At 72.0% G+C, this 56,940-nt stretch carries 48 protein-coding genes, 3 tRNA genes and 2 pseudogenes (2 of these 53 only partly in view); 22 read left to right on the top strand and 31 right to left on the bottom strand.

The annotated features are described in order from the left end of the window. From LVO85_RS11445 to LVO85_RS11425, 5 genes are all read left to right on the top strand, one after another. Positions 1-338, top strand: the end of a protein-coding gene (locus LVO85_RS11445) for an acetolactate synthase large subunit (RefSeq protein WP_408637687.1). Its footprint begins 1,501 nt before the window's first position; the window shows 338 of its 1,839 coding nt (coding positions 1,502-1,839); the start codon falls outside the window, past its left edge; it ends in the stop codon at positions 336-338. A gap of 82 nt (positions 339-420) precedes the next feature. Then, positions 421-741 carry an acetolactate synthase small subunit gene (gene ilvN / locus LVO85_RS11440; protein WP_232747608.1) on the top strand — a complete coding sequence of 107 codons (321 nt, stop codon included), beginning with the start codon at positions 421-423 and terminating at the stop codon, positions 739-741. Between the two features lie 114 nt (positions 742-855). Next, positions 856-1,884 (top strand): ketol-acid reductoisomerase, encoded by a 1,029-nt coding sequence (gene ilvC / locus LVO85_RS11435; protein WP_232747607.1) that lies wholly within the window; start codon positions 856-858, stop codon positions 1,882-1,884. Further along, a complete protein-coding gene (ilvD, locus tag LVO85_RS11430; protein ID WP_232747606.1) occupies positions 1,881-3,575 on the top strand; it encodes a dihydroxy-acid dehydratase in 1,695 nt (564 codons plus the stop codon). The genes ilvC and ilvD overlap by 4 nt, the downstream gene beginning before the upstream one ends. A 159-nt stretch (positions 3,576-3,734) precedes the next feature. Further along, entirely contained in the window at positions 3,735-4,136 is a 402-nt protein-coding gene (locus tag LVO85_RS11425; RefSeq protein ID WP_232747605.1) for a GNAT family N-acetyltransferase, read from the top strand. 126 nt (positions 4,137-4,262) lie between these two features. Here LVO85_RS11425 and LVO85_RS11420 read toward each other — a convergent pair whose 3' ends face one another. Continuing rightward, on the bottom strand, positions 4,263-5,588 hold the full coding sequence (locus tag LVO85_RS11420; protein WP_269813341.1) for an HNH endonuclease signature motif containing protein: 1,326 nt from the start codon (positions 5,586-5,588) through the stop codon (positions 4,263-4,265). Between the two features lie 139 nt (positions 5,589-5,727). Between LVO85_RS11420 and LVO85_RS11415 the strand changes: the two genes are divergently transcribed. Next, the gene (locus LVO85_RS11415; protein ID WP_232747604.1) at positions 5,728-7,608 is read left to right on the top strand and encodes an anthranilate synthase family protein; all 1,881 of its coding nucleotides are present in this window, start codon (positions 5,728-5,730) and stop codon (positions 7,606-7,608) included. 11 nt (positions 7,609-7,619) lie between these two features. Here the strand turns inward: LVO85_RS11415 and LVO85_RS11410 are convergent, their stop codons facing one another. The 9 genes from LVO85_RS11410 to LVO85_RS11370 all read right to left on the bottom strand — a co-directional run bounded on the left by LVO85_RS11410 (position 7,620) and on the right by LVO85_RS11370 (position 14,830). Then, positions 7,620-8,453: an alpha/beta fold hydrolase gene (locus LVO85_RS11410; protein ID WP_232747603.1), complete on the bottom strand. Its 834-nt coding sequence runs from the start codon at positions 8,451-8,453 to the stop codon at positions 7,620-7,622. A gap of 143 nt (positions 8,454-8,596) precedes the next feature. Next, on the bottom strand, positions 8,597-9,847 hold the full coding sequence (locus LVO85_RS11405) for a cation:proton antiporter domain-containing protein (protein ID WP_232747602.1): 1,251 nt from the start codon (positions 9,845-9,847) through the stop codon (positions 8,597-8,599). Positions 9,848-9,854: 7 nt separating this feature from the next. Continuing rightward, positions 9,855-10,703 carry a trypsin-like serine protease gene (locus LVO85_RS11400; protein ID WP_232747601.1) on the bottom strand — a complete coding sequence of 283 codons (849 nt, stop codon included), beginning with the start codon at positions 10,701-10,703 and terminating at the stop codon, positions 9,855-9,857. Positions 10,704-10,887: 184 nt separating this feature from the next. Beyond that, positions 10,888-11,394, bottom strand: a complete 507-nt coding sequence (locus LVO85_RS11395; RefSeq protein WP_232747600.1) for a hypothetical protein — start codon at positions 11,392-11,394, stop codon at positions 10,888-10,890. A 175-nt stretch (positions 11,395-11,569) separates the two neighbouring features. Next, positions 11,570-11,646, bottom strand: a tRNA-Phe gene (locus LVO85_RS11390). A gap of 57 nt (positions 11,647-11,703) precedes the next feature. After that, positions 11,704-11,777 (bottom strand) — tRNA-Asp (locus LVO85_RS11385). A 51-nt stretch (positions 11,778-11,828) separates the two neighbouring features. Then, positions 11,829-11,901: transfer RNA gene (locus LVO85_RS11380), tRNA-Glu, on the bottom strand. A 94-nt stretch (positions 11,902-11,995) separates the two neighbouring features. After that, positions 11,996-13,744, bottom strand: coding sequence for a hypothetical protein (locus LVO85_RS11375; RefSeq protein ID WP_232747599.1), 1,749 nt, complete (start codon positions 13,742-13,744; stop codon positions 11,996-11,998). A gap of 60 nt (positions 13,745-13,804) precedes the next feature. Continuing rightward, positions 13,805-14,830, bottom strand: a complete 1,026-nt coding sequence (locus LVO85_RS11370) for a PHP domain-containing protein (protein WP_232747598.1) — start codon at positions 14,828-14,830, stop codon at positions 13,805-13,807. A 47-nt stretch (positions 14,831-14,877) separates the two neighbouring features. On the opposite strand from LVO85_RS11370, the gene LVO85_RS11365 reads away from it, so the two are divergent. Next, on the top strand, positions 14,878-15,327 hold the full coding sequence (locus tag LVO85_RS11365) for a GNAT family N-acetyltransferase (RefSeq protein WP_232747597.1): 450 nt from the start codon (positions 14,878-14,880) through the stop codon (positions 15,325-15,327). Positions 15,328-15,417: 90 nt separating this feature from the next. Here the strand turns inward: LVO85_RS11365 and LVO85_RS11360 are convergent, their stop codons facing one another. From LVO85_RS11360 to LVO85_RS11350, 3 genes are all read right to left on the bottom strand, one after another. Next, positions 15,418-16,245: a S1 family peptidase gene (locus tag LVO85_RS11360; RefSeq protein WP_232747596.1), complete on the bottom strand. Its 828-nt coding sequence runs from the start codon at positions 16,243-16,245 to the stop codon at positions 15,418-15,420. Positions 16,246-16,327: 82 nt separating this feature from the next. Further along, positions 16,328-17,620, bottom strand: a complete 1,293-nt coding sequence (locus tag LVO85_RS11355) for an SPFH domain-containing protein (RefSeq protein WP_232747595.1) — start codon at positions 17,618-17,620, stop codon at positions 16,328-16,330. After that, the gene (locus LVO85_RS11350) at positions 17,613-19,271 is read right to left on the bottom strand and encodes an SPFH domain-containing protein (protein ID WP_232747594.1); all 1,659 of its coding nucleotides are present in this window, start codon (positions 19,269-19,271) and stop codon (positions 17,613-17,615) included. Before LVO85_RS11350 ends, LVO85_RS11355 begins: the two co-directional genes overlap by 8 nt. A gap of 138 nt (positions 19,272-19,409) precedes the next feature. On the opposite strand from LVO85_RS11350, the gene LVO85_RS11345 reads away from it, so the two are divergent. Next, positions 19,410-21,206, top strand: a complete 1,797-nt coding sequence (locus tag LVO85_RS11345) for an alkaline phosphatase D family protein (RefSeq protein WP_232747593.1) — start codon at positions 19,410-19,412, stop codon at positions 21,204-21,206. Continuing rightward, entirely contained in the window at positions 21,203-22,189 is a 987-nt protein-coding gene (locus LVO85_RS11340) for a pirin family protein (RefSeq protein WP_232747592.1), read from the top strand. Before LVO85_RS11345 ends, LVO85_RS11340 begins: the two co-directional genes overlap by 4 nt. Before the next feature lie 6 nt (positions 22,190-22,195). Here the strand turns inward: LVO85_RS11340 and LVO85_RS11335 are convergent, their stop codons facing one another. Continuing rightward, positions 22,196-22,687, bottom strand: a complete 492-nt coding sequence (locus LVO85_RS11335) for an acyl-CoA thioesterase (RefSeq protein WP_232747591.1) — start codon at positions 22,685-22,687, stop codon at positions 22,196-22,198. Between the two features lie 221 nt (positions 22,688-22,908). On the opposite strand from LVO85_RS11335, the gene LVO85_RS11330 reads away from it, so the two are divergent. After that, complete coding sequence (locus tag LVO85_RS11330) at positions 22,909-23,244, top strand: hypothetical protein (protein WP_232747590.1); 336 nt, start codon at positions 22,909-22,911, stop codon at positions 23,242-23,244. A 71-nt stretch (positions 23,245-23,315) separates the two neighbouring features. On the opposite strand, the gene LVO85_RS11325 is transcribed toward LVO85_RS11330, so the two are convergent. The 3 genes from LVO85_RS11325 to LVO85_RS11315 are packed head-to-tail and all read right to left on the bottom strand — an operon-like array spanning position 23,316 to position 26,091. Then, complete coding sequence (locus LVO85_RS11325) at positions 23,316-23,789, bottom strand: YbaK/EbsC family protein (RefSeq protein WP_232747589.1); 474 nt, start codon at positions 23,787-23,789, stop codon at positions 23,316-23,318. Next, the gene (locus LVO85_RS11320) at positions 23,786-25,033 is read right to left on the bottom strand and encodes an NAD(P)/FAD-dependent oxidoreductase (protein ID WP_232747588.1); all 1,248 of its coding nucleotides are present in this window, start codon (positions 25,031-25,033) and stop codon (positions 23,786-23,788) included. The genes LVO85_RS11325 and LVO85_RS11320 overlap by 4 nt, the downstream gene beginning before the upstream one ends. Next, entirely contained in the window at positions 25,030-26,091 is a 1,062-nt protein-coding gene (locus tag LVO85_RS11315; RefSeq protein WP_232747587.1) for a semialdehyde dehydrogenase, read from the bottom strand. Before LVO85_RS11315 ends, LVO85_RS11320 begins: the two co-directional genes overlap by 4 nt. 147 nt (positions 26,092-26,238) lie before the next feature. Between LVO85_RS11315 and pabB the strand changes: the two genes are divergently transcribed. Further along, positions 26,239-28,350 (top strand): aminodeoxychorismate synthase component I, encoded by a 2,112-nt coding sequence (pabB, locus tag LVO85_RS11310; protein WP_232747586.1) that lies wholly within the window; start codon positions 26,239-26,241, stop codon positions 28,348-28,350. Here pabB and LVO85_RS11305 read toward each other — a convergent pair. Beyond that, a complete protein-coding gene (locus LVO85_RS11305) occupies positions 28,319-28,822 on the bottom strand; it encodes a hypothetical protein (RefSeq protein ID WP_232747585.1) in 504 nt (167 codons plus the stop codon). The two genes, pabB and LVO85_RS11305, sit on opposite strands and share 32 nt — an antisense overlap. Before the next feature lie 108 nt (positions 28,823-28,930). Here LVO85_RS11305 and LVO85_RS11300 point away from each other — a divergent pair, with 108 nt between their 5' ends. Next, positions 28,931-29,764 carry an aldo/keto reductase gene (locus tag LVO85_RS11300; RefSeq protein WP_232747584.1) on the top strand — a complete coding sequence of 278 codons (834 nt, stop codon included), beginning with the start codon at positions 28,931-28,933 and terminating at the stop codon, positions 29,762-29,764. 18 nt (positions 29,765-29,782) lie between these two features. Here the strand turns inward: LVO85_RS11300 and LVO85_RS16845 are convergent, their stop codons facing one another. From LVO85_RS16845 to LVO85_RS11280, 4 genes and pseudogenes are all read right to left on the bottom strand, one after another. Then, entirely contained in the window at positions 29,783-31,360 is a 1,578-nt protein-coding gene (locus LVO85_RS16845; protein ID WP_269813339.1) for a phage tail sheath family protein, read from the bottom strand. Between the two features lie 77 nt (positions 31,361-31,437). Beyond that, positions 31,438-33,180 (bottom strand): glycoside hydrolase family 13 protein, encoded by a 1,743-nt coding sequence (locus LVO85_RS11285; RefSeq protein ID WP_232747712.1) that lies wholly within the window; start codon positions 33,178-33,180, stop codon positions 31,438-31,440. 111 nt (positions 33,181-33,291) lie between these two features. Beyond that, a pseudogene (locus LVO85_RS17085) lies at positions 33,292-33,840 on the bottom strand (FUSC family protein); the annotation flags it as partial. A gap of 340 nt (positions 33,841-34,180) precedes the next feature. After that, on the bottom strand, positions 34,181-34,471 hold the full coding sequence (locus LVO85_RS11280; RefSeq protein WP_232747583.1) for a hypothetical protein: 291 nt from the start codon (positions 34,469-34,471) through the stop codon (positions 34,181-34,183). 140 nt (positions 34,472-34,611) lie between these two features. On the opposite strand from LVO85_RS11280, the gene LVO85_RS11275 reads away from it, so the two are divergent. Both LVO85_RS11275 and LVO85_RS11270 read left to right on the top strand, forming a co-directional pair. Beyond that, entirely contained in the window at positions 34,612-35,691 is a 1,080-nt protein-coding gene (locus tag LVO85_RS11275; protein WP_232747582.1) for an FUSC family protein, read from the top strand. Positions 35,692-35,747: 56 nt separating this feature from the next. Further along, complete coding sequence (locus LVO85_RS11270) at positions 35,748-36,836, top strand: FUSC family protein (RefSeq protein ID WP_232747581.1); 1,089 nt, start codon at positions 35,748-35,750, stop codon at positions 36,834-36,836. 24 nt (positions 36,837-36,860) lie between these two features. On the opposite strand, the gene gghA is transcribed toward LVO85_RS11270, so the two are convergent. Further along, positions 36,861-39,233, bottom strand: a complete 2,373-nt coding sequence (gene gghA, locus LVO85_RS11265; RefSeq protein ID WP_232747580.1) for a glucosylglycerol hydrolase — start codon at positions 39,231-39,233, stop codon at positions 36,861-36,863. A gap of 69 nt (positions 39,234-39,302) precedes the next feature. Further along, the gene (locus LVO85_RS11260; protein WP_232747579.1) at positions 39,303-40,505 is read right to left on the bottom strand and encodes an ATP-grasp domain-containing protein; all 1,203 of its coding nucleotides are present in this window, start codon (positions 40,503-40,505) and stop codon (positions 39,303-39,305) included. A 146-nt stretch (positions 40,506-40,651) separates the two neighbouring features. Between LVO85_RS11260 and LVO85_RS11255 the strand changes: the two genes are divergently transcribed. The 3 genes from LVO85_RS11255 to LVO85_RS11245 are packed head-to-tail and all read left to right on the top strand — an operon-like array spanning position 40,652 to position 43,111. Then, on the top strand, positions 40,652-41,359 hold the full coding sequence (locus tag LVO85_RS11255) for a hypothetical protein (RefSeq protein WP_232747578.1): 708 nt from the start codon (positions 40,652-40,654) through the stop codon (positions 41,357-41,359). Next, positions 41,334-42,578: a geranylgeranyl reductase family protein gene (locus LVO85_RS11250; RefSeq protein ID WP_232747577.1), complete on the top strand. Its 1,245-nt coding sequence runs from the start codon at positions 41,334-41,336 to the stop codon at positions 42,576-42,578. Before LVO85_RS11255 ends, LVO85_RS11250 begins: the two co-directional genes overlap by 26 nt. Before the next feature lie 53 nt (positions 42,579-42,631). Continuing rightward, on the top strand, positions 42,632-43,111 hold the full coding sequence (locus LVO85_RS11245; RefSeq protein WP_232747576.1) for an OsmC family protein: 480 nt from the start codon (positions 42,632-42,634) through the stop codon (positions 43,109-43,111). Here the strand turns inward: LVO85_RS11245 and LVO85_RS11240 are convergent. From LVO85_RS11240 to LVO85_RS11225, 6 genes and pseudogenes are all read right to left on the bottom strand, one after another. After that, complete coding sequence (locus LVO85_RS11240; RefSeq protein ID WP_232747575.1) at positions 43,081-43,269, bottom strand: hypothetical protein; 189 nt, start codon at positions 43,267-43,269, stop codon at positions 43,081-43,083. The two genes, LVO85_RS11245 and LVO85_RS11240, sit on opposite strands and share 31 nt — an antisense overlap. 515 nt (positions 43,270-43,784) lie before the next feature. Continuing rightward, on the bottom strand, positions 43,785-45,200 hold the full coding sequence (locus tag LVO85_RS11235; protein WP_232747574.1) for an FAD-binding oxidoreductase: 1,416 nt from the start codon (positions 45,198-45,200) through the stop codon (positions 43,785-43,787). A gap of 69 nt (positions 45,201-45,269) precedes the next feature. Next, complete coding sequence (locus LVO85_RS11230) at positions 45,270-48,563, bottom strand: BTAD domain-containing putative transcriptional regulator (protein ID WP_232747573.1); 3,294 nt, start codon at positions 48,561-48,563, stop codon at positions 45,270-45,272. 335 nt (positions 48,564-48,898) lie between these two features. Beyond that, positions 48,899-49,033 (bottom strand): hypothetical protein, encoded by a 135-nt coding sequence (locus LVO85_RS16840; protein WP_269813338.1) that lies wholly within the window; start codon positions 49,031-49,033, stop codon positions 48,899-48,901. Positions 49,034-49,148: 115 nt separating this feature from the next. Continuing rightward, positions 49,149-49,334 (bottom strand): annotated as a pseudogene (locus LVO85_RS17210) (choice-of-anchor I family protein); the annotation flags it as partial. Between the two features lie 123 nt (positions 49,335-49,457). Further along, positions 49,458-49,610, bottom strand: coding sequence for a hypothetical protein (locus tag LVO85_RS11225; protein WP_232747572.1), 153 nt, complete (start codon positions 49,608-49,610; stop codon positions 49,458-49,460). Positions 49,611-49,724: 114 nt separating this feature from the next. Here LVO85_RS11225 and LVO85_RS11220 point away from each other — a divergent pair, with 114 nt between their 5' ends. Next, positions 49,725-50,600: a methylenetetrahydrofolate reductase gene (locus tag LVO85_RS11220; RefSeq protein ID WP_232747571.1), complete on the top strand. Its 876-nt coding sequence runs from the start codon at positions 49,725-49,727 to the stop codon at positions 50,598-50,600. A gap of 10 nt (positions 50,601-50,610) precedes the next feature. After that, positions 50,611-51,390, top strand: a complete 780-nt coding sequence (locus LVO85_RS11215) for an IclR family transcriptional regulator (RefSeq protein ID WP_232747570.1) — start codon at positions 50,611-50,613, stop codon at positions 51,388-51,390. Positions 51,391-51,432: 42 nt separating this feature from the next. Here LVO85_RS11215 and LVO85_RS11210 read toward each other — a convergent pair whose 3' ends face one another. Further along, entirely contained in the window at positions 51,433-52,812 is a 1,380-nt protein-coding gene (locus tag LVO85_RS11210) for an aminomethyltransferase family protein (RefSeq protein ID WP_232747569.1), read from the bottom strand. Positions 52,813-53,088: 276 nt separating this feature from the next. Between LVO85_RS11210 and LVO85_RS11205 the strand changes: the two genes are divergently transcribed. The 3 genes in view from LVO85_RS11205 to LVO85_RS11195 are tightly spaced (at most 1 nt apart) and all read left to right on the top strand, a layout consistent with a single transcriptional unit that may run on beyond the window. After that, positions 53,089-55,641: a GcvT family protein gene (locus LVO85_RS11205; RefSeq protein WP_232747568.1), complete on the top strand. Its 2,553-nt coding sequence runs from the start codon at positions 53,089-53,091 to the stop codon at positions 55,639-55,641. A 1-nt stretch (position 55,642) separates the two neighbouring features. Further along, positions 55,643-56,413 (top strand): electron transfer flavoprotein subunit beta/FixA family protein, encoded by a 771-nt coding sequence (locus LVO85_RS11200; RefSeq protein WP_232747567.1) that lies wholly within the window; start codon positions 55,643-55,645, stop codon positions 56,411-56,413. Then, positions 56,410-56,940, top strand: the 5' portion of a protein-coding gene (locus LVO85_RS11195) for an electron transfer flavoprotein subunit alpha/FixB family protein (RefSeq protein ID WP_232747566.1). Its footprint extends 450 nt past the window's final position; 531 of the gene's 981 nt are visible here — the first part of the coding sequence; it begins with the start codon at positions 56,410-56,412; the stop codon falls past the right edge of the window. The genes LVO85_RS11200 and LVO85_RS11195 overlap by 4 nt, the downstream gene beginning before the upstream one ends.

The raw sequence follows: 56,940 nt of genomic DNA, 5'->3' as shown, positions 1-56,940 counted from the left end.
AGGTGGCCGTCATCAACAACGCGGCCCTGGGCATGGTCCGGCAGTGGCAGACGCTCTTCTACTCCGAGCGTTACAGCAACTCCGGCGCCCCGTCGGCGCAGGTGCCCGACTTCGTCATGCTGGCGCAGGCCTACGGCTGCGCCGGTCTGCGCTGCGACAGCCCGGCCGACGTCGACGCGACCATCGAGGCGGCCATGGCCGTCGACGACCGTCCGGTCGTCGTGGACTTCCGGGTCCACAAGGACGCCATGGTCTGGCCGATGGTCCCGGCCGGCACCAGCAACGACGCGATCCAGTACGCCCGTGACCTGGCTCCCGACTTCGACGAGGACGAGTGAGCCGATGACCGCACCGACGACCGACCTCCCCGCACCCGACACCGCATACCCGAGCACCACCCCCACCCGAAAGGTGAGCACCATGAGCCGCCACGCACTGTCCGTCCTGGTCGAGAACAACCCCGGAGTCCTGGCCCGCGTGTCGGTGCTCTTCGCCCGTCGCAGCTTCAACATCGACCACCTCGTGGTCGGCCCGACCGAGGACCCGAAGGTCTCCCGGATGACCATCCTGGTCAACGTCTCCAGCGAGCAGCTGCACAAGGTCACCAGCCAGCTGGACAAGCTCATCGAGGTCATCCACATCGAGGAGCTGGACGACGCGGCCGCGATCCGCGAGCAGCTGTGGGCGATCAACGACAACGGCCCGCGCCCGGTCGGCGCCATGGCCGCTGCCTGGGGCTGACCCACCCCCCTAGGCTGTCCGCCGGGGACGTCCTGGCGGGCAGCCTGACCGCGTCACCCGCACCACCAGCACGTCCCCCCAGCCGCGCCACCCACTCGAGGAGCACACCTGACCATGGCCACCATGTACTACGACGCCGACGCCGACCTGAGCCTCATCCAGGACAGGGCGGTCGCCGTCCTCGGATACGGCAGCCAGGGCCACGCCCACGCACTGTCCCTGCGCGACTCGGGCGTCGACGTCCGCGTCGGCCTGAAGGAGGGCAGCGCCTCGCGCGCCAAGGCCGAGGCCGAGGGCCTGCGGGTCGTCACGCCGGAGGTTGCCTGTCAGGAGGCCGACCTGATCATGGTGCTGGTGCCCGACCACCTGCAGCGCGGTCTCTACGCGGATGCCGTCGAGCCCAACCTCGAGGACGGTGACGCGCTCTTCTTCAGCCACGGCTTCAACATCCGGTTCGGCTACATCACGCCGCCCGCAGGTGTCGACGTCTGCATGGTCGCACCGAAGGGGCCGGGTCACCTGGTGCGCCGGGAGTACGTCGACGGCCGCGGTGTGCCCGTGCTCGTCGCCGTGGAGCAGGACGCGTCGGGCCACGGCTGGGACCTCGCGCTGTCCTACGCCTCCGCCATCGGCGGCCTGCGTGCAGGTGGCATCAGGACGACCTTCACCGAGGAGACCGAGACCGACCTGTTCGGCGAGCAGGCGGTGCTCTGCGGTGGTGTCTCCGAGCTCATCATGAAGGGCTTCGAGACCCTGACCGAGGCGGGCTACCAGCCCGAGGTCGCCTACTTCGAGTGCCTGCACGAGCTCAAGCTCATCGTCGACCTGATGTACGAGGGTGGCATCGCCAAGCAGCGCTGGTCGGTGTCCGACACCGCGGAGTACGGCGACTACGTCTCCGGCCCGCGGGTCATCGACGACCGGGTCAAGGCGAACATGAAGGCGGTCCTCACCGACGTGCAGAACGGCACCTTCGCCCAGCGCTTCATCGACGACCAGGACGCCGGTGCCCCCGAGTTCACGGCGCTGCGTGAGAAGGGCGCCGCCCACCCGATCGAGGCCGTCGGCCGCGAGCTGCGCGGCATGATGGCCTGGGTGCGCTCCGGCGACGACGACTACACCGAGGGCTCCGCCGCCCGATGACCGACATCAAGCCGCGCAGCCGCGACGTCACCGACGGTCTGGAGCGGACCGCTGCCCGGGGCATGCTCCGGGCCGTCGGGATGGGCGACGAGGACTGGGAGAAGCCGCAGATCGGCGTCGGCAGCTCCTGGAACGAGATCACCCCCTGCAACCTGCCGCTGGACCGGCTGGCCCAGGCGGTGAAGGACGGCGTGCACGCCGCGGGCGGCTACCCCCTGGAGTTCGGCACGATCTCGGTCTCCGACGGCATCTCCATGGGGCACGAGGGCATGCACTTCTCCCTGGTCTCCCGCGAGGTCATCGCCGACTCCGTGGAGACCGTCATGTCGGCCGAGCGGCTCGACGGCTCCGTCCTGCTGGCCGGCTGCGACAAGTCGCTGCCGGGCATGCTCATGGCCGCGGCGCGCCTCGACCTGGCCTCGGTGTTCGTGTATGCCGGGTCGATCCTGCCCGGTCAGGCGCGCCTGTCCGACGGGTCGAGCCGCGAGGTGACGATCATCGACGCGTTCGAGGCCGTCGGGGCGTGCGCCCGGGGGCTGATGTCCCGGGAGGACGTCGACGCGATCGAGCGGGCCATCTGCCCCGGCGAGGGCGCGTGCGGCGGCATGTACACCGCCAACACCATGGCAGCGGCCGCCGAGGCCCTCGGCATGGCGCTGCCCGGCTCGGCCGCCCCACCCGCGACCGACCGGCGGCGCGACCGCATCGCCCGGCACTCCGGGCAGGCCGTCGTCGGCATGCTGCGCAGCGGCCTGACCGCACGGCAGATCCTCACCAAGGAGGCGTTCGAGAACGCCATCGCCGTGGTCATGGCTCTCGGCGGGTCGACCAACGCCGTGCTGCACCTGCTCGCGATCGCCAACGAGGCCGAGGTCGAGCTGACCCTGGCGGACTTCGCCCGGGTCGGAGCGACGGTGCCGCACCTGGCCGACGTCAAGCCGTTCGGAGCGCACGTGATGACCGACATCGACCGCATCGGCGGCATCCCGGTCGTCATGCAGGCCCTGCTGGACGCCGGCCTGCTGCACGGTGAGGTGATGACGGTGACGGGCCGCACGCTGGCCGAGAACCTCGCCGAGCTCGACCCGCCACAGCTGGACGGCACTGTGCTGCGCCAGATGAGCAACCCGATCCACGCCACGGGCGGGCTGACCATCCTGCACGGCTCCTTGGCGCCCGAGGGCGCTGTGGTGAAGTCGGCCGGGTTCGACTCCGACGTCTTCCGTGGCACAGCGCGTGTCTTCGAGGGGGAGCGGGCGGCGATGGACGCCCTCGAGGACGGCACGATCGCTGCCGGCGACGTGGTCGTCATCCGCCAGGAGGGTCCGCGAGGCGGCCCAGGCATGCGCGAGATGCTCGCCATCACCGGCGCGATCAAGGGTGCCGGGCTGGGCAAGGACGTGCTGCTCGTCACCGACGGCCGCTTCTCCGGCGGCACGACCGGGCTGTGCGTGGGCCACATCGCGCCGGAGTCCGTCGACGGTGGCCCCGTTGGCCTCGTCCAGGACGGCGACCAGATCGAGCTCGACGTCGCTGCCGGCACCCTCGACCTGCTGGTCGACGAGACCGAGGTGGCCGCCCGGCGCGCCGCGTGGACGGCCCCTGAGCCACCGGAGCGTGCCCGCCGCGGTGTGCTGGCGAAGTACGCCCGGCTGGTGGGCTCGGCCGCCCAGGGGGCCGTCACCCACTGAGGGAGCAGCGCGGGCGCGACCCCTCCGGAGGGTCGGACAGGAGGGGTACAGTCCGTGATCCACGCGTCGTCGTGACGCGCTGGGTCGGCTCGGACCCCCGGCTCGGACAGCCGCGGGTCATCACCACGGAAGGCGCAGGACGCGAGGACGATGACGGTGGTGGAGACGACGTACCGGGTGGACGGGCCGGTCGACGACGAGGAGCTGACGACGCTGCACGAACGCGCCTTCCGGGCGAGCGGACACGGCTTCGTGCCGTGGTCGAAGCGGCTCAAGCGGCACAGCATCTGCTGGGTGACGGCACACCGCGGTGACCAGCTGGTCGGCTTCGTCAACGTCATCGGTGACGGCGGCGCACATGCCGTGCTGCTCGACACCGTGGTGCTGCCGAGTGTGCAGCGGCAGGGCATCGGCACGGCGCTGGTCACCCGTGCGGTCGACGAGGCGCGCAGCCTGGGCTGCCAGTACCTGCACGTCGACTACGAGCCCGAGGCCGCCGACTTCTACGAGCGGGTCTGTGGCTTCCAGCCGACTGCTGCAGGTCTCATCCGCCTGGGCTGATCCGCGCCCTCGCCCGGCCTCGCCGGACCGATCGTCTGCCGCAGGGTCCGCCCCGGGCACGTGCTTCGGGCAGCCCCTAGCCATGCCTGTGGCCCGGCCGTTGGGGCCGGGTGCGGGGCGGGTGAGCTAGAGGTGCCAGGTGACGCTGGTGGTGGTGACGGTGGCGGTGAGGTCGTGGTCGTGGACCAACGTGTGGTGTCGCCCGCAGAGCAGGGCGTAGTTGTCGATGTCGGATCGTCCGCCGCGGGACCAGTGCACGACGTGGTGGGCTTCGCACCAGGCCTGCGGGACGGTGCACCCGGGGAAGGTGCAGCCTTGGTCGCGGTGGGCCAGCACCACCCGTTGGCCCGGGGTCACCAACCGGCGCGCCCGGCCCTGGTCCAGCACCTCCCGGTCGGTGCCCAGGACCTGCGGGATGAGCTGGGCGTCGCACGCGACCCTGCGGACGGTGCCCGGGGAGAGCACGTCCCCGGTCGCCGTCGTCCCCGTCCCGGTCAACGCCTCTTGGAGGGGGTCCCAGGCGATGGTGACCACCACCGTCGCCTTCGGTGACGTCGGGGTCGAGTCCCCGCCGGCCAGCCCGCGGCGCAGCACGGTCAGCACCGCGTCGTACCGGCGCTGCGACGCCGTCCGCGGGTCCGGCCCGCCGGTCTCGTCCGGCACGGGGGCCGCCAACGGTGAGGCGAGCACACTGCGGAGCAGGGCGGCGCCGTCGGCGTCACAGGTCAGCACGAACCGGGTCAGCGACCCGTCGGCCAGCGACGACTCGTGCACCCCCCGCAGGGCCGCAGCGGCCCGTGCTCGGGTGTCGTGGTCCCGGTCCGGGACCACCACCGACACCAGGTGGTCCGCGACCCGGCGCAGGTCCGGGTCGCTGTGCCGAGGCTCGACCGCGACCCCCAGCAGGGTGCCCACCGCGTCGACATACTGGTCGGTGTCCAGGAACGGTCTGACCCTGGCCGCGGCCCGCAGCACCGCCGCGGCCCGGCGCACCGGCAGCAACGAGTCCCACACCGCGTCCGCGACCTGCCCGTGCACCGGGTCACCGACCCCGCGGGCCACGGCCACCACATCCGCGACCTGGGGACCGGACAGCCACGGGCACCGCTGCGCCACCCAGTCCTGAGCGCTCAGCCCCTGATCGGTGTGCACCCCGCGCCCCAACGCCTCGGCCACCAGGCGCACCGTGACCGTCTCCGTGCGCGCCCGCAGCACGTCGACCTGCGCCAACGCCGACACCAGCTCCTCCCCTCCCATCCGGGGCGCGTCCCGGCCCACCCCGGCCGCGGCCACCACCCCACGGGTCCCGTCCGCCAGGCACCCCGCCAGCACCTCCCCCGGCCCCCGCCACCCCCACTCAGGAGGGCCGTCGGTCAGGTCGTCCACCCCCACGCGCACCACCCCCGACCGCACCTCCACCACCGGCTCGTCGTCGGGCTCGTCGTCGAACATGTGTCCACCATGTCGCCCGCCACCGACACACCCCCACCCCCGTCCACAAGCACGACCCGTCAGCCCCCGGTCCGCCAGAGCGCCACCCAGAGCTGCGGCCCGGATCATGACGCCGGCCCGGGATGACAGACTGCTGCCTATGCCCGAGGCCTATCCCGTGCTCGACCGCGTCCTCGCCGACCCCGGCGGCCAGGCCTGGGCCGTGCTGGTGCGCGAGGGCCAGGGCGCCGCCGAGGTCATCGTCGGGGAGGTGCGGGACCTCGACCTGCTCGCGCAGATCCCCTCGGCCGAGGCGGGCCTGCCGGTGCTCACCCTCGTGCCCTTCCGCCAGATCGCCGAGCGCGGCTTCGACGCGCATGACGACGGCACGCCGCTGCGCGCGCTGTGTGCGACCGCATACGAGCGGGTGCCGGTCGCGGTGCTCACCGAGCGGCTCCCGCACGCTGCGGTGGAGGTGACCGACGAGCGGTTCAGCGTGTCCGACGAGGACTACGCGGCCATCGTCGAGCGCGTCGTCGAGGACGAGATCGGCAACGGTGAGGGCGCCAACTTCGTGATCCGTCGCGACATCGTGGCGCACACCGCCACCCTGCCCGCGACGGCAGCGCTGACCTGGCTGCGCACGCTGGTGCAGGACGAGCGCGGGGCCTACTGGACCTTCGCCGTGAGCACCCCCGGGCACACGCTCGTGGGCGCCACACCGGAGCGCCATGTGAGCGTGCAGGACGGGCGGGTGCGGATGAACCCCATCTCCGGCACCTTCCGCCATCCCCGCGACGAGGCCGAGGACGTCGTGCCCGCCTTCGAGGCCTTCATCAAGGACACCAAGGAGACCGAGGAGCTCTTCATGGTGGTCGACGAGGAGATGAAGATGATGGCCCAGATCTGCACGCACGGCGGGCGGATCACGGGCCCCTACCTGAAGCAGATGGCTCACCTCACGCACACGGAGTACCTCCTCGACGGACAGTCCGAGGACGACCCCCGCGACGTGCTGCGCCTGACCATGTTCGCCCCGACGGTGACCGGCTCGCCGATGGAGAACGCCTGCACCGTGATCAGACGGCACGAGCCGGAGGGGCGTGGCTACTACTCCGGCGTGCTCGCCCTGGTCGAACGGGACGACGACGGCGCCGAGCACCTCGACGCCCCGATCCTCATCCGCACCGCGCACCTCAGCGGCGACGGCACGGTGCGCGTCAGTGCCGGTGCCACCCTGGTGCGGCACAGCGACCCCCGCTCGGAGGTCGCCGAGACGACGGCGAAGGCGAGCGGCATGCTCGCCGCGCTGGGCCTGCGCCCCCGGCGCGAGACGCGGTATGCCGTGCAGCTGGCGGACCTGCCGGGCGTCGCCGACGCGCTGGAGGCCCGCAACGAGTCGCTGTCGCCGTTCTGGCTCTCTCCCCAGGAGCCCCGCCCCGACCCCGACCTGCTCAGCCGGCGGGTGCTCGTGGTCGACGCCGAGGACATGTGGACCCAGATGCTGGCGCACCAGGTGCGCCACTTCGGCATGACCGCGGAGGTGCGTCGCTGGGACACGGTCTCACCGCAGGACCTCGCCGACGTCGACCTGGTGCTCTTCGGCCCGGGGCCGGGCGACCCCGAGGACGTCGAGGATGAGCGGATGGTGCACCTGCGTGACCTGGTGCGAGCGCGCCTGGAGGCCCGGGCACCGTTGCTCACCGTGTGCCTGAGCCACCAGGTGCTGGCCGGGCTGGCCGGCCTGACCATCAGCAAGCTGGACCGGCCGCTGCAGGGTGTGCAGGTGCCGGTCGAGCTGTGGGGGCGCCACGCACGGATCGGGTTCTACAACACCTTCGTCGCCCGCCCCGGTGCGGCATGCCTGCCCGACGGTCGCCCCCTCGAGGTGGCGGTCGACCCCCTCCACGACGCGGTCGTCGGCCTGCGCGGCGACGGGGTCGCGAGCATCCAGGGACATGCGGAGTCGGTGCTCTCCCGGGACGGTCTCTCCACCCTCCACGCGCTGATCAGGCACGCGCTCGGCCACCCCTCGGCCTGAGCCTGGTCGGTTCAGCGGCCGAGGAAGTCGATCAGGTCGGCGTTGAACGCCTGGGCGTGCGTGGTGTTCAGGCCGTGGGGTGCCCCGTTCACGATGGCCGTCATCGCCCCGGGGATCGCCGCCGCGGTCCGCCGGCCGGAGGCCTCGAAGGGCACGATCCCGTCGGAGTCGCCGTGGATGACCAGCGTGGGCACGGTGACGGCGGTGAGGTCCTCGCGGAAGTCGGTCGTGCCGAAGGCCTCCATGCAGCCGAGCGCCGCCTCCTGGTCGGACTGCAGGCAGAGCTCGATGCCCTTGCTGACCTGCTCGGGGGTGGCCTTCAGCTCCTCGCCCGCGGTGTAGAAGCCCTGGACGAAACCGGGGAAGAACTCGTCCCGGGAGGCACGCAGGGATGCCTCCATCTCGGCCGCGGCCTCGGGGTTGAGCGGCCCCTCGGGGTTGCCCTCGGTGTGCAGCATGTAGGGCGGCACGGCGGCGGCGAAGACGACGCTGTGCAGGCGGTCCTGCCCGTGGCGTGCGACATACCTCGCCACCTCGCCCCCGCCCATCGAGAAGCCGACCAGCGTCACGTCGCTGAGGTCGAGCGCCTCGAGCAGCGCGTGCAGGTCGTCGGCGAGCGTGTCGTAGTCGTAGCCGCCCGCTGGCTTCGCCGAGGCGCCGAACCCGCGGCGGTCGTAGGCGACCACACGGTAGCCGGCCTCCTGCAGGGCGGGCACCTGTTCGCTCCACGACTCGTGGGTCATCGGCCAGCCGTGGATGAGGACCACGGGACGTCCGGTGCCTCCGGTGTCCTGGACCTCGAGGTCGATCGAGTCGCTGCCGCTGGTGACGGTCAGGGTGCTCATGGGCGTGCTGCCTCCTCAGGTGTCGGGGCCGGCGCCACAGGCTGCGCGACGCCGGGCAGGATCCGTCTCCGAGTCTCGCACCACCCCCTGGGCGCGGCACGTCGTGGGTCAGGCGGTGCACCGTCTGGCCGACCGCTCGCCGGTCAGGACGGTGCTTCCTCCTGCGCCTCCTGCCGTCCCGTGCCCTCGTGACCGACCCGGGCTGCGTAGAGCCGTCGCCCCGGTGAGGCGGTGAGCCCGAAGACCACGGCGCTGACAGTGACGACGAGCGTGACGGCGGCGAACACGGCCGGGTCGTCCACACCCTCGTGACGGGCATGGGCCAGGTAGAACAGCGCGCTGACCCCCATCGGGCCGTACCACCCCATGAAGACGGCCTGCGGACGGGTCGTCCCCAGTGAGCCGGCCAGGGCCAGGACGACGGGAAGCCGTCGCAGCAGCAGCACGGCCACGACGAAGAGGACTGCGCCCCAGCCGAGGTCGCGCCACCCGGCCCAGGGCAGGACGACTCCCAGGAGCGCGAAGAGCGGCAGCACGGCATACCGGTTGATGCCCTCGTCCACCGCCTCCTGGTGCCTGCGGGGGGTGCTCGGCACCATGTGGTTGTAGGCGAGCCCGGCGACGAACACCGCCAGCACCCCGCCGGCGTCGACGAGCCGGGCTGCGCCGAGCACCCCCGCGGCCAGCAGCAGCGTGTAGACCAGCTCCGGCCCCTCACCGAGGTCGTGGTGGTCGAGGGCGCGGCGCAGCGCCCACCCGGCGGCCCATCCGAGCAGACCGCCGATCACGGTGCCGGCCCCGACCTGCCACAGCACCTTCCCGAGCGCCTCGGTGACCGCCGCGGCTGGAAGGGCCGCCGCCACCAGCACCCCGACCAGGACGATGCCCAGCCCGTCGTTGGCGCCGCTCTCCGTGGTCAGCAGGGCACGCACCCGCTCGGCGAGGGTGCGCTCCGCGGGGGCGCCGGTGACGACGGCTGCCGCCAGCACGGGGTCGGTGGGAGCCAGGCAGGCGCCGACCAGCAGGGCCAGGACGAGCGGTAGGCCCACCGCCAGCGCGGCGACCCCGCTGACCAGCGCCGCCACCGGCAGCACGACCGCAAGGAGCAGCAGGAGCGGTCGCACCAGCCCGGTGAGACGGTCCGCCGGGTAGCGGAGCGCCGCCGCCATGACGGAGGCGGCCAGCAGCACCCGGCCCCCCTCGAGCAGCAGCAGGTCGCGCACGTGCTCCTCCACCCGCACCAGGTCGAGGACCATCGGGCCTGCGAGCACTCCCAGCACGAGCGCGACCAGCGCCTCGGTGAACGGGAGCCGGCGCTGCATGGGCTCGCTGATGAGCGCCAGCAGCACGCCGGTGAGGCCGAGGACCGCCAGGGTCAGGGGGAGCCAGGTCATCTGATCGTCACAGGTAGGGGCGCACGAACTCCTGGGCCTCGGGGATGTCCGTGCGGAACTGGAAGTCCGTGCCCGCGCACTGCCCGGTGATGCCGAAGGAGGTCACCGCCACGACGGTGGTGGTCTCCAGCCCGGTCGCCGGGTCCACCCAGAACGCCGGGCCACCGGAGTCGCCGAAGCAGGTGCCGCCGGACCCGTTGCCCTTGCCCGGGGTGTTGCTCATCTGCACCGTGTGGGTGCCCTGGTTGGTGGAGCGCCCGAGACCCATGATGGTGGAGGTGCCCCGGTAGCGGACGTAGTCGTCCTGGTAGAACGCCGGCACAGTGCCCTGCAGGCCGTAGCCCACGACGACGACCTGACGCGTGGAGGTGGCACCCTTGCGGGTCATCAGGGCGTCGAGGAAGCCCTCCTCCGGCAGGGTGCCGTAGACGCCCCCGGTGTCGATCGCGCCCGCGAGCTCGACCAGCCCGATGTCGTAGGTGTCGGGAAAGGCCGCGTAGTCGTCGTAGTCGGGGTGGGGAACCGCCTGCCCCTGCACCCAGTGGTCGCTGGACTCCAGGAACGCCACGATGCCGTCGCCCTCGTAGTCGGCGAGCGGGTCGGGGTGGTTGCTCACCCACGTGGCGTCGTTGACCTGTCCGCCGCCCTCGGTGCAGTGCCCCGCGGTCAGGACCGTGTCCTCGTCCAGCAGCGTGCCGGAGCAGGAGTAGTAACCCTCGCCCTGCTGGGAGAAGAGCAGCGTGACGACGTGCGGATGGTCCTCGCCGTCGGGCTCGCCCCAGGTGACGGCCTGGGCGGCGGTGGCGCCGATCACGAGCGCGGCGGCGGTGGACGCGATGACAGGGGTGGTGCGCATGGTGGGCTCCTCGTCGGACGGGTGTCACCCCGAACGTACGACAGGTCACGGTGGTGCGCGAGAGCCTGGCCGGGACGCAAAGCGAGAGCCGTAGGTGCGTCAGGGGGCAGACCTACGGCTCTCGTGCGCTCCGAATGCTACGACATGCTCAGGCGCGGTGTGAACACGACGTGGTGGGAGGCACTCAGCCGCCGAAGGTGCCCTCGATCTCGTAGTCCACCTCGACCTCGGGCGCGCCGTCGTGCAGGTCGGCGTCGAGCTCCCAGGTCTCGAAGAACCCGTCCCCGTCGCGGCGGAGGTCGAGCTCGACCGCGTCACCGTCGACCGAGCGACCGGTCTCCTCCTGGTCGGTCACGTCCCAGCCCTCGGCCGGCCGCACGTCGACGAGCTCGAGCGTGCCGTCCGGGGTGACCGTGAGCTCCACCTCACCGGCGAGCCCGACGCCCCAGACGCCGTCCCGCAGCTCGCCGTACGGGCCGCCCTCGTCCGGGGCGGTGCCGAAGAGCCCCGCGTCGCCCTCGGCGGCGCCGGGGGCCTGCGTCGTCGTGGTGTCGGCGGTGTCCGTCACGGGCTCCTGCCCGGAGCCGTCGCTCACGTCGATGCCGGCGAGGTCGTCGACCGCGGACTCGCCGCAGGCACTCAGGGCCAAGGCGGCCAGGGACACGCTGGCCAGGGCGGTGAGGCGGTGCATGGTCTCCTCTCTGGGCGGGCCGGCTGGTCCGTCCCCGCGATGAGACAAGCCCACCCGACAGGGATGAGTGAGCGATGAGAGGACGAGGACACAGCTCTCATCGACGCCGCCGGGAGCCCAGGTGGCCGGGACGAGAACGGCACGACCCTCGACGGGTCGTGCCGGCTGAAGCTGATGGTGGCCAGGGGCGGGGTCGAACCGCCGACCTTCCGATTTTCAGTCGGACGCTCGTACCAACTGAGCTACCTGGCCGGGTAGTGGTCGCACCGCTGCTCCGCACCTGATGGTGCGAAGCAGCGGCGTGCACTGCGACCCCGACGGGACTCGAACCCGCGACCTCCGCCGTGACAGGGCGGCGCGCTAACCAACTGCGCCACGGGGCCTTGGTAGGCCAAACGTGTACTACATACCGGACATGCATCGCTGCACACCAGCATCCCCAACGGGATTCGAACCCGTGTTGCCGCCGTGAAAGGGCGGAGTCCTAGGCCGCTAGACGATGGGGACCTGTCCAACGGGCCCCCCGCCGCCAAGCGCAGCTCGGATCCGTCGAGGACGTGGGAGAGCATACGTGAGCCCTCGCCGAATCGCCAAAGTGGCCTCAGGTGCGCCTGACTTCCTGGATGTTGAGCACGAGCATGGCCAGCCCGGCGGCGGCCAGCAGTGCCGCCAGGATGATGCGCCACGACCCGATGACCCCGGTGAACAGCGCCACCAGGACCAGCCCGGCGCCGACCAGGATGACCAGGCTGAGCGCGAGGGTGATCAGCCGCTTCTGCGCGACCGCCTCGACGACCAGCACCACCAGCAGCCCCAGGACCGCCCAGAGCGGGTCGGAGGCCCGGGTGGGCGAGACCACTGCGGCGAGCAGCAGGAGGATGAGCGGCGTGCTGATGCGGGACCAGATGTTGAGCAGCCACTGGCGCCCCGTGCTGTCGTCCGGCAGCGGCTCCTGCCGGTGCCGTAGGTGGGCGTGCGGGTGCACCGGGGGCGGCGGCGTGTCGCGGACGGCCAGGAGCCGTTGCCGCTCGTCCCGCCGTTGCGTCAGCCGCGTGCCGAGCTCGGCCAGCGCGAGCTCCTCCAGCGCCGTGTCCTCGCGTCCGCCGAGGACCGAGGCGCGCAGCTGCCGACGTCGCCGCCGTCGCTCCTCTCTGATCGAGGCCACCTCCTGCTCGAGCTCCTCGACGCGCTCGCTGATGAGGGACTGGCGCTCGGTCTCGTCGGGCACCACGACGTCGAGCGCCGTCCAGCCGACCGGGTCGCTCCAGGACTGCCGCACGGTCCCGTCGCGGTTGTAGCGCGGGCCGGCGGGGCCGCGCTCCCCGCCGAACGGGTCGTCGGTGTCGTCGCCCCACAGCCCCGTGTAGTCGCGCACCCAGGGCGTGTCGTCCTCGATGAGGACCGGTCGCCACCTCCGCTCCTGGCCAGGGCCGATCGCGACGCCGTCGCCCCGCTGGTACTCCACGTAGGGGATGCCGACGCCGTCCTCCTGTTCGCGACGGCTGAGCGGGAAGAGCACCCGGGTGACCCGCCGAAAGGCACGCACCATGGTCGCGAAGCGGGTGTCCCGCACCGAGATCAGGTACTCCCCGGCGAGGTAGGCGCCGGCGTGCGAGCCGAGGCCGGCGTGGACCACCGGGTGCCCGTCGACGACGGTGAGGTCGGGGTCGTCCCAGCGGCGGCGCAGGTCTGCGCCCACCTCGTCGTGTGCCGAGAAGGCGACCCAGGCCGGGACGGGCCAGGGCGCACCCTGCTCGTCCACCAGCATCACCGTGACCTGCTCCCAGTCACCCTCGTGGTCGTTGACGCCGTGGGCGCGGGAGCGCCAGTCGTTGAAGTAGGAGAAGAACCAGTACTGCAGCACGGTGTAGCCCCCGCTGCGCACCACCCGCCCGTAGTAGGGGTGGTCACCGTGGTCCGGCCGATCCCGGTCGAGCAGCGCGGCCGCGGCCTGCGCTCCGGTGGGCACGCTGCCGCGCAGGATGAGGGAGACGCGGCTGCCCGCGTCGATGAAGCGCGCGAGCACACCCACCCGGCCCAGCCGGCTGTGGGCCCGGAAGCGGGGGCGGTCGCGGCGCAGCCGCCACGCCACGAGCTCGGCCTGGGTGAGGGGCGTCGCCACCAGCCGTAGGTGGTGGCGGGCCGTCTGCCCTCTCGTCTCCCGGACGAGCCGGTCGAGGTCGAGCTCGCCGCAGCCCGCGATCCGGGCCCGCTCGGAGGGGCCGGTGCGCTCCCACAGCTCGGCCTGCTCGACGAAGGACTCGACCGAGGCGGGCAGGAAGTACTCGCCCTCGTTGAAGCGCACGATGGGTGCGTGCCGTTCGAGCAGCTCCAGGGGGTCCCGGTCCACGGCACGACCATACCCACCGGCCGGGGCCGTGCAGGAGGCGGTCAGGTCGGTCTGGGCTGCTCAGCAAGGTGCGGCCCACGCCAGCAGGCGCGGCAGCGGCCAGGTGTTGACGATCCGGTCGAGGGGCACGCCGAGACGCTCGGCGCGCTCGCAGCCGTAGGCCAGGAAGTCCAGCTGGCCGGGCGCGTGCGCGTCGGTGTCCAGCGCGAAGAGACAGCCGACCTCCACCGCCAGGCTCAGCAGGTCGTCGGGCGGGTCGGTGCGCTCGGGCCGTGAGTTGATCTCCACGGCCGTGCCGGACTCCCGGCAGGCCTCGAACACGGCCGCCGCGTCGAAGGTGCTCGGCGGCCGCGTGCCGCGCCCTCCCGTGACCAGGCGCCCGGTGCAGTGCCCCAGGACGTTGGTCTGCGGCAGGCGCACCGCCGCGACCATGCGCCGGGTCATGGCGGGGGAGTCCATCCGCAGCTTGGAGTGCACGGAGGCCACCCGGACGTCGAGCCGGTCGAGCAGCTCCGGGCTCTGGTCGAGCGAACCGTCGTCGAGGATGTCGACCTCGATGGCCTTGAGCAGCGTGAAGCTGTCGCCCAGCGCGGCGTTGATGCCGTCGACGACGGTCAGCTGCCGCGCGAGCCGTGCCGCGGACAGCCCGTTGGCCACCCGCAGCCGCGGGGAGTGGTCGGTCAGCGCCAGGTAGTCGTGCCCGAGCTCCACGGCCGTGGCCACCATCTCCTCGATCGGTGAGCCGCCGTCGGACCAGTCGGAGTGGCTGTGCAGGTCGCCGCGCAGGGCCTGCCGCACCGTGTCGCCTCCCTCGACCAGAGGACCACCGGCGGTCCTCTCGAGCTCTGCGAGCTTGGCCGGCACGCGGCCGGCCGCCGCCTCCTCGACGACCGTCGCGGTCGAGGGGCCGATGCCCGCCAGCTCGCGCAACGTGCCGGCCCGGACCCGCGCCCGCACCTCCGCCTCCGGCAGCCCGAGGAGGGTCGAGGCGGCCTCGCGGTAGGCCTTCACCCGGTAGGTCGAGGCGCGGCAGCGCTCCAGCAGGAAGGCGATCCGGCGCAGGGCGTCGACGGGTTCGATGGCCATACGAGGCAAACTACGCGAGGGCTGCGCCACCGCATACGGTGTGCGTCATGGACGAGCCCGTGGTGCACGCGAGCCGCTTCGAGGACCTGACCCCGCGCCAGCTCTACGACCTGCTGCGGCTGCGGGTCGACGTCTTCGTCGTCGAGCAGGACTGTCCCTACCCGGAGCTGGACGGCCGCGACACCGAGCCCGACGCCGAGCAGCTGTGGGTCGACGTCGACGGGGAGGTGGCGGCCACCGTGCGGGTCCTCAGCGGCGAGGGGTGCCGGCAGATCGGCCGCGTGGCCACCGCCCGGGCCCACCGGGGCAAGGGGTATGCCGCCCGCCTGATGCGGGAGGCGATCGACCGGATCGGGGAGCAGCCCGTCGAGATCGGGGCGCAGGCCTACCTGGAGGAGTGGTACGGCCGCTTCGGCTTCGTGCGCAGCGGCGAGGACTACCTGGAGGACGGCATCCTGCACCTGCCCATGCGCCGGGAGCCGTCAGGCGCACCGTGACGCCGACGGCCTGGGCCGTAGCAGGGCCCCGGCGAGGTCACCGGGGCCCTGCTCAGCGGTCGCTAGACCGCGGGAGTGTGGGTCAGCGCCTCACGACTCCGTCGGGGAGAGGCCGAAGGTGGCCAGCCAGTCGAGGTCGTCGGCGGTGTCGACGCGGTAGCCGCCGCCGGTGCCGGCGCAGCGCGCGTTGAGACCGTAAGAGGTCACCGCCGCGATGGTCGTGCTGCCCTCGACGAAGATCGGCCCACCGGAGTCACCGCTGCAGGTGCCCCCGCTGGAGGCGTTGTTGGTGAACAGCACCGAGTTGCCGGCCTTCTTCTCTCCGAACGCCGCGTCCTGGTTGATGATCCGCAGCGTCGCTTGCCGGCGCTCTACCACAGCCTCGGTGAGGCCGGTCTGCGCCGGCATCGAGCGCTGCAGACCGTAGCCGACCGCGGTGAACTCCTGCTTGTTCTGGCCGCGCTTGACGAAGAAGTCGTCGAAGTACCCCTCCTCCGGCAGTTCACCGTACTCGGCCAGTTCGAACGGCTCGTCGAGCACAACCATGCCCAGGTCGTTGAGGTAGAACGCCGCGTCGTCGTAGTCGGGGTGCGTGTGCGGGGTGCCGGTGATCGAGTCCTCGCCGGGCCAGGGGTAGCTGGTTCCGGCGACGTCCTCGCTGAACCAGATCTCCACGGAGTCGGCACCGTAGGTGCAGTGACCTGCGGTGAGGAAGTGGGTCGAGTCCACCAGTGCGCCCGAGCAGCGCCAGGCTGGTACGAGCGCACCCTCGGGGTTCTCGACGAGGGCGACCATCACGCCGACGAACGGGTGCTCGTTGTTGTCGGGCTCACCGAAGGTGATGGCGGAGGCGGGGGCAGAGACGGACAGGGCCAGAGCGGCAGCGGCCAGACCGGCCAGGGGCTTTGCGAGGTGCACGGGACGGGTCTCCTTCGACACGGGGGGTGTGAACCCGGTCACTGTAGGCCGGAGGCCCGGAGGCGGCCACCCGAAGGGCTCCTCACGACCGGTCGTCTGCCGCCGCGCCGCCGGTGTCACCGCCGAGGCGCGGAAGCAGCTGGGCCATGAGCAGGGTGGACAGGGCCGAGGTGTCGCCGGACCCGGGGTCGGTGTGCACGACGACGGCCCGGGGGGCCTCCTTGGCCAGCTGGGCACCCACGTCGAGGCGTCGGCGGGCGAGCTCGTAGCCCAGCACGGCGCGGTTGTCGCGGTATGCCGTGGCGAGCTGGGCCTGTGCCTTGGCCTCGCCCTGGGCGGCGACGAGGTCGGTGCGTGCCCGGGTCTCGATCTGGTACTTCACCCGCTGGGCCTCCGTCTCGCGCTCCTCCAGCATCTGGGCGACGTCCTTGCGGGCCTTGTTCACCGCCGCCTTGACCTCGATGATCTTGGCGTCGCGCACCTTCTTGGAGCGCTCGATCTCCATGAGCAGGGTGTCGATGCGGCGCTTGCGGGTGAGCTCCCACTCCTTCTCGTAGGCCGCGAGCTCCTTGGAGACCCGCTCCCGGGTGGACAGGTGCTCGCGGTACTGGTCGGGCAGCTGCACGTCGGGGATGTTGCACCCCATGATCTGCACGCCGTAGCGCGTCAGCTGGCGGTTGAGCAGGTCCTGCATGTCCTTGACGTCCGACCCGCGCAGGTCGTAGGCGCGCTCGGTGCGCACCTGGCGGCTGCGCTGCCGGATGGCGTCCTGCACCGAGTTGGACAGCACGAGGTCGAAGTTGCCGGCCCCGATGGTCTGCACGAAGCGGATGGCGTCGACGATGCGGAAGCGCAGGAAGAACTCGATCGACTTCAACGGGACGTTCTCGTGCGTCGGGCTGGACAGCACGGGCGCGGCATACGGGATCTCGGTGGTGACGTCGACGACGTAGGCCACCCTCGCCCAGGGGTGCCACAGGTAGTGCCGGCCCGGCGGCAGCCCCGGCCCGCTGATGGCGCCGAACTTCGTGAGGACCCCGGTCGTGCCCTCCTCGATCTCCACGATCGAGGAGCGCCACCACCACAGGGCCGCCAGCAGCAGCCAGAGCACGGCCACGGCGACAGCGGGCCAGCCCAGCACCTCACGGTCCTCGGCCAGCAGCAGCGCCGCGGTCACCCCGGCCCACACCGCCAGGAAGACCAGCGAGAGCCAGCGCAGGCCCCGACTGTCCTTGGGGATGACGACGGGCACGATCGAGCCCTGGTCGCCACCGCGCAGCAGGGTGGCGACGTCGCCCCAGCCGGCCAGGGCCTCCTTGATGGAGGAGGTGCCCTGGCGGCGCAGGGCCTGCTGTGCCTGGGCCTGCTCACTCATCGTCCTGCCCCTTCCAGGTGGTGCTGCCCGGCGTCGTGTCCGGTGTCGTGTCCGGGCCTGCCGGCGACGGGTCCGTCCCGCTCACCGAGCGCCGGATCTGCTCGATGCGTTCCTGCCCCGCCGGGTCGGCCGTGTGCTCGGACTCCGGGACGAGCTCGACCTGCGTGGCCTCGGGGGGCTCCAGCAGGTGCTCGATCTCGCCCTCGCGCTCGGCGATCCGCTCGGCGATCTGGTCCTTGCGGGACCGGATGGCATCCATGTCCTCACCGGTGAACAGCGGCGCGTCCGAGTCACCCACGAGCTGCCGGGCGACCTTGAGGAAGTCCACCCCCTCCTCGTCCGCGCCCACACGCACGATCTGCGGCAGCGACGCGGCGAGGGACTCCAGCTGGTCGAGCATGTCGCGCTGGTAGCGGTAGTCGAGGATCTCCGGTGCGAGTGCCGCGCTCATCGCGCGGATGTCCAGCGCCTGGGCCTCCAGGAGCGCCGCGTTGGCGTTGGCGGTCGACTCCGACTCGACGAAGCGCTGGCGGGCCAGGGCCTCGGCCCGGTTGGTCTCCCGCTCCAGCGCGGTGTCCATCTGCGCCTGGTAGCGGGCGATGTCGGCGGCGATCGACGACAGGGTCTCGTTGAGCGAGGCGAGGTCCTTGTTGAGGTCGCCCTCGTTCTGCTCCTTGCGCAGCTGGAGCTCGTACTCGTAGGTGTAGGCCTCCTTGGCGACCCGCACCATCTCGGGCGCCGCGAGGTCCATGCGGTACTCCTGGTTGGCCGGCTCCGCGTGCGTGATGTTGGCGGTGGTGAGCTCCACGGCGGGGGCGAACTGGGCGTTGAGCTGCTCCAGCAGGCGACCGGTGCTCTCACCGACGAGGTCGTAGATGCCGGAGGCCTCCTGCTCGTAGATCAGCGAGCGCGTGGTCTCCGAGATGGCGTTGTTGAGCTTGTCCTGGAAGCCCTGCACGGCACCGAGGACGAAGACGAACTCGCGCGCGTTGACGATGCGGAACTGCAGGAAGAGGTCGACCGAGGCCTGGACCCCGGACGTGGTGGGCGCCTGCCGGATGGGTGCGTTGAACGGGTACTCCCTGGTCACGTTGACGATGTAGGACACCCGCTTCCAGGGGTTGAGCAGGGTCACCAGGCCCGGGCCCACCTCGGCCTCGACCTTGCCGAACCGGGAGATCAGCGCCACGCAGCCCTCGGGCACCATGACCATGCCCTGGCGCCACCAGGCGAACACCGCGGCGAGCACCACGAGCACCCAGTAGTGCGGGCCGAAGACGGGTCCGGCCAGGTCGAAGGGCCACAGCGCCAGCGTGCCCCCCACCCCGAGGGCGACGAGGAGCAGGACCGGCAGCAAGGTGCGCAGCGTGCGTCCCCGCGGCATCACCATGGGGGTGATGACGTGGACCGGCCCGTGCTGCCCCTGCTCGTAGTAGCTGCGGCTCAGCTTCTCGGCCGCGTCGGTCAGGGAGCAGGTCTCGGACTGGATGCGGGTGCCGGCGGACTGGCCCTGGTCGCGCGCCGCGGGGAAGTCCCGAGGGCTGAGCGCGAAGGCGTCGCCCTGCTGACGGCTGCTGTCGCCGCGGTGCTCTTGGAGCTCGCCGACCACCTGCCGGGCGGTGCTCATGAACTCGTCTGCTCTGCTGCTCACGTCGTCCCCTCGTCCTCAGCGGACCGGGACCTCCCGGCCGGCGTGCGTGCAGTGTGGCACAGCGCTGTGACGTCGCTGACGTGCAGGTCGTTCCGGGTGGACCGTGCACACCAGCGGTCGACGGGGCACACTGTGCAGATGTCCGATCCGCTGGTCCTGGGCCCCTTGCTGCGTCACGTCGACACCTCCAGCGCGGCGGTCTGGGTGCAGACGGCGGCCGCGGCGACGGTCTCGGTGCACCTGGAGGGGGACGAGCGGGTATGGAGCGCGCCGACCTTCCGCGTGCACGGTCACCACTACGCCCTGGTGGAGGTGACCGGGCTCGAGCCGGGCCTGCACACGGCATACCGGGTGGAGGTCGACGGCAGCACGGTCTGGCCGCTGGAGGACGGGCAGCGCCCCCCCAGCACGCTGCGCGTGCCTCGCCCCGACCGGGTGCCCCGGCTGGCGTTCGGCTCCTGCCGCACCAGCGTCCCGCACGACGCGATGGGCCACCTCACCCACGGCGTCGACGCCCTGCGCAGCTACGGCGTCGCGGTCGCCCGGGGCGGCGAGGCCCCGGAGTGGCCGGACGCCATGCTGCTGCTGGGCGACCAGGTGTATGCCGACGAGCTCAGCCAGGAGATGAAGGACTTCATCTCCTCGCGCCGCTCGCTCGACGAGCCGCCCGGGGCCGAGCTGAAGGACTACGACGAGTACGCCCACCTGTATGCGGTGGCGTGGGGCGACCCGTGGCTGCGGTGGGTGCTGTCGTGCCTGCCGACGATGATGATCTTCGACGACCACGACGTGCGCGACGACTGGAACACCTCGTGGCAGTGGCGCCGGCAGATGGAGGCCACGACCTGGTGGCACGGGCGCATCGTGGCCGCGCTCGCCTCCTACTGGGTCTACCAGCACCTGGGCAACCTCTCGGTGCAGGAGCGCGCCGAGGACGAGATCTGGGCCGAGCTGGTGCGCCGCCGTGAGGAGGGCGAGGGTGAGGTCGACCTGTCGGAGGTGCTGGACGCGTTCGCCGAGCGGGTGGACCAGGAGCCCACGACCTACCGCTGGTCCTACGCCCGCGACTTCGGGGACGCCCGCCTGGTGGTGGCCGACTCACGCGCCGGCCGGGTCCTGGAGGAGGGCCGTCGCTCGATGCTCGACCCCGACGAGATGGAGTGGCTGGGCGGCCAGCTGCGGGGCGACTGCTCCCACCTGCTGGTCGGCACCTCGCTGCCCTTCCTGCTGCCGACGGGGCTGCACCACCTCGAGTCCTGGAACGAGGCCGTCGTCGACGGGGCGTGGGGACGCCGGGCGGCGGGGGTGGCCGAGCGGATCCGTCAGGGCATCGACCTCGAGCACTGGGCGGCCTTCCAGGACGGCTTCCGCGAGGTCTGCGCCATGGTCGACCAGGTCGCCGCGGGCCGCCGGGGCGCTGCGCCGGCATCCGTCGTCTTCCTCTCCGGCGACGTGCACCACTCCTACATCTCCGAGGTGCGCCGGGCCGGCGGCACCCGGGTGCTGCAGTTCGTGTGCTCGCCGATCCGCAACCCGCTGCCGCGGCCGCTGCGTGCGGCCAACGTGGTGGCCTCCCACCGGGTGGCGGGGCTCCTGGGCGGGCCGATGGCCCGCTGGGCCAGGGTGGCCCGGCCGGCCTGGGAGTGGGACACCCTGGCCGGTCCCTGGTACGACAACAACATCGCGATCCTGGAGCTGCACGACGGGCGGATGAGGGTCACCTGGTGGACCGGCGAGGTCGAGGACGGTGACCACGAGCGGCCCCGGCTGGCGCGGGTGGCGCAGGTGGACCTCGACGTGCCGCCGCCCGACCAGCCCCACCGACCGGCGGAGGCCGTGGTGCGGGACCGCTCCCGCCGCCGGGTCCCTCGGCGCCGCGGCGGGCGCAGCCGCAGCGGCGACCGACCAGATCGCACAGGCAGGATGGGCACATGAGCAACGTCGAGGCCCGTCCGGTGGAGGTGACCTGCGGTGAGGAGGACGCCGGCGACCGTGGGGTGGAGGTCATCACGGCCCGTGACGTGCCGCTGGGCGGGCCCCGGGCGATGACGGTGCGGCGCACCCTGCCCTCCCGGCGGCGGACCATGGTGGGTGCGTGGTGCTTCGTCGACCACTACGGCCCCGACGACGTCTCCGAGACCGGCGGCATGGTGGTGCCACCGCACCCGCACGCCGGTCTGCAGACCGTGTCGTGGCTGTTCAGCGGGGAGGTCGAGCACCGCGACTCGCTCGGCACCCACGCGATGGTGCGGCCCGGTGAGCTCAACCTCATGACGGCGGGGCACGGCATCAGCCACTCGGAGGTCTCCACGCCGGAGACCACCACCCTGCACGGGGTGCAGCTGTGGGTCGCGCTGCCGGCGTCCGCGGCCGAGGCCGAGCCGGACTTCGAGCGCTACCGCGCCGAGCCCGTGGCGGTCGACGGCGCGGTGGTGTCGGTCTTCGTCGGTGCGCTCGGTGTGCCCGGTCACGACGTGCCGGCGTCCCCGGTCGTGACCCGGTCGCCGCTGCTGGGCGCCGAGCTCACCCTGCTGCCGGGTGCCCGGCTGGCGCTGAGCGTCGACCCGGCGCACGAGCACGGCGTGCTGGTCGACTCCGGCACGGTGCGGGTCCAGGGCCGGCAGGTCGAGCGGGCCGAGCTGGCCTTCGTGCCCGCCGGGAGCCCGAGCCTGGAGGTCGTGGCGGTCGGGGAGGACGCCGCGCGCGTCGTGCTGCTGGGCGGGGAGCCGTTCGGCGAGCAGATCGTCATGTGGTGGAACTTCATCGGCCGGTCGCACGAGGACGTCGTCGCGGCCCGTGCCCAGTGGCAGGCCGAGCTGGCCGGCGCCGAGGCCGAGCGGTTCGGCCGGTTCGACTACCCCGGTGACAGCCTGCCGGCCCCCGAGCTGCCGGGAGTGCGTCTGCGCCCGCGAGGCTAGGCCGGCTCAGCCCTGGCGGATGTCCTGCTCCCGCCGCTCGAGCTCGCGTCGCAGCTCGCGCCGGCGCTGTGCAGCGGTGTGCCGCCTGCGCTGGACCTCGGTCCTGGGCACCCAGGTCGGCACCACGACCGGCCTGCGGTCCGGGCCCAGCGCGACCATCGTGAAGTAGGAGCTGTTGGTGTGCCGCACGGTGCGGTCGAGCAGGTCCTCGGTGGTGACCCGGATGCCGATCTCCATCGAGGTGCGTCCGGTGTAGTTGACGCTGGCCAGGAAGGTCACGAGCTCGCCCACATGCACCGGCTCACGGAAGACCACCCGGTCGACGGAGAGCGTGACGGCATACGCCCCGGCGTAGCGGCTGGCGCACGTATAGGCGACCTGGTCCAGCAGCTTGAGGAGCGTGCCGCCGTGCACGTTGCCCTGGAAGTTGGCCATGTCCGGCGTCATCAGCACGGTCATGGACAGCCGTTGCACCCCGGCCTCGTCCGCTGTGTCCACAGCGACAGGATCGCAGAGCCGTGCCAGGCGGTGGCGGCAGCAGCTCCGCTGCGGCCGGACGGTCTGCGGCTGCGACAGCGCTTCCGGGGCTGCGACAGATGCCTCGAAACCCTCGGGAGCCGTTGTGGCGCCCGGGCCGTCGTCGCTACCGTCGAAAGACTCTTCGGCTCCCCGTGGGCGCGTCGAGCGACCTGGCCGAGGAGTGGGAGAGAGGTAGCACCATGCGCAGGACTGCAGCACTCGTCGGGGCAGTGGCACTGATGGCGGTCGGGCTCGCCGGCCCGGCTCAGGCCGACGGTCATCCGCCGGGCCCACCGCCGCAGCACGGGCACATGCTCGTCCTCGGCGTCGTGTGGGACGGCGACGAGCCGGTCGGCTTCCGCAAGTGTGTCGACCTGGCCGGTGGCAACAAGCTCGGCAACAACGCACACCACCAGCACGCGCACACCGGCAAGGCGGGCGAGGCGCTCTACAGGGCAGGACACCTCGTCGTGCCGACGGCTCCGCTCACGCCGTTCGGCGGATGTGCGGACCTGGAGGCCATGTTCGGTCACTGACCCGCTTCCGACCGGCGGCTCGGGGGCCGGTCGGGCCGGGCCGCGCCTGAGACGGGGATCAGGCGCCGAGCTCAGCAGACGGGCTGCACCGCGCCACCGGTGAGCAGCTCGAGCTCCCGCACCGTCGTGGCCACCATGGAGTGCTTGTCGCCCGCACCGGCCCACAGCCGGTCGTATGCCGTGAGGTCGGCGTCGATCACGGTGCGCAGGGGGTGGGGGTGGCCTGTGGGCCCGACCCCACCGACGACCTGGCCGGTGTGCTCCAGCACGAAGTCAGGGCTCGCCCGCCGCAGCCGGGCCAGCCCCAGGTCGGCGGCCACCTTCCCGGTGTCGACGCGGTGGGCGCCGCTGGCCAGCACCAGCACCGGCACACCGTCGGCGTCGAAGACGAGGGAGTTGGCGATGGCCCCCACCTCGCACCCCAGCCGCTCCGCGGCCACCGCGGCCGTCGGCACCGGCTCGTCGAAGCGCACGATCTCGGGCTCGAGCCCGGCAGCGCGCCAGGCCTCGCGGAACACCTGTGCAGGGTCGGTCGGTGTGCTCACGCAGCGAGCCTAGAGGAGGCCCTCACCCCGCTGTCGACGGGCACGGGTCGTGCGCCGCCCTGCACCACGAGACGCGTGAGGTCGGACACGACGGCAGCAGCGTTGCGGCGGGACGGCATGAACCGCAGGAAGAACGCCAGACGCACCAGCCAGGCCGGCACCCCGGTGAGCTCCACGCCGTAGATCTCGCCCACCGAGCGGCCCAGCCCGAAGGACGCCACCTGGCCCAGCCCGCGGTAACGGAAGGGCCGGGGCGGCCGGTCGTCCAGCACACGGGCGATGTTGGCGCCGACGTGCGCACCACCCTTGATGGCCCACAGCGCGTTGGCCGGCACCGGGTGGCCGGTGGCCGCATGCAGCACGCGCGCCGCGTCCCCGGCAGCCCAGACCCCGGGTGCGACCGAGAGGTCCGGTGCGGTGACCAGGCGCCCACGCTCGTCACGCAGACCCCGGCACAGGCCGGGGATCTGCACCGGCCGCTGCCCGACCGTGCCGAGCACGGTCCGGGCCGCGAGCCAGGAGCCGTCGGAGAGCCGGGCCCCGCCGGGGGTGACGCCGGCCAGGCCTGTGCCCAGCCGCACACGCACCCCCAGACGCTCCAGCTCCGCGTCGGCGCGCTCGGCCAGCCGAGGGTGCTCGGCGCGCAACGCCGGCAGCAGGGTGGGGCCGCGATGGACCAGGGTGACGCTCAGCCGGTCGCGCCCGAGGTCGGCCAGCGCCGCCGCGAGCTCGACGCCGGCCATGCCACCTCCGGCCACCACGACGGAGCGTGAGCCGAGCCCGTCGTCCGGGGCGGCCAGTGCGGCGCGCACCCGCTGCACGAGGGCCTTGATGTCACCGGTGCCACGCAGCGTGCACCCGTGCTCGGCGAGGCCGGGCACCTGGGCGGTGGGCTCGGCGCCACCGGTGCCGAGGACCAGGTGGGTGTAGGACAGCGTCCGCTCGGCACCGCCGGGCAGGCGGTAGGTCACGGTGCGCCCGGTGGTGTCCACGCCGGTCACCCGCGCGTGGACCACCCAGGCCCGAGGGCAGACCTCGGTGAGGGGGGTGCGGGTGCGCTCGAAGGGCAGCTGACCGGAGGCCACCTCCCCGGTGAACCCGTGGAAGCTGTGCGCGGCGTCGGCGCTGACCACGACGACCTCGAGCCGTCCCCGGCGCAGGTCGCCGCGCATCCGCCGGGCCAGCGCGGCATACGCGTGCAGGGTCACGTAGCCTCCGCCCAGCAGCACGACCCGGGCGCTCACGCCGCCACCCCCGGCGGGAGGGCGACCGGCGCCGGGACCGGTCGGCCGAAGGAGGTCGACGCGCACGGGGTGAAACCGAGGTGGGACAGGTCGGCAGCCAGCGCCCGGGTGTGGTCCACCTGCTCCAGGGTGGGGGCGCCGACGGCGAAGTGGCCCTCGTGCCCGGAGAGCGCCAGCAGCGCCGTCTCGGCGAAGCAGGCATAGGCCTTGCCGTCCGGCAGCCCGATGTCGCCGCCCAGCAGCCGCAGGGAGGGGATGTCGACCACGCCGCCGTCGACCACCAGGACGTCGGGTCGCTCCGCGGCCAGCGCGGGGGAGGTGTTGCGGGGCTGCGTCGCGTCGAGCACCACGGCGCCCGGGCGCAGGTGCTCGGGTCTCAGCAGGGAGTCGGCCGACGCGGTGAGCAGCACGACGAGGTCGGCGTCGGCGACGTCGCGCATCGAGACCGAGACCGTGGTCGGCACGTGGCCGCCGGTCCGCGCGGCCAGGGCCCCCAGGCGCGGCGCCGAGCGGGCGACCAGGGTGAGCCGGTCGACGGCCCGGTCCCGTGCCAGCAGGGCGGTCACCGCGCTGCCGACGCTCCCGGTGGCCCCGACGACGGCGACGTGCCGTCCCCGGTCCGTGCCGAGGGTGTCCAGCAGGCGGCGCGCCTGGGTGTCCACCGTCGCGGCCGTGAAGGCGTTGCCGTTGGTCACGCCGATGTCCGTGCGGGAGCGCAGGGCCACCCCGCCCGCGGTGACGGTGGCGGTGAGGGCTCCCAGCCCGACGAGGCCCGCGCCGAGGCGCACCGCCCGGTCGGTGGCCCGGTCGACCAGCCGGCGCCCGCGACCCGGCTGCTCGAGGAGCCGGCGCGCGCCGCACGGCACCATGACGACGTGGCCGGCCTGCCGACCACCGATGACGACGGAGGCCATCGTGATCGGCGGCACGGGCAGACGTCGCAGTGCGGTGTCGTACACCCGCTCGGGGACGGCGCCGAGGGGTGACCACACGCGGGCCATGTCCGCACTCACCCGGACGCGCGGATGGACGAGGAAGGCGAAGCTGCCGTTGCTCATGATGGTCCTCTCACTGCTGCCGGGTCTGTGCCGGCGGACGGGGCCGCCGCCGCGTTGCGCTGGAGGAGGCGGGCTCCCGTGCAGGTGATACGTCGACCCGCGGCTGAGCCGGGCAGCCGGAGGATGCGGCGGGTAGAGTCGCGAGTCGTGGTGCATCGGCGCGTGCTGCTCATCGACAACGTCGACAGCTTCACCTTCAACGTCGCCGACCTGCTGCACCGGGTGCTCGGCGAGGCACCCACGGTGTGGCGCAACACGCACGCCGCGACCGCCGCGGACCTGCAGGGCTTCGCTGCGATCGTCGTGGGCCCCGGCCCGGGTCGTCCCCAGGTGCCCGGGGACATGGGGCTCTCGGACCTCGCGCTGCGGCAGCGACAGGTGCCTGTGCTCGGCGTCTGTCTGGGTCACCAGGGCATGGCCCACCTCGCCGGTGACGCCGTGGTGCAGATGGAGGTGCCCCGGCACGGCATCGTCTCCCCGGTCCAGCACGACGGCACCGGCATCTTCGCCGGGGTGCCCTCCCCGTTCGAGGTCGTCCGCTACCACTCGCTGGACGTGCGGCTCGACGACCGCTCACCGCTCGCGCCGGCCGCATGGGCGCTCGACGACGGCTGCCTGATGGCCCTGGCCGACCCGGCACAGCGACGCTGGGGGGTGCAGTTCCACCCCGAGTCGGTGCTGTCTCAGCACGGTGACCTCATCGTCGCCAACTTCCTGCGGCTCGCCGGTGTCGAGTGCGCGACCGAACCCACCCCCGGCCCGGTCGCGGTCGGCGACGCCCCACGGCCCCACCCGGTCGCGGGAGGTCGTGCCCGCGAGGTGACCCTCGAGGTCTGCCGTGCTGCCGGCCCGGTGGATCCCTGGCTGCTGCACGAGCAGCTCACCGCCGACAGCGAGGTGTCGTGCTGGCTGGACGCCTCCGACGGCCGGGGGGTCTCGGTGGTCGCGCTCGCCGACGGGCCTCTGGCGGTCACCGTCACCCATCGGGTGGGCACGGGCTCCCAGGTCACGAGCGCCGACCCGGAGGTCGGCTCGGCGGCACGCCCACTGCTGCTCGACACCATCGACGCCCTCCTGGGGCGCTTCCGCCTGGTGGACGGCGACCTGCCCTTCGACGTCCGGCCGGGCCTCGTGGGCTACCTCGGCTACGAGCTGAAGGCGGAGACCTCCGGCGTGGCCGCCCACGCCTCGGCGCTGCCGGACGCCTGGCTGGTGCTGAGCGACCGGATGGTCGTGCTCGACCACGCCACCGGCGAGGTCCACGCGATGGCCCTGGTCGACGCCGAGGTCGCGGAGGAGCAGCGCGCCTGGCTGCGGCACGTGGAGGCACTCGTGGCGCAGCTCCGGGGACGCACCGACACGCCGGCCGACACACCGGACCCCGCGGCCGCGAGCCCCGACGTGCGCGGCCTGGCGCGGCACTCCGAAGCGGCCTACCTCGCGCTGGTCGCCGCGTGCCGGCGGCAGATCGCGGCGGGGGAGTCCTACGAGATCTGCCTGACCAACGAGGTCTCCTGGCCGCACCCCGTCGACCCCGCGGCACTGCACCGCACCCTGCGCCGGCTCAGCCCGGTGCCGTGCGGCACCTTCCTGCGCCTGCCCGGGCTGGCCGTGGTCGGGGCCTCGCCGGAGCGCTTCGTGTCGGTCTCGGCCGCGGGGGTCGTCGAGGCGCGGCCCATCAAGGGCACCCGGCCCCGCGACCCCGACCCCGCTCGGGACGCCGCGCTCGTCGACGACCTGTCCGCCCAGGTCAAGGACCGTGCCGAGAACCTCATGATCGTCGACCTGCTGCGGCACGACCTGCACCGGGTGTGCCGCTCGGGCAGCGTGCACGTGCCCAGCCTGTTCCAGGTCGAGAGCTACGCCACCGTCCACCAGCTGGTCTCGACGGTGCGCGGCGAGCTGGCCGAGGGGATGGTCGCGACCGACGTGCTGCGCTCGTGCTTCCCGGGCGGCTCCATGACCGGGGCACCCAAGGTGCGCACCATGGAGATCCTGGACGCCCTCGAGGGGGCGCCCCGAGGGGTCTACTCCGGCGCGGTCGGCTGGCTCGGGCTCAACGGCGCCATGGACACCTCCATCGTCATCCGCACCGCGACGGTCGTCGAGGGCCACGCCACCTTCGGGGTGGGCGGTGCCGTCACGGCCCTGTCGGACCCGCAGGAGGAGTATGCCGAGACGCTCACCAAGGCACGCGCGATGGCGACCGCCCTCGCCGTGTCGCAGCTCAGTCCGCCTGGTCGAGACCGACCGCGATGACCTCCAGGGTGCCGCCCCCGCGCCAGGTGAAGCGCAGGGCCGGGCCCTGGTCGCCGGGTGAGAGCTCGGCGAGGGTGACCGACGTCCGCAGCATCGCGGTCGCCATGTGCAGGAAGTCGCCGGGGCGGCGGCTGGTCGCCAGCACGACGTCGCCGTTGGAGAAGCAGATCCGGGCCACGCTGCGCGCCGGCGCCTGCCGGATGGCGCGCACGGGCACCTGACGCCGGATGACGTCGCCCATCCGCACCTCCAGCAGGCGCCTTAGGTGGGCGGCCTCCTCACGGTCGACCTCGGCGAACATCCGCTCGAGGTCCTGCTCGTCGTCGGCGCTCAGCGGCAGGTCGGGGTCGGGTGCGCGAGGTCGTGGCCGGGCCACGCCGGTGTGTGGCTCCTCCGGCTGCTGCCGGGCAGCCCGTGACCAGCCCAGCCCCACGACCAGGACCAGGGCGACGAGAGCGAGCGCCCACTCCATACGCCCAGTGTGCGGGACGATCCGTGCCACGGCGCCCAGAACCCCCGGGGGGTGCCCTGTCCGGGGGTGTGGGGAATAGCGTGGCGGGTGCGCCACGCTGCCTGTGGCATGACTGTTCCGCAGATCGCACTCAACAACGGCGTCCACATCCCGCAGGTCGGCTACGGGGTCTTCCAGATCCCCGACGGCCAGACGCAGGTGGCGGTCGAGCAGGCGCTGGAGGCCGGCTACCGGCACATCGACACCGCGGCCGCCTACGGCAACGAGGCCGGGGTCGGGGCCGCCATCCGGGCGAGCGGGCTGCCGCGCGACGAGGTCTTCGTCACCACCAAGCTGCGCAACGGCGAGCAGGGCACCGAGGCCACCCTGAAGGCCTACGACGACAGCCGCCGACGGCTCGGTCTCGACACCGTCGACCTCTACCTCATCCACTGGCCGGTGCCGTCGTGGGGCAGGTACGTCGAGACCTGGAAGGCGATGGAGAAGCTGTATGCCGAGGGCGCCGTCCGTGCGATCGGCATCTCCAACTTCCTGCCGCCGCACGTGCGCACGCTCATGGAGCAGGCCGAGGTCACGCCGGCGGTCAACCAGGTCGAGCTGCACCCGAGCTTCCAGCAGGTGGCCACCCAGCAGGCGGGCACCGCACACGGCATCGCGACCGAGGCCTACGCGCCCCTCGGGCAGGCCAAGGACCTCGACCAGGCCGCGGTCACCGAGGCCGCCGAGGCGCACGGCGTGACCCCGGCCCAGGTGGTGCTGCGCTGGCACGTGCAGAACGGCACGGTCGTCATCCCCAAGTCGGTGACCCCGGAGCGCATCGCCTCCAACATCGACCTCTTCGGCTTCGAGCTGAGCGAGGCCGAGATGGCCGCGGTGACCGCGCTCGACACCGACGAGCGGATGTTCCCGGACCCGGAGACGGCCGACTTCACGATGCTCTGAGGCCCGCCCTCCCCGCGGTCAGCGGGGGGAGAGGCCCGCGCGCAGCCGCAGGCGGACCACGACGAACTCGCTGGGCTTGCTGGGGGCGACACCCACCACCAGGTTCACCACGCCGTCGGAGATGTCGCCGGGGGTGGTCGTCGTGCGGTCACAGGTCACGAAGAAGGCCTCTCTCGGCGTGGCGCCGACGAAGGCCCCCTCCCGGAACAGGTCGTGCAGGAAGACCTCCACGTCGCCGCGGATGCGCGACCACAGGGTCTCGTCGTTGGGCTCGAACACGGCCCAGCGCAGACCCTGCATGAGGCTCTCCTCGACCATCAGGGCGAGCCTGCGCACGGAGACGTAGCGCCACTCGCTGACCCGCCCGTCGAGCCCCACGGAGGTGCGGGCTCCCCAGACGGCCGTCCCGACGCGTGGGAAGGTCCGGATGACGTTGACCGCGATCGGGTTGAGCAGGTCCTGGTCGGCGTCGAGGAGCTCGGTGACGGGGGTGGCACCGCGGACCCTGGCCTCGATGCCCGCCGGTGCCTTCCAGACACCTTCCTCGCCGTCGAGGCGCGAGCACACCCCGGCCACGACGCCACTGGGCGCGACGACCCGTGGCCGGCCGGCGGCGAGCGGGTCCTCGACCTGCAGCGGGGGAAAGTAGAACGCGGCGTTGGGGTCCCGTAGGGCACCGTGACGGCCTACCCAGGCCGCCATGTCCGCACTGTTCGTGACCGTGAGCGGGGGGTCGACGAGCAGGAACGCGCGCCGCTGCCGGCAGTAGGCCAGGGCGGCGCCGACGACCGACCCGTAGCCGTGGTCGAGGTTCGCCATGGCAGGAATGCAGACGATTCCGATCGTCTCGTCGGCGTGGTCGAGCAGGGGCATGCCGCGGGCCAGGTCCAGCGCGGAGGGCCGTCCCCCGTCGCTCCCGCCGGTGAGCGCGCGGAAGCCGGGGCAGCCGGGGTCGCGCAGCGTGGCCGGGTCGGACACCGTCGCGGCGGTGAGCTCGGGCAGCGGGCGGTCGGCACCGCCGTCCTCCAGCAGGTGGTCGACCAGGTGCACCAGCGCGGAGCTGTTGGTCACGGTCGTCGGCGCGTACCGGGGGTCGTCCTGGTCCATGCTCAGGTCGTCGTGGACCTCGGACTCGACCACCCGCAGCTCTCCGCGCAGACGGGCGACCTGGCGCACCACCAGGACGAACCGGCCCTGGCTGTCCCCGACCTCCACCCCCACCTGCAGCTCGTTGCCCCAGTGGCCGGGCGTGTGCGCCTCGACGGTGAGCAGCGGCTCGTGTCCGTCGGTCAGGGTCAGCATGGCAGCGCGGGCCCGGTCGGCCTCGGCCGGCGCAACCCGGAGCACCACGGCACGCCGGCCGCCGTGCTGGAAGAACTGCCGGATGCCGTAGCTCGCCTCGCTGCGCGCGTCGAGACCCCCGTAGGCCGTCACGAACTCCTGGTAGCTGTCGACCACGAGGGGGTGGTCCAGCGGGCCGCGGGCGAAGAAGTCGACGAACGCCGTCGTCGAGCTGTCGACCGGCCGGATCCAGTGATGGTCGTCCGGGGACTCCTCGAGGTAGACCCCGGACGACGACGGCGGCTGGACAGGCATGGTGCTCCTCGCGACGGGGACTCGACAGCACCACCTTGCTCCCTGGGCAGGGCCGATGGCAACGGCTCGGCGCCGGCTCAGCGCGTGAGGTGGGCTCGGGACTCCCAGGGGGCCAGGGTGAGGCGGGTCCCCTCGCGCTGCACGTCGCGGTGCGTGCTCACGAGCACCGGGCCGTCCAGGTGCGCGGCGTGCTCGGCGAGGTCGACGGTCGCGGGCGCGCCGGACATGTTGGCGACCACGAGCAGGCTCTGACCCTCCAGGGTGCGCAGGTAGGCGAACACCTGCTCGTCGGAGGGCAGCAGCAGGTGGTAGCCGCCGTGGACCACGACGTCCTGTGTGTGCCGCAGCTCGACCAGCAGCCGCAGGTGGTGCAGCACGGAGTCGGGGTCCTCGAGCGCTGCGGCGGCGTTGATCTCGGTGTGGTTGGGGTTGACCGCGATCCAGGGCGTCCCGGCGGTGAAGCCCGCGTGCTCGCTGCCGTCCCACTGCATCGGGGTGCGGGCGTGGTCGCGGCTCTTGGCCGTGAGCGAGGCGAGCACGTCGTCGGTGCTGTGGCCCTGTGCCAGGGCGCTGCGGGCATAGTTGAGCGACTCGATGTCGCGGTAGTCCTCGATCGTGGCGAACGGGGCGTTGGTCATGCCGAGCTCCTCGCCCTGGTAGACGTAGGGCGTGCCGCGCAGCAGGTGCAGCACGGTCAGCAGCGTCTTGGCGGAGGTCACCCGGTGCTCGGGGCTGTCGTCACCGAAGCGGGACACCGCGCGTGGCTGGTCGTGGTTGTTCCAGTAGAGCGAGTTCCACCCCGTCGCGGCCAGGCCCTCCTGCCAGAGGGTCAGGTTGGCCTTGAGGTCGGTGAGACGCAGGGGGGCGACGTCCCACTTGATGCCGCTGCGGCCGATGTCGAGGTTCATGTGCTCGAAGGTGAAGACCATGTCGACCTCTCCGCGGGCGGGGTCGGTGTAGAGCACGGCCTGGTCGATCGTGGAGCCGGGCATCTCACCGACCGTGATGAGGTCCCGGCCGGCGAGCACCTCACGGTGCATCTCCTGCAGGAACTCGTGGATGCGGGGACCGTTCATGAAGTAGGGCGTGCCGTCGCCGAGGGCGGTGCCGGGGATGCTGGGGCCGTCGGGCAGCGTGCCGTCGTCGTGGGTCGCCTTGGAGATCAGGTTGATGACGTCCATGCGGAAGCCGTCGACGCCCCGGTCGAGCCACCACCGCATCATCGCGTAGACGGCCTCGCGCACCTCGGGGTTCTCCCAGTTGAGGTCGGGCTGCTTGCGGGAGAACAGGTGCAGGTAGTACTCGCCCGTGGTGGGGTCGAGCTCCCAGGTCGGGCCGGAGAAGAACGACTCCCAGTTGGTGGGCTCGGCGCCGCGGCTGCCGGGCTCGTGGCCGGGCCGGGCCGGCCGCCACCAGTACCAGTCGCGCTTGGGGTTGTCCGTGCCGGAGCGCGACTCGACGAACCACGGGTGCTCGTCGGAGGTGTGGTTGACGACCAGGTCCATCACGATCCGCATCCCCCGCTCGTGGAGGCCGCTGATGAGCTCGTCGAGGTCGGCCAGGGTGCCGAACGTCGGGTCGATGCCCTGGTAGTCGCTGATGTCGTAGCCGTTGTCGTCCTGCGGGGACGCGTAGACCGGGGACAGCCACACGACGTCGACGCCCAGGGTCTGCAGGTAGTCCAGCCGTCCGATGACCCCGCGCAGGTCACCGACGCCGTCGCCGTCGGAGTCGGCGAACGAGCGGGGGTAGATCTGGTAGACGACGGCGGACTTCCACCACTCGGCGTCGCGCGCAGGGGCAGGGGTCGCAGGGCTCATCCGGGGTCCTTCGGGCGTCGGGGCGGTCAGTGCGGGTATGCCGTCCAGCAACCCTAGGTCGTCGCGCCGCCGGGACCACAGGGTGAGCACGGCGAGTCCGACCAGCACCAGGGCGACGGCCAGGGCCACGTCGACGAGCCGGGCGGTGCCGGCCGCCAGCCCACCGGACGGCGCGTCCAGCAGCAGCACGAGCAGCGCGGTGGTCAGGGCGGCGTTGGGCAGCAGCGACCGCGCCGTCACGACCACCAGCAGCAGCAGGAGCACCGCGAGGGCGAGGCGGAGCTGCTCGGGCAGGTCGAGCGCGACCGTGGGGAGGGCGAGCGGGAGGCCGAGCGCCGTCCCGAGCAGCCGCTGCCGGGCGCCGTGCTCGACCCGGACCCCCGGCGTCGGAACCGCCAGGACGAACACGCTGACCGGCACCCAGGCGGCGTGCGGCTGGTCCGACAGCAGCGCGATGGTGGCGGCCACGGCCACGACCGCCCCGAGCGTCACCCCGACGGCGACCGCGGTGCCCTGCGGGGTGCGGACGGCAGGGACCTCGTGCGGCAGGCCCAGCCGTCGTGCCGCCACCACCGCGTAGAGGCCGGCCGCTCCGGCTGCGGTCAGCCGGACGGCCAGGTCCTCCCCGGCGCCAAGGGCAGGGGTCGACCCGGCCAGCATCCCGGCGAGTGCCAACGGCACGAGCAGGCCCCGTGTGGACCCCAGGCCCGCCAGCAGGCCGAGCGCGGCCAGCAGGGCCACCCACCACCACGTCCCGACGCTCAGCGCAGCGGCGGCGATGACGACGAGGAGCACGGGCAGCGCCCTCAGGGCCAGGGCGGTCCCGGTGCGCAGGGTCAGCAGCAGGGTGAAGGCGGCGCCCAGGGCTGCCGCGCTCGCCACGGTGGACCCGCCCAGGGCGGTCCCTGCGGTCAGGGGCACCCCCAGCATCACCGTCACCATGACGGCGGCCAGCAGCAGACGCCGACCCAGCGAGAGCTGCTCCTGTGCCCTCATGCTCTCAGCGCAGGCCGACCAGGCCGGAGACCACCCAGAGCAGGGCCCCGGCCCCCAGCAGCCTGCGGAAGGGGTTGACGCCCCGCACCAGCTCGTCCACGGCCCACCAGGTCAGCGCTCCCGTGGCGACGACGCGGGCGGCCGTGAAGGCCGTCGACGGCTCCGGCAGCACCCAGCTCGCGACGGTGGCGGCCAGGAAGACCCAGATGGGCAGGTTGGGGAGCTGCCCGATGACGATGCGGTCGTCCTCACGGCTGCGGAACATCCAGTCCATGACGCCCCTGCGCTCGGTCATGGCCCTGATCCCACCACACGCACCTGACCGGGCCGCACCCGTCACCTCCGTGACCACGGTCTCACCCCTGCGGGTGTGGCGCGCTGGGAGTTTATGTGACCGAGGCAGGGGTCGGCCAGAGTGAGAAGGTGAACCCCCCTGTGACCACCTCTCCCTCCGCCTGGCAGCGGCTGACGGAGACCCTGAACCGTCCCACCACGCAGGCCGACCTGCTGCAGATCCTCAAGTCCGTGCTGGCCGCGATGATCGCCTGGCTGCTGGCGGTCAACGTCTTCGAGCTGGCGCAGCCGTTCCTCGCGCCCTGGACCGCCCTGATGACGGTGCACGCCACGATCCACCGCAGCCTGTCGCGCGGGATGCAGATCGTCCTGGCCACGCTGCTCGGCGTGGGCCTGGCCTACGGCTTCCCGTTCTTCTTCGGCATGGGTGTGGGCACCCTCGGCATGGTGCTCCTCATCGGGCTGCTGCTGTCGCGCATCGGCTACATCCGTGACGAGGGCATCGTCGTGGCGACGACCGCGCTGTTCGTCCTCACGACGAACTGGCGGGTCGATGAGACGATGCTGCTGGACAGGGTGCTGGACACGCTGGCCGGCGTGGTCATCGGGGTGCTGGTCAACGTGCTGGTCGTGCCTCCCCTCAACACCCAGATGGCAGAGCAGTACGTCGAGGGCATCGACCGCGGCCTGGGCCGGCTGCTGATGGACCTGGCCGAGGACGCCCGCCGGCCCTGGACCGACGAGGACTCCTCGGTCTGGGTCGACCGCACCCGCAAGCTGGACGACGACCTCGACAACGCGTGGGAGCTCGTGCGCGAGGCCCAGGAGAGCGTGCGCTGGAACCCCCGGCGACGCTGGTCGCAGGAGGCGATCGGCGACCCGGCCGAGTACGAGCTGACGCTCGTCCGGCTCGAGGAGGGCATCGCGCAGACCCGCAGCATGGTGCGCCTCATCCACGAGTCGACGGTCGACGCCGTGGAGTGGGACGACTACTTCGCGGAGCGCTGGTGCGACCTGCTGGAGGAGGTGGGCCGGCGCATCTCCGAGCCGGAGGGGGACCTGGCGGCGCTGACCGACGAGGTGCGTGCGCTCGCCAAGGAGCTCGCCGAGCGCCGGATGTCCGACGTGCTGTGGCCGATCTACGGCACGCTCGTGTCGGCGCTGCTCAACATCATCCGCATCGTCGGCAACGAGGCGGGCTCGCGCGCGGCCCGCGCCTGAGACCCGACGTGGCACGCGGCCTTGCCGCGCGGGACCGGTGCGGCCAGGGTGGGGTGATGAGCACCGTCCTCGACTCCGTCAGGTCCGCTCCGTCCCGCGCCGTCCGCGCCGCCCGACAGCCGTCGCTGCAGACCGACCTGCTGCAGATCACCAAGTCCGTGGCGGCCGCGCTCATCGCCTGGGTGCTGGCAGTCAACGTCTTCGACCTGACCTCGGCCTTCCTGGCGCCGTGGACCGCGCTCCTGGCGGTCCACATCACGGTCCACCGCAGCGTGTCACACGGCACCCAGACCGTCGCTGCGACCGTCCTCGGCATCGTGCTGTCCTACCTGGCGGTGGAGCTGTTCGGGATGGGCCTGGTGGCGCTGGGCGTGACCCTCTTCGTCGGGCTGCTGGTGGCCCGGGTGTCCCTGCTCCGGGACGAGGGGGTGACCGCGGCGACCACGGCACTCTTCGTGCTGACGACGAGCTGGACGCTGCAGGAGTCGATGCTCATGGACCGCATCTTCGACGTGCTCATCGGGGTGAGCGTCGGGGTGCTGGTCAACCTCGTGGTCGTCCCACCCCTGGTCGACAGGAGCGCCGAGCAGCAGCTCGACCGGATCGACCGCGACCTCGGCGACCTGCTGGAGGACATGGCCCGCGAGATGCGTGAGCAGTGGAGCGACGACGACTCCCAGAGGTGGATCGACCGCACGCGCCGGCTCGACGACGACCTGGACGACGTCTGGAGAGTCGTCAGGGAGTCACGGGAGAGCGGCCGGTGGAACCCCCGCAGGAAGCTGTCGCGCAAGGCGGGCGACCCGGCGGGCTACGAGGAGGTGCTCAGGCGGGTCGAGGAGGGCATCGCCCAGGCCCGGGGGATGGCCAGGATGATCCACGAGTCCACGGTGTCCTCGGAGCAGTGGGACGACCACTTCCGCGAGCGCTGGCTCGACCTGCTGGAGGAGACGGGCCGGCGCGTCGGCGACCCGCAGGGGGACGTCGCACCCCTGCGCCGGGACGTCGACGAGCTGACGAGCGAGATGTCGACCAGGGACCTGCCGCACATGCTCTGGCCGGTCTACGGGTCGCTGCTGGCGAACCTCAGGAACATCATCACCATCGTGGACGACGTCGCGAGCTCCCGACCCGTCCGCGGCTGACCCGCGAGCGACCCGCGACGAGGCTCAGGGACGGCGGACCAGCACCACGCCCTGGCTGTCGGCCAGGTGGAGGGGGGCGTCGGCGCCCGTCCACTCCACGCCCGGGGCCAGCAGCTCCGGCTGCCACCCGGCGGCCTCGAGCGGTGCGTCCGGCACCTTGGCGCAGAGGACGTCGACGGGGTCGCCCGCCAGGTTGACCACCAGCAGCACCTGCTCCCCGTCCGGCCCGTGGCGCAGGCTGTGCGCCAGGAACGCGCCGTCCTCGGTGCTGTGGCCGTAGCGGTCCTGCGGCCCGGCGTCCTCGCGCAGCCAGGGCCGGGAGTGCCGGAACTCCCTGACCGAGCGGTTGAAGGCGGTGCGGGCAGGGTCCAGCGAGGGCAGCCACCGGGGCACCGAGCAGAAGTCGTGCGCGTCGTCCATGAACGCCCGGGCCACCTGCTTGAGGCTGGAGGTCGTGGGCTCCGGCCCGGGCAGGCGCGGGGTCACGCCCGCCATGAGCTCGGCAGCAGTGGTCAGGTCGTCACCGGCTGCCTCGACACACCGGGCCAGGGCGGCGAAGAAGGCACGGGCGTCCTCCAGCGTCCCGAGACCCAGGTCGCGCAGACGGGCGAAAGCGCCGGGCTGCGACCAGCGCTCCTCGTCGACCTGCCACCAGAGGAAGAGCGACTCCTCGGCCACGATCTTCACGCCGTAGCGGTCGTCGGCGTTGCGGATGAAGCCCCACGGGGCCCGCGCGGTGGCGTTGAGGAAGTCCATCGGCACACCGGGGAACGCGGCATACGTCAGCATCTGTGCGCCGGCGTTGTCGTAGGCGTTGCCCAGGATCTGCGGCAGCGTGTCGCCGAGGGCGGGGTTGACCGGCTCGTCCAGCGGGATCTGGGTGCCGCGTCGCACGGTGTCGTGGTTGGCGCTGCCGGAGATCCAGTGGCTGCCGGTGGTGAAGATCTGCTCCACGCGCCACCAGCGCTCGTCCCAGAACCCGTGCAGGGCCGGGGTGTTGTGGGCGAAGGTGATCGGCCCCCACTGGAAGGCGTCGGGCTGCTGGTCGATGACGGCACGGTAGGTCGAGGCGACCGGCCAGTCCTCACGGGGCCACGGCCGGCCGTCCTCGAAGACGAACCACGGCAGGTAGCGCACTCCGTGCACCGACTGCTCGACCTGCGACATACGGGCCAGGAAGTCGTCGTCGTGGGCGACCACCTGCTTGGCGGCGTCCCACGTCTTGAAGTCCTGGGCACCGTCGACCCGCACCCCGTCGGCGCCGAGGTCGACCTTGCGGCGCTGCATCTCCAGCATGAGGGCCCGCACGACCGGGTGCTGCTGGTTGACGTCCTGGCCGTACATGTTGGGGCCACGGAACCAGGGGGAGGGCAGCAGGGAGAGCGCCTGGTTGTCGGTGTGGCCGTAGACGACGTCGAGGACGAGCATCATCGGTTCGGGCAGGCTGTGCAGCGCGGCGGCGAGGTCGACGACCTCGTCGGGGCGCCCGTCGGCGAGCAGGGCCGGGTTGGTGGCCGAGGAGCCGGCCAGCACGATGTCGTAGCCCCAGTTGGTCATGTCGGGGCGCCGCAGCCGCAGCGTCACCTCGGGGGCGTCGGCAGGACCCTCGTCGACGCGCTGCACCGCGCGGGGGCCGAGCTCGTACTCGATCGTGGGCTCCAGCGGCAACGGCTGGAGCGCCTCGTAGCCCGCCAGCACCTCCTCCTCGGCCGTGAGCCGGCGGCCGGTGTGCAGCGCCTCGCCCAGCGAGCGGAACTGCTCGGCCAGGGCACCGACGGTCCCCTGGGTCGTGGCCGTCGGCACATGGAGCTGCAGGATGTTGGTGGGCGGGTCGAAGTGCACCACGCCCTGCGCGTCGGCGCGGTCCGCCAGCGCGGCGTAGTAGTCGCCGTCACCGCGCGCCGCCTGCATCCCGGCCACGTCGTAGACCTCGGCCGGGCCGAACGCGCCGAAGGGTAGCGAGTGCGCGACGACGTCGAGGATGACGTGCCGGTGGCCCCGGTCGTCCTGCCAGACGAGCTGGTAGAGCGCGCCGACCCGGTCGCGGGTCCCCGGCTGCACCCCCTCCAGGACGGCCCAGCGGTACTCCCCGTCCGCCACGACCGGCAGCTGGGCCCGCCGGAAGACCACCTCCTGGTCCGGCACCGACAGGTCGAGGCCCTCCGGCGGCAGCAGCACCTCGAGGGCCACGTGCTCGTCGGGGGTGCCGGTCTCGACGAGCTGCGGCGCCCAGAAGCCGATCTCGACCCGGTCACCCGTCCAGGTGGCCCCGAGCCGTCGCGCGATCCGTCGGGCCGCGACGAAGTCGTCGGGCTCGTGCTTGCGGATCGACCGAGCCCAGGCGGCAAGCTGTTCGCCTGCCTCCGGGACCGTGCGGGCTGGGGACGTCGTCGGCATCCTCGTGCTCCTTCCGGGGGTCTCCCGAGTCGGCGTGCCGACCAACCTAGCAAGGAGCAGGTATGCCGGTCAGCCCGCTGCAGCCGTGCCCGTCGCGGACCGGGACGGGGCCAGGAAGGGCTCGTCGGTGCCGGCGTGCTCCCCGGAGATCCGCTCGCGGACCAGCTGGAGGGTGGGGCAGGGGTCGGCACGGTCCCAGACACTGTGCTGGGCGCCGAGGCCCCAGCGGAGGCTGTCCAGCACATCGGCGACGAGGCCCCCGCGGCGCTCCGTGCGGGCTCGACGCAGGTCTCCGGCGAGCCATGAGTACCGGTGGCCCCCCGGTGCGTCCGGCAGCGTCGGCACCGGGTGGCCCAGGGCCGCCCGGCACCACGCGTCGACCAGCCCCGGTCGGGCGGCGTTGGTGAGCGCCAGCGAGCCGAAGAAGCGGCCGTTGAGGTCGATCAGCCGGGGCACCCCGGTGGCGTCGGTGAGGAACTGCAGCTCGACCAGGCCCCACCAGCCGATGCGGGAGAGGAGCCGCTCGACCCGTGTCACCAGGTCCTGGTCGACCGCGACGGTCCGGGCCCGCGACGACATCCCGGAGGGGGTCGGCCAGAGTCCGGACGTGGTCTGCTGGACCCGCCCGTGCAGCCGGCCGTCGTCGAACAGCCCGATCACGGCACCCAGACGACCCTCGACCGGCTCCTGGAGCACGGGCTCGGCCCCCGAGGCGCGGATGTGCTCCACCTGGGCCCGGGCGGCGTGCGGGTCGGGGAACAGCCGGGCGTCGATGCGGTGGCGACGTCGCTGCCCCGGCGACCAGTGGGTGCGGCACTTGACCACGACGGGGCCGGACCACTCCCGGAGTGCGTCGTCGGTGGCGGCCACGGTGTGCGGCGCCCCCAGCCCCACGGCGTGCGCGGCGTCAGCCAGGTCGACCTTGTCGAGCGCGCTGCGCACGGCCTCGAACGGCGGGTGCGCCACCGCCGTCGGGATCTCGTCCCGGTAGGCCGACAGCCCGGCCATCCAGTCGTCACCGCCACCGAGCACCACGTCATAGGCGCCGTCGGCGACGGCTGCCCGCACCCCCCTCACGAAAGCGCGTCCGTCACCGCGGGGACGCGGCACCAGGTGGCTGGCGGACACGGCACGGGAGGCGGTGACCATGCCGGACCCGGTCGGGGTGCCCGCCCCCACGGACCACCCCGCGTCGTGCAGCGCACGGGCGCCGGCCAGGGCCCCACGGTCCCGGCCCGTGCAGACGATGAGGGCTCGGGGCGACATAGCCATGCGGCCACCCTAGCGTCGGACTGTCGACGATCCCGGGACCCGGGTGCGCGATTCCCCGTGGAGCAACGGCGTGCACCACGCGGGCCGACACGCCAGGACGGGGGTCTCACGCGGCCGGGACGCACGACGCACCTACCGTGGTGGCCATGCCCGGAGACGACACCCGCTTCCCCTGGCCCTGGGTCGTGGCCGCCGTGGTGGTCGGTCTGGCCCTGTCGGCACCCGCCCCGCTGGCCGGTGTGCTGACCGGCGGGAGCCTGGACCCGATGGACCTCATGAGCGACGCGGTGGAGGTCACCGGCATCGCCTGGCACGCCGGTGCCGTCGCCTCGCTCAACCTCTTCGTCTGGGCGGCCGGGGCGGGGGTCTTCCTCGTGGCGGCGATCGGCCTGCGCCGCCGCGACGGGTCCCTGGCCGCCATGCTGCTCGCCCTCGGGCTGCTGAGCCTCGTGCTCACCCTGGACGACCGGTTCCTGCTGCACGAGGTGGTGCTGCCGCACTACCTCGGGGTGCCGGAGCTCGTGACCTACGGGCTGTATGCCGTCGCTGCGGTCGCCGTGCTGGTGGCCTTCCGGGACGTCTTCCGGCGGCTGCCGGAGACCGGCATCCTGCTGTTCGCGATCGCGGCCCTCGCGGTCTCCGTGGGGCTGGACCTCACCGGATGGGACTCCCTCACCCGCCGGGTGGCCGAGGAGACCTTCAAGATGGTCGGGGCCGTGGCCTGGGCGGCCTTCCCGGCCGCGGTCGTCGTCCGGCACCTGGAGGATGCGCCGGCCACTGCGGGTGCTGGTGTGCCGAGCACCCGGGTGGGCCTGGGACAATCGGGGCGTGAGCACGACACCGATCCCCGCTGAGACCGATGTGCTGGTCGTGGGTGCCGGGCCCGCGGGGTCGGCAGCGGCGACCTGGGCGGCGCGCCTGGGCCACGACGTGGTGCTGGCCGACGCCGCCGTCTTCCCGCGCGACAAGAGCTGCGGGGACGGCCTGACCCCACGCGCCGTCGCCGAGCTCGACCGGCTGGGCCTGGGCGACTGGGTGCGTGCCCACGTCGTCAACCAGGGTCTGCGCGCCCACGGCTTCGGCCAGGTGCTGGAGCTGCCCTGGCCCGGCGGGTCGCTGCCCGACCACGGCTCGGCCGTGCCGCGCACCGAGCTCGACGACCACATCCGCACCGGCGCCGTCAAGGCCGGTGCCCTCGGGCTGGAGGGCGCCCGCGCGGTGGACGTGGAGTGGTCCGGTGAGCGCGTGGCGGGTGTGGTGCTCGACGTGGAGGGGGAGCGGCACACCGTGCGCTGCCGCCACCTGGTGGTCGCTGACGGGGTGCGCTCGCAGCTGGGCCGCATGCTCGGCCGGGAGTGGCACCGCGACACCGTGTTCGGGGTGGCCGCCCGGGCCTACGTCGACTCCACCCGCTCCGCCGACCCCTGGATCAGCTCGCACCTGGAGCTGCGCGGCATGCAGGGCGAGATCCTGTCCGGCTACGGGTGGATCTTCCCGCTGGGCGGAGGGCAGGTCAACGTCGGGGTCGGCACGCTGGCGACGGCCAGACGCCCGGCGAACATCCAGCTCAGGCCGCTCATGCAGTTCTACGTCGACGCCCGCCAGGAGGAGTTCGGCCTCTCCGGGCCGATGCAGGCCCCGCTGTCGGCGATGCTGCCCATGGGCGGAGCCGTCTCCGGGGTCGCGGGCGCCAACTGGGCACTCATCGGCGACGCGGCCGGGTGCGTGAACCCGCTCAACGGCGAGGGCATCGACTACGGGCTGGAGACGGGCCGTCTGGTCGCCGAGACCATCGACGCGGGCCTGCCGCTGGGCACCACCTGGCCCGGGGTGCTGACCGAGCACTACGGCGAGGCGTTCTCCATCGCGCGTCGGCTCGCCGGTGTCGTGACCGTGCCGCGGGTGCTGCCCACGCTGGGGCCGGTGGGCATGCGCTCGACCTGGATGATGACCCTTGCGCTGCGGTGGATGGGCAACCTGGTCACCGACGAGGACCGCGACGTCGCGGCCCGCATCTGGCGGTGGGCGGGCCGGCAGTCGGTGCGTCTGGACCACCGGGCCCCCTTCAGCTGAGTCCGGGACCTTGGCCCCTATGGCAGGCCGAATCGACGGGTCACCCTGGAGCCATGACCGACGTTCACCACGACGCTCCCGCCGCGACGGCAGCCTCTACCGCATACCGGGTGACCGCCCACTCCTCGCCGTCCTCCCGCGCCAGCGCCGAGGCCGCCGGGGCCGTCATCCCCTTCGACGGCACGTGGGGCAGGCCGTATGCCGGGTTGCCGGGGCCGGCCGAGCTGCTCGCCTCGGCCTTCGCGGCCTGCCTGCTGAAGAACCTGGCGCGGGCCCGGGTCCTGATGGGCTACGAGTACACCGAGGCGGACGTCGAGATCGTCGCCGAGCGTCAGGACAGCCCGCCGCGGTTCGTGTCGGTGCACTACACGCTGCGGGTGAGCACGACCGAGTCAGCACGCCGCACCGAGCTCATGCACCGCAACCTCACGAAGTTCGGCACCGTCTACAACACGCTGGCGGCCGTGTGCGACGTGCACGGTGAGGTCGTGCGGGTCGCGCCTCAGGCGGCGAGCGCGGCGAACCCCTCGTAGACCATGATCGCGGGCCAGACCAGGCCCTGCACGACGGCCAGCACGTACTCCCAGAACGCGTCCGCCTGCTGCCAGAAGTAGACGACTGTGCCGAGCACGCCGAGGCCGTAGATCGCGCTGCCGGCGCCTGCGCTGGCGTTCGCGTTGCTGCCTGCCATCCCTGCCCCTTTGTTTGGTGCCGATGTCCCAGCATACGAGCGCGGGGTCACGACCTGGCGGCCTGCGGGACCTGGGCCGTCAGCCGGCGAGCAGAGCGGTGGTGGCGGCCAGGAGCAGCACCGCCCGGTCGAGGCACAGGTCAGCGCACCGAGTGGGCCGTCCTCGCGCCCGCCACGAGCGAGCAGCACCGCCGTGACGACCGCGACGGCCGCAGCTGCGACGACGCTGACGGAGTGCTGTAGAGCCACGTGTCCGGCACGAAGTGCACTGCGGTGGCGGTCGCCGACGACCTTGACCCTCCACAGCATGCATGTGGCGCCCCGAGGTGCACCTACGGCACCTGGGCCACATCCCCGAAACGACCTAGGTCGGGGTCCAGGACCGCGACCTCTCAGCCACGTCGTGCCAGCTTGACGGCTGTGGCAGCACCGGCGACCGAGGTGCCGAGCACGACCGCCCGAGGTCCGTTGCGCCCAGCGTCGGGCAGCACGTCGTGTCGCCGGGAGGGTGTCGTTCATGTCGTGCCCGGGTCGATGTTCTGGTTGATCCGGAAGATGTTGTCGGGGTCGTAGCGGCGTTTGACCTGGACCAGCCGGTCGTAGGCTCGGGACCCGTAGGCGTCCCGGACCCGGTCGAGCCCCTCGTCGCCGAGGAAGTTGAGATAGGGCGCACCCGTCGTGTGCCGCTGCATGGCGTCCCAGGCTCCACGGACCCAGCCCACGTGCCTGGCGTGCTCGTCATCATCGCTCCACATGCCGATCAGGTTCAGCACGAACCGATGGTCACGGTGCCCGAACGCAGCGCCCCCCTGCGGCTCCTGGGTCAACGCACCTTCCATGTGGTGCAGATGCACCGCGGACAGCGGGAAGAGATCGCGGAGTGCGGCGGCCTGGGCGACGAGCTCGTCGATGCCGGCTTCGTCGAGGTCGTCGAGATAGGCAGTCTTCCAGTACGTGCGTATGCCGTACGGAGCGGAGTGGTCGAACAGCGACTGGAGGCTCACGTAGGGCATGGGGCCGATCACGTCGGCAACCGGCTCCCCGAACCCGCGAAGTGGGACGAGCGCCTCGAGGGCGTCGGAGGTGTCGCCGGTGTGACAGACGGCGACGGCGACCAGCGGGGCCCCCTGGTACTCGGCCGGGATGAACGGCTGTGGCGGAGCGGTGAGGAAGACCACCATGGTGGTGAGCTCGTCGGGAAGGGACCGGGTCCAGTCGGCGTAGAAGCGCAGCAGCTCTCCTGCGCTCTCCGCGGGGTGGAACACGGCCCCACCGACGACAAGTGGCCCCACCGGGTGCAGTGCGAACTCGAGCGATGTGACGACGCCGAAGTTGCCGCCTCCGCCCCTGAGCCCCCACAGCAGCTCAGGCTCGCTCTCGAGGCTCGTCGTGACGAGCGCCCCGTCGGCGGTGACGACGTCGGCCGAGCACAGGTTGTCCACGGCGAGACCGTGGCGACGCATCAGCCAGCCGATGCCGCCGCCGAGTGTGAAGCCGGCAACCCCGGTCGTGCTGACGAGGCCCCCGGTCGTCGCGCACCCGAAGGCCTGGGTCTCGCGGTCGAGCTCACCCCACAGCACGCCGCCCTGCGCTCGCACCGTGCCGGCAGAGGTGTCGACCCTGATCCCCTTCATCGGCGACAGGTCGAGCACAAGGCCGTCGTCACAGGTCCCGAAGCCGGCGACGTTGTGACCCCCACCGCGCACCGCGATCGGCAGACCTTCGCTGCGGGCGAACTCCAGCGTGCTCAGCACATCTGCTGTCCCCGTGCACCGGGCGACCACGGCCGGATGGCGGTCGATCGCGCCGTTCCACACCCGTCGGGCAAGCTGGTACTCCTCGTCATGTGGAGTGATGACGTCCCCTTTGAGGGACGCACGCAGGTCCGCGAGCGTCGCCTCACCGATCACCGTGGACTGTGTATTGCGCATGTGTCTCACCCTTCCCGCGAGTCCGGTCCGTTCGAGACAGAGGTCTACGCCTGACACCTGAGCACGGTCTTAGCGCGGGCTGAACAGGTGTGAGTCGTCCGCCTCGGTCAGGATGCGCCGGCAGCACGCTGCTGCGTGTTCGTAGCCGAGCGTCTCGAAGGTGGTGTGGGCCGCTCTCGCGAGCTCCAGGGCGTCCGTCGGTCTGCCCGCTCGCCGAAGGGCGTCGGCGAGGTCGAGGCTGACCAGTGCAGTCGTCAGGTGCTGACCCATCACCGTCGATATCTCGAGCGCCTCGCGCAGCGCCTTGAGACCCGCACCGAAGGCACCCACGGCTACCTCGAGCTCGCCACGAACCTCGAGCGCACCCAGCACCGCCGGGAGGTCTCCCTGCTCCCGCGCGGCACGCTGGACATCGTCCAGCAGCCTCCGGGCGGTGCGGGGAGTCCTCTCTTCAATCGCGACCCTACTGAGCCCGAGCATCACCATGTGACGCCCGCGCACGTCGCCGACATTCTCGTAGGCGACCAGGGACTCTTCCATCCGGAGTCTGGCTCGCTCGAGCTCGCCCTGGGCGAGTGCGAGCGAGCCGAGCCGTGCCAACACGAGTGCCTCACCGGACTCGTCGCCTTCGTCCTGGTAGGTGGCCTGCGCCCGTTCGAAGTGCCCCCGGGCCTCGCCTCCTTGCCCCACGGCCCGCTTCAGGCTTCCCAGGTTCGCCTCGACGTAGGCCTCGGCTGATGGCCCAGCCGTGGCGCGGTGTGGCATGAGTGTGTCCTCCCACACCAACCAGGGCACCCCGAGCCGCCGGGACGTCGTCACCGGGCAGACCGGCAGCATCAGCACAGCGCCGGCCTCTCGCGGCTGAGATCTCAGCAGCCGACGGGTTTCCAGGAGGAGCTCATGGGACAGCTCGACTCGGGAGCAGTGGGCCGCCAGCACCGCGCGAGCATGAAGAGCCGAAGCCTGGTCGGTGACCAGACCGCCCGAGGACGCGATCTCCTCGGCGCGGTGGAATTGCGCCCCGGCGGCGTCGAAGGGGTCGAGGTCGGTGAACAACCGGTGGATGCCGTCGAACACGAGCGCCCTGCTCTCGGCTGCCGCGCCCCGGACGGCACGTGCTTCGGCCACGGCGTTGTCGATGTAGCCGTGCATGCTCGGGCTGCGGATGCCCTTCCATCTGCTGTGCAGCGCGAAGACGCCCAGCCAGCACGCAGATCGCGCCTCGGAAGGTCCGTCCGCAACGGCCAGCGCGGCCTCGAGCTCCCTGATGCCGTCATCGAGGTACCCGAACAACAACCAGTATGTCCACATCGCGGAGGCGAGCCGAACCGCCTCGGAGGGGTCGATACGGCGTAGCCGCGCGAGGGCCGCCCTCAGGTCGGTGCGTGACTGGTCGAGTCGTGCGAGCCATCGGTGGTGCTCGGGTCCGGTCAGCTCGCCCACGGCGCGGTCGACGTACGAGGCGAACCACCTGGCATGTGCGTCGAGAGCTTCCTCGACGGCACCACGGTCGCGGAGCTCGGTCAGGGCGTACTCCCGGATCGTCTCGAGAAGGCGGAAACGTGGCTGGTCCATGACTGGTTCGGCGACGATCATCGACCGGTCCACCAGGTCGGCCAGCCGTGCCGCTACCGCAGCGGGACTCGTGTCGGTTGCGGTCCCCACCGCCACCGCTTCCGGCACGGCGAAGCTGTCCCGGAAGGTCGCCAGCCGACACAGCAGGGACCGTTGCTCGTCGGGGAGGAGGTCGAAGCTCCACCCGATGGCGGCCTCGAGCGTCTGATGCCGGGTCAGCCCGGTTCTCCGGCCGGCGGTGAGCAGGTGGAACCGGTCGTCCAGTCCCTCAGCGACGGCAGCCAGAGTCAGGGCAGGGACCAGCGCCGCCGCCAGTTCAAGTGCAAGGGGCAGGCCGTCGAGTCGCACGCAGATCTGGGCAGCCGTGGCGGCGTTGGACTCGTCGAGCTCGAAGTCCGGGTCGCCCACAGACACCCGGTCGACGAGGAGACGCACCGACTCGTACCGGGTCAGCGCGTTCGGCGCGGGCAGGTCGTCCACGTCCGGCAGTCGCAGTGACGGCACGCGACGGACCCACTCGCCGGGCACACGAAGCGGCTCGCGGCTCGTGGCGACCACGGTGAGTCGCGGGCACGCCGACAGCAACGTCTCGGCGACCGCGGCCGCGGCGTCGATCAGGTGCTCGCAGTTGTCGAGCAGGAGCAGCTGCCGTCCGGTGCCGATCCGGTCGGCGATCGCGTTCATCAGGCCCTGCTGGGGGGCGCCACGCACGCCGAGGGTGCGTGCGATCTCGAGGTCGACCCCGGACCTCGAGGTGAGCGGACCCAGCTCGACCAGAAAGACCCCGTCCAGGGACTCGTCCAGGCATCGGGCGGCGACCTCGGTGGCGAGTCTGGTCTTGCCGCACCCGCCAGGACCTGTGAGTGTCACCAGGCGACGACGGGAGATGGCCACCGTGAGCTCAGCCAGCTCGCGCTCGCGCCCGACGAAGCTGCTCAGCGCCGTCGGGAGGTTGTTCGGGATGTCACGGTGATCGCGCGAGTGTCCGGCCACCCGGGACGTGACGGGCTCGGGGGGCGCCAACCTCCCCCTACGGATCTGGTCGAGGATGCGACGACTCTCGACGGCAGGTTCGACGTCGAGGTCGTCACGCAACGCCAGCTCGAGCGCAGCGAACTGTTGTTGTGCTGCGGCTCGGTTGCCAGAGTGCGCATGGACGCGCATCAGGGCTTGGTGGGCGTTCTCGTCCACGGGGTTGTCGTTGAGCACCCTCTCCAACAGCCTGCGCGCCTCGACGAGGTCCCCCGCGTCCAGGCAATGCTGCGCCAGCCTTCGCAGCAGGTCGTTCCGCGCGCGGCCAAGGGCGGCGCGGCGCACCATCAGCCACTCGGCATACCGGTCGTCGGCCAGCAGCTCGCCGCCGTACAAGGACAACGCCGCGCGTAGGTCCCTGGGGTCCTTGCTGCAGCTCAGTGCCTCGAAGGCTTCGACATCGACCCAGACACCGGCCTCAGGGGCGAACGTGACCCACTCATCCTCCAGGCGCAGACAGTCATGCCCGTCACCACCGGCCGACGTGATGGCCCTCCGAGCGGCCGACAGCGCCTGGTACAGGTTGTTCGCCGCCGATCGAGGCTGGCGGTCGGGCCACAGCAGGTCGATCAGCTCGTCACGGTGCAGGCGATGGCGCGAGTCGAGTGCCAGAAGCTTCACGACGTGCTGTGCCTTCGCCAGTCTCCACGCGCGCGGGACCACCCGCTCGCCCGATACGGTCACGGAGAACGCGCCGAGAAGCCGGATCTCCACTCCGGGCCGGGCACTGGCGTCCAGACCCGTGAACACGCTCACCCCATCAGTATGGAGCGGCGACGCACGGGGCACGAGCACACCGGCCTGGCCTCCACCGCTCTGCGCACTCGAAAGGTGCCTCGCCGGGGTCGACGGAGGGTCTCACTCGACGGCGGATGAGCGTCGTGACACAGCACCACCGCACCCCGACGAGGTTCGGCATACAGGGATGGCCGCCTGCGACGGATTGCGGACGGCGATCCCCGGCTCGCGGAGCAGCCGCCTGGAGGCCATAACTGCCTCTGACCAGCAATGGCCTGAGAGGGCCCGTGGGGCTCGAACCCACACCCTACGGACCCAAAGGCTGTCCAGAGCCTGAACGGGGACCTGGTGTGCTAAGCCAGGCCCTCGGCGCCGAGGTCACCCGCAGCGGCCAGTGCTGCGTCGATGTCCTCGGTGTCCTCGACGGACACCGAGAAGTCCCGGTTGTTCACGTAGGTGACGAAGAACGCCGCCGCGGGCTGGGTCACGTCGTCGACCATGACGCCGCCGATGCGCTCCAGGCCGATGAACGCATAGGTCCGGGGCGTCGATCTCGCCGAGCACGACACCCTCGGGCTCGGGACCCTTGTCGTCGGAGCGGCCCTCGAAGCTCGTCTCCGAGTGGTTGGAGTTGAAGAAGTCCGGGACCGCCGCGGCGAGGATCTCCTCGAACTGCGAGCCCGAGTCGAAGACGAGGGTGCCGTCACCGTCGACGAGAGAGAAGCCGCGCGTCCCGTAGGTGAACAGCTCGGCGTAGCAGCTGTCCTGCTCGTCGAGGGCCTGGGCCAGGGTGACCTTGAGGCGACCGAGGTTCTCGTCCGCCTACAGCTCCTCCACGGTCATGCCCGCCTGGTAGGGCGTCTCCCTCGGAGGCACGGACGTCGGCGATGGCCACCGCGTCGCCTCGGGGAGTCAGGGCGACCATGTCGGGCAGGACCCGACGCGGTACGCGCCGAGGGGCACCGGCTCCTGCGGCCGCATGTCGACCACGGGCAGCCAGCCGTCGTCGGTCTTCTGCGGGGCCTCCAGGGCCACCACCGCGAGCCCGTCGGCACGGACGGCCACCGAGTTGGCAACGGTGCCCTGGGGCACCAGGGGCGGAGATGACCCGCGCTCGCGTGCTTGTCCTGAGCTCCGGACTCTCGTAGGTTGGATGCGTCTTGAGAAAGAGGTTGCGTGATGAGCAACAAGCGTCCGCCCTCCGCCCTGAGGTCGTTGCTGCTCGACGCCCGGCTGGAGGTGCTGCCGTCTGGGGGCATCGTCGACCGGGTGCACGAGCATGTGGCGCCAGGTCGCACCATCACGGTCACGGCGTCACCGACCAAGGGACTGGACGCCACGCTCGAGGTCACCGAGCGGCTGGCGCAGCGCTACCACGTGGTGCCGCACCTGGCAGCACGGATGGTGCCCCGGGCCGGGCTGCCCCGCCTGGTGTCACGGTTGCAGGAAGCCGGCGTGACCGAGGTCTTCGTGCCCGGGGGGGACGCGACCGGCACCGTCGAGACCTTCGAGGGCGCACTGGAGCTGTTGCTGGCCCTGGACGACCTGGGCAGGCCGTTCGAGCACGTCGGCATCACCGGCTACCCGGAGTCCCACCCTGGCATCGACGACCACGTCCTGGTGGAGTCCATGTGGGCCAAGCGCGAGCACGCCACCTCCATCGTGTCGAACATGACCTTCGACCACGCAATGGTGGGGAGGTGGCTGGAGTCGGTCCGCGACCGCGGCGTCGCCCTGCCCGTGCACGTGGGCGTCCCCGGGCCGGTCGACCCCGGCAAGCTGCTGCGGATGGCCACGACGATCGGGGCCGGTGACTCGATACGGTTCCTGCGCAAGCAGAAGAACGTGTTCACCCGGATCGTCCTGCCGGGCTTCTCCAGCACCACCTTCGTGCACAAGGTCGCCCAGCTGGCGGCAGACGAGCGCCTCGGGATCTGCGGACTGCACATCTATACCTTCAACCAGGTCGGCCGGACCGAGTCCTGGCGCCGAGAGCAGCTGGACATGCTGTCGGGCATCCACCCCGAGCGTGGCGCCCGTCCCTCCGGTCCCTAGGGTGGGCCGTATGGCGGACGAGGAGAGCGACGGGGGCGACCGGTCCCCGGTGCAGTCCGTTGAGCGGGCCCTGACCATCCTCGAGATCCTGGCACGCACCGGCGAGGCAGGTCTGGGCGAGATCGCCGACGAGCTCGGGGTCCACAAGAGCACCGTCAGCCGGACGGTCGCCGCCCTCTCTGCCCATGACCTGGTGGAGCAGCCGGAGGCTCGCGGTCCGGTGCGGCTGGGTCCAGGCATCCTTCGCCTGGCCGGGGCGACGACTGCCCGGCTCGACCTCGTCCAGGAGGGGCGGCCGGTATGCCGGGCACTGGCGGAGGAGACCGGCGAGACCGTCAACGTCGCGGTGATGGCCGGACACACGGCTCTCTACGTGGACCAGGCACTCGGCCCCTCGACGATCACCTCGTACAACTGGGTCGGGCAGCACATCCCGCTACACGCCACCTCGAACGGCCGCGTGCTGCTCGGTGGGCTCTCCCCCGCCGAGCGCAGAGAGGCCTGGGGCGAGCTCACCGCCTTCACCGAGCACACGGTGACGCAGCCGGCGGAGCTGGAGCGGCTCGTCGCGGTGGTCAGGAAGCAGGGTTATGCCGTAGTGCGGGACGAGCTGGACATCGGCCTCACCGCGATGGCTGCTCCGGTCTACAACGTCCACGGGGAGCTGGTGGCCTCGATCAGCCTGTCCGGTCCGTCCTTCCGGATGGGTGTCGAGCGGGAGGGGGAGCTGCTCGCCCCGCTGCGACGCGCCGCGACCGGCCTGTCCACCCGGCTCGGGTGGCACGGTTGAGGCCAGGCGGGGCGACCGGGCCCTGCCGCGTGTAGGTGCGGCTCAGAGAAACTGCTTGCCCTCGTCCGCCAGCACCTCGCGGGTGTTGGGGTTGACCGACGGGCGGAACGGCACCTGCACCACCACGGCGCCGACCGGCTCGCCGGGGGTCTCGGCATACTCGTCCGGCAGCCATGCCCGCAGCTGGGTGCCGACCTGGCTCTGCTCGACCGGCACGTAGCCCAGGGCGATGTTGGTCCCGAGCTCCGGCGAGTACCAGGGCGAGGTCAGGTAGCCGACAGGGTCGTCATGCTCGGCCGTGCTCACCAACCAGAAGTCCGGCGCGTAGTCGGTGATCGGCTTCCCGCCGAGCCTCATCCCGACCAGCATCTGGGTGAAGGGCGGGAAACCCGCCTCCAGCTGTGCCCGCTGGGCCTCCAGTGCCTCCTTGCCGACGTAGTCCTCCTCCTTCATCCGCGGCACCTGGTAGGCGAGGTTGGTCTGCAGCGGCGAGGTCTCGGCGTCCATGTCCTGGCCCCAGGAGAGAATGCCTGCCTGGACGCGTCGGGGGTGGGCGGGGGCGATCACCCGCAGGTTGTGCGCCTTGCCGGCCTCCAGCACTGCGTGCCACATCTCCTCGGCGTGAAGGGTGGCGTCGTAGAGGTAGATCTCGTAACCCTTCTCACCGGTGAACCCGGTCTGGGAGACGATCACCGGCAGCCCCGCGACCGAGGCCGCGGCGAGACCGTAGTTCGGGATGTCGGCGACCACCGGGCCGATCAGGTCATGCATCAGGGCCTCGGACCTCGGGCCCTGGATCTGGACCGGGCAGACGTCGATCTCCTGGATGCGCACGTCATACCCCTTGCCGACGTTCACCCCCTGCAGCCACAGCATGAGGTCGGAGTCGGACACGCTGAACCAGAACTCGTCCTGCGACAGGCGCAGCAGCACCGGGTCGTTGAGGATGCCGCCGGCCTCGTTGCAGAGGATGACGTAGCGCGCGTGCATCGGTGAGATCTTCTTGGCCTGCCGGGTGATGACGTAGTTGACGAAGTCCTCGGCCTCCGGGCCCGTGACCTGGATCTGGCGCTCCACCGCGACATTCCACATGGTGACGTCGTTCACCACAGACTGGTGCTCGTTGAGCGGGCCGCCCTCCTCCATGGAGAGATAGCCACGCGGGTGGTAGACGCGGTTGTACACCTCGGCGCGCCAGGCGCCGGCGGCGACCGACAGGTGCCAGTAGGGCGACTTGCGGATGCGGGTCGAGATCAGCAGCTCCACGGGGGTCGAGCCGGTCTGCCGAAGGTTCACCGGCAGGGTCCGGCCCTGGTTCACCGTCGGGTGGTTGTGGTGGCTGGTATGAGGTGAGGCTGCCTGCGGGGCGGCCTGCTCAGCGGCCTTGTCCGCGTAGGTCGCGGTGCTCAGGAACGGTGTCATCGTCCCCTCCTTGCGGTGCAGGGCCGGACCTGCATGGACCGACCAGAGCAGTGCGCTGTGACTCAGCGTGCCTACGCACGCTACCTCATGCGATGCGAATAGTGCAACGGTTTGCGCTATACGCAACAGCAGTCACACATCAAGGCCGGCCGGAAGGGGAGGCCTGGCACGGGAGAGTCCCCGAGAAGGGCCCTTGACAGGAGTTCGACCCGGGCGCACGATAGTTGCGTTATACGCGCAGAGTTGCGCAATACGCAGTTGGAAGGGTTCGTCGCGATGAGCAGATCAACCCTCCCGGACCGCTGTGACGTGCTGGTCATCGGGGCCGGCATCGTCGGGAACGCGTTGGTCCACCATCTGGCCCTGCTGGGGTGGCACGACATCGTGCAGATAGACAAGGGTCCGCTGCCGAACCCCGGCGGCTCCACCGGTCATGCCTCAAACTTCGTCTTCCCCGTCGACCACAGTCGCGAGATCACAGACCTGACGTTGGACTCGGTTCGGCAGTACCGCGAGATGGGCGTCTTCACCGAGTCCGGCGGCATCGAGGTCGCGCGGACGCAGGAGCGGATGGAGGAGCTGCGGCGTCGGATGTCGTCGGCCACGGCCTGGGGGGTCGAGTCGCGGTTGGTCACCCCGGAGGAGATCGTCGAGATGGTGCCTTTCGTCGACCCCGACGTCGTGGTCGGGGGCTTCTACACGCCGTCCGTCGGCGTGGTCGACTCGCTGCGCGCCGGCACCATCATGCGGGAGCGGGCCCAGGAGTCCGGTGCCCTGACCACCGTGCCGAACGTCGAGGTGACGGGGATGACCGTGACCGAGGGCCGAGTCCGTGCCGTGCAGACCGACAAAGGCTCGATCGAGGCCCCCGTGGTGGTCATCGCCTGCGGCGTCTGGAGCCCTCGGCTTGCGCGGATGGCGGGCGCGCACATCCCGCTGACCCCGGCGGTGCACCAGATGATCTCGGTGGGACCCTGCGCCCCGCTGGCCGGGACGGAGGGTGAGATCAGCTTCCCGATCATCCGCGACATGGACACGTTCTGCTACGAACGCCAGCACGGCTCGGACATGGAGGTCGGCTCCTATGCGCACCGGCCGATCCTGCACGAGCCCGAGGAGATCCCCTCGATCGCGCAGGCCAAGCTCTCGCCGACCGAGATGCCGTTCACGGAGGACGACTTCGACCCACAGCTGGAACAGGCCCTGGAGATCATGCCCGAGCTGCTCGGCGACGAGCGCGCCGAGATCCGGTACGCCATCAACGGCCTGCTCTCGCTCACCCCCGACGGCGCACCGGTGCTGGGGGAGACTCCCGAGGTCGGTGGGCTGTGGAGCTGCGCAGCGGTATGGATCAAGGAAGGTCCCGGCGTCGGGCGGGCCATGGCCGAGTGGATGACCCACGGTCGCTCCGAGATCGACCTGGGAGCCAGCGACATCGCCCGCTTCTATCCGCACCAGCGGACGCGCGCCCACATCCGCGCCCGCACCAGCGAAGGCTTCAACAAGACCTACGGCATCGTGCACCCCGCAGAGCAGTGGCAGAGCTCGCGCCCGCTGCGGCTCTCCCCGATGCACGCCGCGCAGCGTGAGCTCGGTGCCGTCTTCCACGAGGCCGTGGGCTGGGAGCGCCCACAGTGGTACGAGACCAACGCCGGCCTCCTGGAGGAGTTCGGTGAGGCAGTGATGCACCGGGAGAACGAGTGGGATGCCCGCTGGTGGAGCCCGATCATCAACGCGGAGCACCTGGCGATGCGGGCCCGCGGCGGGATCGTGGACCTGACCGCCTTCGCGATCTTCGACGTCGTCGGCCCGCAGGCCCTGGCCGCGATCCAGCGCATCGTCGTGGCACAGGCGGATGTCCGGGTGGGCCGGGTCATCTACACCCCGGTGCTGGACGAGGCTGGTGGCTTCCGCTCCGACCTGACCGTCATGCGCCTCGCGCACGACCACTTCCGCGTCGTCACCGGCGGAGCGCACGGCATGGTCGACAAGAAGTGGTTCGCCGACCACCTGCCCGATGGGGCCCGGCTCGTCGACCTCACCTCCGCCATCAGCACGGTCGGTCTCTGGGGACCGCGGGCGGGCGACGTGCTCGGCGCGCTGACCGACGACGACATCTCCCCGGAGAGCTTCGCGTTCGCGACGTGGAGGCTCATCGAGGTCGGGGAGCTGTCGGTGCTGGCCTCCAGGATCTCCTACGTGGGGGAGTTCGGGTGGGAGCTCTACGTGCCGATGGAGACCGGAGCGGCGCTGTGGGACCGGCTGATCGAGGCCGGGCGCGAGCACGGCGTCGGGCCTGTCGGGATCGGCGTCTACACCGCCACCGGTCGGATCGAGAAGGGGTACCGCGCCTACGGCGCAGAGCTGGACGCAGAGCGCAGCCTCTTCGAGACGGGGATGAGCAGGCCCAGGATCAAGGACGCCGACTTCATCGGCAGACAGGCGGTCCTCGAGCAACAAGGCGTGGCCCCCAGGGCGGTCCTGTGCGCCCTGACCGTCGACGACCACACCTGCGCCGACGGCTCGAGGCGCTACATGCTCGGTGGCGAACCCATCCTGACCCGTGAGGGCCAGCTCCTGACCGACGGGCACGGACACCATCCATACGTCACCTCGGCCGCCTCGGCACCGAGTCTGGGCACGCACGTGCTGATGGCATTCCTACCGCCCGCGCAGGCGGTGCCCGGCACCGAGCTGGCGGTCTCCTACATGGAGCAGCTCTTCCCCGTCACCGTGGCCCGCGCCGACGCCACCCCGCTGCTCGACCCGGACAACCTGCGGGTGAAGGGGCGGTATGCCGAGCTGGGTCCCGGGACGGGGGGCGCCTGAGATGACCGACGTGCTGGTGTGTGTGAAGAGGGTGCCCGACGCCAGCGGCGAAGTGGTGCTGAACGAGGCCGGGGACGCAGTGGACGGGCGCTACGCCGGCTACACCATGAGCGAGCACGAGGAGTGTGCCGTCGCCATCGCGGTGGAGATCGCCGGTGAGTCCGGTGGTGAGGTCACCGTGCTCAGCCTGGGGCAAGAGGACTGCGTGGAGCAGCTGCGGGCCGCGGTCGCAGTAGGTGCCCATGCGGCCGTCCGGATCGATGCGCAGGCAGATGGCTTCGGGCCGGGCGACGTCGCCGCCGCGATCGCCTCCGCCGTGCGCGAGAAGGAGGCCGGTGGCACCAGCTACGACCTGGTGCTGCTGGGCAACGACGCTGCTGACACCGGAGATCACCAGGTCGGTATCCGGCTGGCGCACCTGCTCGCGCGGCCGGTGGTGGCCGGGGCGCAGACGATCACCGTGGCCGAGGGCCGGGCCGAGGTCCGGGCCGGGACGGCGACGGGGACCGTGGTCTACGAGCTGCCGTTGCCCGCAGTCGCCACCGTGCTGGAGGGCGGCGTGCAGCCGCGCTACCCTGCGATCACCGGACGGATGCGGGCCAGGAAGACGCCGATCGAGGTCCTCGCACCGGGTGTCGAACCGCGGGGCAACGGCCGGCTCGGGTTGCGGGTGCTTCCACCGCCGGAGAGCCAGGTGGAGGTGCTGGGTCACGGTACTGGCGCCGCCGTGCGGCTTGCCCAGGTGCTGCGCGAGCTGGGAGTCGTGCGATGAGCGTGCTGGTGCTCGTGGAGATGGAGGACCCCGGCCAGGGCGAGGCGGGCCTGTCCGTGGTGGCTGAGGAGACGTTGACCTTCGCGCGTGGACTACCCGGGGAGGGGGTCCACGCGGTGCTCGTCGGGCAGGTCGGCCAGCCCGGTGAGAGGGTGCTGGCGCAGTGTCGCGAGCAGGGGGTGCGCACCCTGTTCGTCTCCACGGATGCGCAGCTGGAGCGGTACGCGGCGCTTGCCTGGGCCCGCGTCGTCGACGCCGGCCTCCAGGTGAGCGGTGCGGCATACCTGCTCGGCGGTGGCACCCCGTGCGGCAACGAGGTGCTGGCGCACGTGGCTGCCATCCACGACGTGCCGATGGCGGCGAACGTGGTGCACATCGTGCAGCTGGACCCGCTCGAGGTCGAGCGGCAGGTCGTCGGCGGCGCGGTGCTGGAGCGGATCGGGCTCGGCGGTCAGCTCGCGGTGGCGTCGGTGGCGGGACACGCGGTGGCACCCGCCCCGTCGGCAGAGCCGACGCAGCCCACGGTG

Origin of the sequence: Ornithinimicrobium sediminis (assembly GCF_021272345.1) — a bacterium.
GTDB classification, from domain to species: Bacteria; Actinomycetota; Actinomycetes; order Actinomycetales; family Dermatophilaceae; genus Ornithinicoccus; species Ornithinicoccus sediminis_B.
Note: the sequence above shows the minus strand (reverse complement) of the source record. Positions and strands in the feature narration are given on the sequence as shown.

Excerpts from the sequence above, each read along its gene's own strand:
- ilvN (WP_232747608.1), top strand. The coding sequence starts at position 421 with ATGAGCCGCCACGCACTGTCCGTCCTGGTCGAGAACAACCCCGGAGTC.
- ilvC (WP_232747607.1), top strand. The coding sequence starts at position 856 with ATGGCCACCATGTACTACGACGCCGACGCCGACCTGAGCCTCATCCAG.
- ilvD (WP_232747606.1), top strand. The coding sequence starts at position 1,881 with ATGACCGACATCAAGCCGCGCAGCCGCGACGTCACCGACGGTCTGGAG.
- LVO85_RS11420 (WP_269813341.1), bottom strand. The coding sequence starts at position 5,588 with ATGTTCGACGACGAGCCCGACGACGAGCCGGTGGTGGAGGTGCGGTCG.
- LVO85_RS11415 (WP_232747604.1), top strand. The coding sequence starts at position 5,728 with ATGCCCGAGGCCTATCCCGTGCTCGACCGCGTCCTCGCCGACCCCGGC.
- LVO85_RS11410 (WP_232747603.1), bottom strand. The coding sequence starts at position 8,453 with ATGAGCACCCTGACCGTCACCAGCGGCAGCGACTCGATCGACCTCGAG.
- LVO85_RS11405 (WP_232747602.1), bottom strand. The coding sequence starts at position 9,847 with ATGACCTGGCTCCCCCTGACCCTGGCGGTCCTCGGCCTCACCGGCGTG.
- LVO85_RS11400 (WP_232747601.1), bottom strand. The coding sequence starts at position 10,703 with ATGCGCACCACCCCTGTCATCGCGTCCACCGCCGCCGCGCTCGTGATC.
- LVO85_RS11395 (WP_232747600.1), bottom strand. The coding sequence starts at position 11,394 with ATGCACCGCCTCACCGCCCTGGCCAGCGTGTCCCTGGCCGCCTTGGCC.
- LVO85_RS11370 (WP_232747598.1), bottom strand. The coding sequence starts at position 14,830 with ATGGCCATCGAACCCGTCGACGCCCTGCGCCGGATCGCCTTCCTGCTG.
- LVO85_RS11365 (WP_232747597.1), top strand. The coding sequence starts at position 14,878 with ATGGACGAGCCCGTGGTGCACGCGAGCCGCTTCGAGGACCTGACCCCG.
- LVO85_RS11355 (WP_232747595.1), bottom strand. The coding sequence starts at position 17,620 with ATGAGTGAGCAGGCCCAGGCACAGCAGGCCCTGCGCCGCCAGGGCACC.
- LVO85_RS11345 (WP_232747593.1), top strand. The coding sequence starts at position 19,410 with ATGTCCGATCCGCTGGTCCTGGGCCCCTTGCTGCGTCACGTCGACACC.
- LVO85_RS11340 (WP_232747592.1), top strand. The coding sequence starts at position 21,203 with ATGAGCAACGTCGAGGCCCGTCCGGTGGAGGTGACCTGCGGTGAGGAG.
- LVO85_RS11330 (WP_232747590.1), top strand. The coding sequence starts at position 22,909 with ATGCGCAGGACTGCAGCACTCGTCGGGGCAGTGGCACTGATGGCGGTC.
- LVO85_RS11315 (WP_232747587.1), bottom strand. The coding sequence starts at position 26,091 with ATGAGCAACGGCAGCTTCGCCTTCCTCGTCCATCCGCGCGTCCGGGTG.
- LVO85_RS11305 (WP_232747585.1), bottom strand. The coding sequence starts at position 28,822 with ATGGAGTGGGCGCTCGCTCTCGTCGCCCTGGTCCTGGTCGTGGGGCTG.
- LVO85_RS11300 (WP_232747584.1), top strand. The coding sequence starts at position 28,931 with ATGACTGTTCCGCAGATCGCACTCAACAACGGCGTCCACATCCCGCAG.
- LVO85_RS16845 (WP_269813339.1), bottom strand. The coding sequence starts at position 31,360 with ATGCCTGTCCAGCCGCCGTCGTCGTCCGGGGTCTACCTCGAGGAGTCC.
- LVO85_RS11285 (WP_232747712.1), bottom strand. The coding sequence starts at position 33,180 with ATGAGCCCTGCGACCCCTGCCCCTGCGCGCGACGCCGAGTGGTGGAAG.
- LVO85_RS11280 (WP_232747583.1), bottom strand. The coding sequence starts at position 34,471 with ATGACCGAGCGCAGGGGCGTCATGGACTGGATGTTCCGCAGCCGTGAG.
- LVO85_RS11270 (WP_232747581.1), top strand. The coding sequence starts at position 35,748 with ATGAGCACCGTCCTCGACTCCGTCAGGTCCGCTCCGTCCCGCGCCGTC.
- gghA (WP_232747580.1), bottom strand. The coding sequence starts at position 39,233 with ATGCCGACGACGTCCCCAGCCCGCACGGTCCCGGAGGCAGGCGAACAG.
- LVO85_RS11260 (WP_232747579.1), bottom strand. The coding sequence starts at position 40,505 with ATGGCTATGTCGCCCCGAGCCCTCATCGTCTGCACGGGCCGGGACCGT.
- LVO85_RS11255 (WP_232747578.1), top strand. The coding sequence starts at position 40,652 with ATGCCCGGAGACGACACCCGCTTCCCCTGGCCCTGGGTCGTGGCCGCC.
- LVO85_RS11245 (WP_232747576.1), top strand. The coding sequence starts at position 42,632 with ATGACCGACGTTCACCACGACGCTCCCGCCGCGACGGCAGCCTCTACC.
- LVO85_RS11240 (WP_232747575.1), bottom strand. The coding sequence starts at position 43,269 with ATGGCAGGCAGCAACGCGAACGCCAGCGCAGGCGCCGGCAGCGCGATC.
- LVO85_RS11235 (WP_232747574.1), bottom strand. The coding sequence starts at position 45,200 with ATGCGCAATACACAGTCCACGGTGATCGGTGAGGCGACGCTCGCGGAC.
- LVO85_RS11220 (WP_232747571.1), top strand. The coding sequence starts at position 49,725 with ATGAGCAACAAGCGTCCGCCCTCCGCCCTGAGGTCGTTGCTGCTCGAC.
- LVO85_RS11215 (WP_232747570.1), top strand. The coding sequence starts at position 50,611 with ATGGCGGACGAGGAGAGCGACGGGGGCGACCGGTCCCCGGTGCAGTCC.
- LVO85_RS11210 (WP_232747569.1), bottom strand. The coding sequence starts at position 52,812 with ATGACACCGTTCCTGAGCACCGCGACCTACGCGGACAAGGCCGCTGAG.
- LVO85_RS11205 (WP_232747568.1), top strand. The coding sequence starts at position 53,089 with ATGAGCAGATCAACCCTCCCGGACCGCTGTGACGTGCTGGTCATCGGG.
- LVO85_RS11200 (WP_232747567.1), top strand. The coding sequence starts at position 55,643 with ATGACCGACGTGCTGGTGTGTGTGAAGAGGGTGCCCGACGCCAGCGGC.